The 54,884-nt window shown below is 64.9% G+C and carries 56 protein-coding genes, 2 tRNA genes and 1 pseudogene (1 of these 59 running past the window's edge); 29 read left to right on the forward strand and 30 right to left on the reverse strand.

Translation table 11 applies throughout. From position 1 onward, the window contains the following. Window positions 1-363, forward strand: a 363-nt coding sequence (locus ACLV74_RS19560) for a PA2169 family four-helix-bundle protein (protein WP_411881086.1), incomplete at its 5' end; no start/stop codon positions are given. A gap of 101 nt (window positions 364-464) precedes the next feature. On the opposite strand, the gene ACLV74_RS19565 is transcribed toward ACLV74_RS19560, so the two are convergent. The 5 genes from ACLV74_RS19565 to ACLV74_RS19585 form a co-directional block, all read right to left on the reverse strand. After that, entirely contained in the window at window positions 465-794 is a 330-nt protein-coding gene (locus ACLV74_RS19565; RefSeq protein ID WP_411881087.1) for a hypothetical protein, read from the reverse strand. Then, a complete protein-coding gene (locus ACLV74_RS19570; RefSeq protein ID WP_411881088.1) occupies window positions 791-967 on the reverse strand; it encodes a hypothetical protein in 177 nt (58 codons plus the stop codon). The genes ACLV74_RS19565 and ACLV74_RS19570 overlap by 4 nt, the downstream gene beginning before the upstream one ends. 92 nt (window positions 968-1,059) lie before the next feature. After that, the gene (locus tag ACLV74_RS19575; RefSeq protein ID WP_411881089.1) at window positions 1,060-1,290 is read right to left on the reverse strand and encodes a hypothetical protein; all 231 of its coding nucleotides are present in this window, start codon (window positions 1,288-1,290) and stop codon (window positions 1,060-1,062) included. A gap of 130 nt (window positions 1,291-1,420) precedes the next feature. Then, window positions 1,421-4,078, reverse strand: coding sequence for a DNA ligase D (ligD, locus tag ACLV74_RS19580; RefSeq protein WP_411881090.1), 2,658 nt, complete (start codon window positions 4,076-4,078; stop codon window positions 1,421-1,423). A gap of 6 nt (window positions 4,079-4,084) precedes the next feature. Next, a complete protein-coding gene (locus tag ACLV74_RS19585) occupies window positions 4,085-5,011 on the reverse strand; it encodes a Ku protein (protein WP_411881091.1) in 927 nt (308 codons plus the stop codon). Window positions 5,012-5,250: 239 nt separating this feature from the next. Here ACLV74_RS19585 and ACLV74_RS19590 point away from each other — a divergent pair, with 239 nt between their 5' ends. The 10 genes from ACLV74_RS19590 to ACLV74_RS19635 all read left to right on the forward strand — a co-directional run bounded on the left by ACLV74_RS19590 (window position 5,251) and on the right by ACLV74_RS19635 (window position 14,535). After that, window positions 5,251-5,712, forward strand: a complete 462-nt coding sequence (locus ACLV74_RS19590; protein WP_411881092.1) for a CHRD domain-containing protein — start codon at window positions 5,251-5,253, stop codon at window positions 5,710-5,712. Between the two features lie 124 nt (window positions 5,713-5,836). Further along, a complete protein-coding gene (locus ACLV74_RS19595; RefSeq protein WP_411881093.1) occupies window positions 5,837-7,510 on the forward strand; it encodes an FAD-dependent oxidoreductase in 1,674 nt (557 codons plus the stop codon). A gap of 16 nt (window positions 7,511-7,526) precedes the next feature. Next, the gene (locus tag ACLV74_RS19600) at window positions 7,527-7,721 is read left to right on the forward strand and encodes a hypothetical protein (protein ID WP_411881094.1); all 195 of its coding nucleotides are present in this window, start codon (window positions 7,527-7,529) and stop codon (window positions 7,719-7,721) included. 50 nt (window positions 7,722-7,771) lie between these two features. Next, window positions 7,772-8,746, forward strand: coding sequence for a Bug family tripartite tricarboxylate transporter substrate binding protein (locus ACLV74_RS19605; protein ID WP_411881095.1), 975 nt, complete (start codon window positions 7,772-7,774; stop codon window positions 8,744-8,746). 42 nt (window positions 8,747-8,788) lie between these two features. Next, a complete protein-coding gene (locus tag ACLV74_RS19610) occupies window positions 8,789-9,250 on the forward strand; it encodes a MarR family winged helix-turn-helix transcriptional regulator (RefSeq protein WP_411881096.1) in 462 nt (153 codons plus the stop codon). A gap of 24 nt (window positions 9,251-9,274) precedes the next feature. Continuing rightward, complete coding sequence (gene hmgA / locus ACLV74_RS19615) at window positions 9,275-10,585, forward strand: homogentisate 1,2-dioxygenase (protein WP_411881097.1); 1,311 nt, start codon at window positions 9,275-9,277, stop codon at window positions 10,583-10,585. 46 nt (window positions 10,586-10,631) lie between these two features. Then, window positions 10,632-11,615 (forward strand): Bug family tripartite tricarboxylate transporter substrate binding protein, encoded by a 984-nt coding sequence (locus ACLV74_RS19620; RefSeq protein ID WP_411881098.1) that lies wholly within the window; start codon window positions 10,632-10,634, stop codon window positions 11,613-11,615. A 12-nt stretch (window positions 11,616-11,627) separates the two neighbouring features. Continuing rightward, on the forward strand, window positions 11,628-12,908 hold the full coding sequence (gene fahA, locus ACLV74_RS19625; RefSeq protein WP_411881099.1) for a fumarylacetoacetase: 1,281 nt from the start codon (window positions 11,628-11,630) through the stop codon (window positions 12,906-12,908). A gap of 63 nt (window positions 12,909-12,971) precedes the next feature. Then, window positions 12,972-14,150, forward strand: a complete 1,179-nt coding sequence (locus ACLV74_RS19630) for a cytochrome P450 (RefSeq protein WP_411881100.1) — start codon at window positions 12,972-12,974, stop codon at window positions 14,148-14,150. Between the two features lie 40 nt (window positions 14,151-14,190). Continuing rightward, entirely contained in the window at window positions 14,191-14,535 is a 345-nt protein-coding gene (locus ACLV74_RS19635; RefSeq protein ID WP_411881101.1) for an antibiotic biosynthesis monooxygenase family protein, read from the forward strand. Window position 14,536: 1 nt separating this feature from the next. Here ACLV74_RS19635 and ACLV74_RS19640 read toward each other — a convergent pair whose 3' ends face one another. After that, a complete protein-coding gene (locus ACLV74_RS19640) occupies window positions 14,537-14,935 on the reverse strand; it encodes a DUF2784 domain-containing protein (protein ID WP_411881102.1) in 399 nt (132 codons plus the stop codon). A 165-nt stretch (window positions 14,936-15,100) separates the two neighbouring features. On the opposite strand from ACLV74_RS19640, the gene ACLV74_RS19645 reads away from it, so the two are divergent. Further along, complete coding sequence (locus ACLV74_RS19645) at window positions 15,101-17,632, forward strand: YgiQ family radical SAM protein (protein ID WP_411881103.1); 2,532 nt, start codon at window positions 15,101-15,103, stop codon at window positions 17,630-17,632. Between the two features lie 51 nt (window positions 17,633-17,683). On the opposite strand, the gene ACLV74_RS19650 is transcribed toward ACLV74_RS19645, so the two are convergent. Continuing rightward, complete coding sequence (locus ACLV74_RS19650) at window positions 17,684-18,682, reverse strand: 4,5-dihydroxyphthalate decarboxylase (protein ID WP_411881104.1); 999 nt, start codon at window positions 18,680-18,682, stop codon at window positions 17,684-17,686. Then, window positions 18,683-19,669, reverse strand: a complete 987-nt coding sequence (locus ACLV74_RS19655) for a Bug family tripartite tricarboxylate transporter substrate binding protein (RefSeq protein WP_411881105.1) — start codon at window positions 19,667-19,669, stop codon at window positions 18,683-18,685. Between the two features lie 206 nt (window positions 19,670-19,875). Between ACLV74_RS19655 and ACLV74_RS19660 the strand changes: the two genes are divergently transcribed. Together ACLV74_RS19660 and ACLV74_RS19665 are read left to right on the forward strand one after the other, a co-directional pair. Next, on the forward strand, window positions 19,876-20,721 hold the full coding sequence (locus tag ACLV74_RS19660) for a hypothetical protein (protein ID WP_411881106.1): 846 nt from the start codon (window positions 19,876-19,878) through the stop codon (window positions 20,719-20,721). Window positions 20,722-20,909: 188 nt separating this feature from the next. Beyond that, a complete protein-coding gene (locus tag ACLV74_RS19665) occupies window positions 20,910-21,815 on the forward strand; it encodes a DMT family transporter (RefSeq protein WP_411881107.1) in 906 nt (301 codons plus the stop codon). Window positions 21,816-21,845: 30 nt separating this feature from the next. Here the strand turns inward: ACLV74_RS19665 and ACLV74_RS19670 are convergent, their stop codons facing one another. After that, window positions 21,846-22,205: a DUF1294 domain-containing protein gene (locus ACLV74_RS19670; RefSeq protein WP_411881108.1), complete on the reverse strand. Its 360-nt coding sequence runs from the start codon at window positions 22,203-22,205 to the stop codon at window positions 21,846-21,848. Between the two features lie 19 nt (window positions 22,206-22,224). Continuing rightward, window positions 22,225-23,163 carry a CoA transferase gene (locus ACLV74_RS19675; protein ID WP_411881109.1) on the reverse strand — a complete coding sequence of 313 codons (939 nt, stop codon included), beginning with the start codon at window positions 23,161-23,163 and terminating at the stop codon, window positions 22,225-22,227. Window positions 23,164-23,372: 209 nt separating this feature from the next. Between ACLV74_RS19675 and ACLV74_RS19680 the strand changes: the two genes are divergently transcribed. Genes ACLV74_RS19680 through ACLV74_RS19690 form a run of 3 tightly spaced genes read left to right on the forward strand, consistent with a single transcriptional unit; the run spans window position 23,373 to window position 24,393 of the window. Continuing rightward, window positions 23,373-23,942, forward strand: coding sequence for a DUF2975 domain-containing protein (locus ACLV74_RS19680; RefSeq protein WP_411881110.1), 570 nt, complete (start codon window positions 23,373-23,375; stop codon window positions 23,940-23,942). A gap of 28 nt (window positions 23,943-23,970) precedes the next feature. Continuing rightward, window positions 23,971-24,186, forward strand: coding sequence for a helix-turn-helix domain-containing protein (locus tag ACLV74_RS19685; protein ID WP_411881111.1), 216 nt, complete (start codon window positions 23,971-23,973; stop codon window positions 24,184-24,186). Window positions 24,187-24,198: 12 nt separating this feature from the next. After that, entirely contained in the window at window positions 24,199-24,393 is a 195-nt protein-coding gene (locus ACLV74_RS19690) for a hypothetical protein (RefSeq protein ID WP_411881112.1), read from the forward strand. A 15-nt stretch (window positions 24,394-24,408) separates the two neighbouring features. On the opposite strand, the gene pobA is transcribed toward ACLV74_RS19690, so the two are convergent. Further along, a complete protein-coding gene (gene pobA, locus ACLV74_RS19695; protein ID WP_411881113.1) occupies window positions 24,409-25,578 on the reverse strand; it encodes a 4-hydroxybenzoate 3-monooxygenase in 1,170 nt (389 codons plus the stop codon). A gap of 112 nt (window positions 25,579-25,690) precedes the next feature. Here pobA and ACLV74_RS19700 point away from each other — a divergent pair, with 112 nt between their 5' ends. The 4 genes from ACLV74_RS19700 (at window position 25,691) to ACLV74_RS19715 (ending at window position 30,377) form a co-directional block, all read left to right on the forward strand. Beyond that, a complete protein-coding gene (locus ACLV74_RS19700) occupies window positions 25,691-26,533 on the forward strand; it encodes an IclR family transcriptional regulator C-terminal domain-containing protein (RefSeq protein ID WP_411881114.1) in 843 nt (280 codons plus the stop codon). Between the two features lie 205 nt (window positions 26,534-26,738). Beyond that, on the forward strand, window positions 26,739-28,769 hold the full coding sequence (locus ACLV74_RS19705) for a PAS domain S-box protein (protein WP_411881115.1): 2,031 nt from the start codon (window positions 26,739-26,741) through the stop codon (window positions 28,767-28,769). Window positions 28,770-28,779: 10 nt separating this feature from the next. Next, window positions 28,780-29,187 (forward strand): response regulator, encoded by a 408-nt coding sequence (locus ACLV74_RS19710; RefSeq protein WP_411881116.1) that lies wholly within the window; start codon window positions 28,780-28,782, stop codon window positions 29,185-29,187. Continuing rightward, window positions 29,184-30,377 (forward strand): sensor histidine kinase, encoded by a 1,194-nt coding sequence (locus tag ACLV74_RS19715; RefSeq protein WP_411881117.1) that lies wholly within the window; start codon window positions 29,184-29,186, stop codon window positions 30,375-30,377. The genes ACLV74_RS19710 and ACLV74_RS19715 overlap by 4 nt, the downstream gene beginning before the upstream one ends. Window positions 30,378-30,413: 36 nt before the next feature. Here ACLV74_RS19715 and ACLV74_RS19720 read toward each other — a convergent pair whose 3' ends face one another. From ACLV74_RS19720 to ACLV74_RS19765, 10 genes and pseudogenes are all read right to left on the reverse strand, one after another. Continuing rightward, complete coding sequence (locus ACLV74_RS19720; RefSeq protein ID WP_411881118.1) at window positions 30,414-31,409, reverse strand: Bug family tripartite tricarboxylate transporter substrate binding protein; 996 nt, start codon at window positions 31,407-31,409, stop codon at window positions 30,414-30,416. Window positions 31,410-31,481: 72 nt separating this feature from the next. Next, complete coding sequence (locus ACLV74_RS19725) at window positions 31,482-32,213, reverse strand: ABC transporter ATP-binding protein (protein WP_411881119.1); 732 nt, start codon at window positions 32,211-32,213, stop codon at window positions 31,482-31,484. Further along, the gene (locus ACLV74_RS19730) at window positions 32,213-32,428 is read right to left on the reverse strand and encodes a hypothetical protein (RefSeq protein ID WP_411881158.1); all 216 of its coding nucleotides are present in this window, start codon (window positions 32,426-32,428) and stop codon (window positions 32,213-32,215) included. The genes ACLV74_RS19725 and ACLV74_RS19730 overlap by 1 nt, the downstream gene beginning before the upstream one ends. 15 nt (window positions 32,429-32,443) lie before the next feature. Beyond that, window positions 32,444-32,962, reverse strand: a pseudogene (locus ACLV74_RS19735) (ABC transporter ATP-binding protein); the annotation flags it as partial. Continuing rightward, a complete protein-coding gene (locus ACLV74_RS19740; protein WP_411881120.1) occupies window positions 32,955-33,977 on the reverse strand; it encodes a branched-chain amino acid ABC transporter permease in 1,023 nt (340 codons plus the stop codon). The pseudogene ACLV74_RS19735 and the gene ACLV74_RS19740, both read right to left, overlap by 8 nt. Continuing rightward, complete coding sequence (locus ACLV74_RS19745) at window positions 33,974-34,837, reverse strand: branched-chain amino acid ABC transporter permease (RefSeq protein WP_411881121.1); 864 nt, start codon at window positions 34,835-34,837, stop codon at window positions 33,974-33,976. The genes ACLV74_RS19740 and ACLV74_RS19745 overlap by 4 nt, the downstream gene beginning before the upstream one ends. Window positions 34,838-34,978: 141 nt before the next feature. After that, a complete protein-coding gene (locus tag ACLV74_RS19750; protein ID WP_411881122.1) occupies window positions 34,979-35,605 on the reverse strand; it encodes a LysE family translocator in 627 nt (208 codons plus the stop codon). 210 nt (window positions 35,606-35,815) lie between these two features. Continuing rightward, entirely contained in the window at window positions 35,816-37,003 is a 1,188-nt protein-coding gene (locus ACLV74_RS19755) for an ABC transporter substrate-binding protein (RefSeq protein WP_411881123.1), read from the reverse strand. A 193-nt stretch (window positions 37,004-37,196) separates the two neighbouring features. Then, the gene (locus ACLV74_RS19760; protein ID WP_411881124.1) at window positions 37,197-38,774 is read right to left on the reverse strand and encodes a benzoate-CoA ligase family protein; all 1,578 of its coding nucleotides are present in this window, start codon (window positions 38,772-38,774) and stop codon (window positions 37,197-37,199) included. A gap of 89 nt (window positions 38,775-38,863) precedes the next feature. Next, window positions 38,864-39,355 carry a flavodoxin domain-containing protein gene (locus ACLV74_RS19765; protein WP_411881125.1) on the reverse strand — a complete coding sequence of 164 codons (492 nt, stop codon included), beginning with the start codon at window positions 39,353-39,355 and terminating at the stop codon, window positions 38,864-38,866. A gap of 157 nt (window positions 39,356-39,512) precedes the next feature. Here ACLV74_RS19765 and ACLV74_RS19770 point away from each other — a divergent pair, with 157 nt between their 5' ends. The 3 genes from ACLV74_RS19770 (at window position 39,513) to boxB (ending at window position 43,696) form a co-directional block, all read left to right on the forward strand. After that, the gene (locus ACLV74_RS19770; RefSeq protein ID WP_411881126.1) at window positions 39,513-40,409 is read left to right on the forward strand and encodes a helix-turn-helix transcriptional regulator; all 897 of its coding nucleotides are present in this window, start codon (window positions 39,513-39,515) and stop codon (window positions 40,407-40,409) included. A gap of 13 nt (window positions 40,410-40,422) precedes the next feature. Further along, a complete protein-coding gene (gene boxC / locus ACLV74_RS19775; RefSeq protein WP_411881127.1) occupies window positions 40,423-42,126 on the forward strand; it encodes a 2,3-epoxybenzoyl-CoA dihydrolase in 1,704 nt (567 codons plus the stop codon). Between the two features lie 145 nt (window positions 42,127-42,271). Beyond that, window positions 42,272-43,696: a benzoyl-CoA 2,3-epoxidase subunit BoxB gene (boxB, locus tag ACLV74_RS19780; protein WP_411881128.1), complete on the forward strand. Its 1,425-nt coding sequence runs from the start codon at window positions 42,272-42,274 to the stop codon at window positions 43,694-43,696. Between the two features lie 125 nt (window positions 43,697-43,821). On the opposite strand, the gene ACLV74_RS19785 is transcribed toward boxB, so the two are convergent. Genes ACLV74_RS19785 through ACLV74_RS19795 form a run of 3 tightly spaced genes read right to left on the reverse strand, consistent with a single transcriptional unit; the run spans window position 43,822 to window position 46,233 of the window. Further along, window positions 43,822-44,208, reverse strand: coding sequence for a DUF488 domain-containing protein (locus ACLV74_RS19785; protein WP_411881129.1), 387 nt, complete (start codon window positions 44,206-44,208; stop codon window positions 43,822-43,824). A 49-nt stretch (window positions 44,209-44,257) separates the two neighbouring features. Continuing rightward, on the reverse strand, window positions 44,258-45,733 hold the full coding sequence (locus tag ACLV74_RS19790) for a TRAP transporter large permease subunit (RefSeq protein ID WP_411881130.1): 1,476 nt from the start codon (window positions 45,731-45,733) through the stop codon (window positions 44,258-44,260). Then, window positions 45,730-46,233, reverse strand: a complete 504-nt coding sequence (locus ACLV74_RS19795) for a C4-dicarboxylate ABC transporter substrate-binding protein (RefSeq protein WP_411881131.1) — start codon at window positions 46,231-46,233, stop codon at window positions 45,730-45,732. Before ACLV74_RS19795 ends, ACLV74_RS19790 begins: the two co-directional genes overlap by 4 nt. A 155-nt stretch (window positions 46,234-46,388) precedes the next feature. Between ACLV74_RS19795 and ACLV74_RS19800 the strand changes: the two genes are divergently transcribed. The 3 genes from ACLV74_RS19800 to ACLV74_RS19810 all read left to right on the forward strand — a co-directional run bounded on the left by ACLV74_RS19800 (window position 46,389) and on the right by ACLV74_RS19810 (window position 47,292). Then, window positions 46,389-46,465, forward strand: a tRNA-Pro gene (locus ACLV74_RS19800). Between the two features lie 158 nt (window positions 46,466-46,623). After that, window positions 46,624-46,700 (forward strand) — tRNA-Arg (locus tag ACLV74_RS19805). Window positions 46,701-46,842: 142 nt separating this feature from the next. Then, window positions 46,843-47,292, forward strand: a complete 450-nt coding sequence (locus tag ACLV74_RS19810) for a response regulator (RefSeq protein ID WP_411881132.1) — start codon at window positions 46,843-46,845, stop codon at window positions 47,290-47,292. A gap of 30 nt (window positions 47,293-47,322) precedes the next feature. Here ACLV74_RS19810 and ACLV74_RS19815 read toward each other — a convergent pair whose 3' ends face one another. Continuing rightward, entirely contained in the window at window positions 47,323-48,027 is a 705-nt protein-coding gene (locus ACLV74_RS19815) for a glutathione binding-like protein (RefSeq protein ID WP_411881133.1), read from the reverse strand. Window positions 48,028-48,083: 56 nt separating this feature from the next. On the opposite strand from ACLV74_RS19815, the gene ACLV74_RS19820 reads away from it, so the two are divergent. Next, a complete protein-coding gene (locus tag ACLV74_RS19820) occupies window positions 48,084-48,770 on the forward strand; it encodes a hypothetical protein (protein WP_411881134.1) in 687 nt (228 codons plus the stop codon). A 22-nt stretch (window positions 48,771-48,792) separates the two neighbouring features. On the opposite strand, the gene ACLV74_RS19825 is transcribed toward ACLV74_RS19820, so the two are convergent. From ACLV74_RS19825 to ACLV74_RS19845, 5 genes are all read right to left on the reverse strand, one after another. Further along, on the reverse strand, window positions 48,793-50,052 hold the full coding sequence (locus ACLV74_RS19825) for an acyl-CoA dehydrogenase family protein (protein ID WP_411881135.1): 1,260 nt from the start codon (window positions 50,050-50,052) through the stop codon (window positions 48,793-48,795). Window positions 50,053-50,104: 52 nt separating this feature from the next. Next, window positions 50,105-51,196 carry a phosphotransferase family protein gene (locus ACLV74_RS19830; protein ID WP_411881136.1) on the reverse strand — a complete coding sequence of 364 codons (1,092 nt, stop codon included), beginning with the start codon at window positions 51,194-51,196 and terminating at the stop codon, window positions 50,105-50,107. Between the two features lie 34 nt (window positions 51,197-51,230). Then, on the reverse strand, window positions 51,231-51,956 hold the full coding sequence (locus tag ACLV74_RS19835) for a Crp/Fnr family transcriptional regulator (protein ID WP_411881137.1): 726 nt from the start codon (window positions 51,954-51,956) through the stop codon (window positions 51,231-51,233). A gap of 148 nt (window positions 51,957-52,104) precedes the next feature. Then, window positions 52,105-52,884 carry an oxepin-CoA hydrolase, alternative type gene (locus ACLV74_RS19840; protein WP_411881138.1) on the reverse strand — a complete coding sequence of 260 codons (780 nt, stop codon included), beginning with the start codon at window positions 52,882-52,884 and terminating at the stop codon, window positions 52,105-52,107. Between the two features lie 161 nt (window positions 52,885-53,045). Continuing rightward, on the reverse strand, window positions 53,046-54,563 hold the full coding sequence (locus ACLV74_RS19845) for a 3-hydroxyacyl-CoA dehydrogenase (protein ID WP_411881139.1): 1,518 nt from the start codon (window positions 54,561-54,563) through the stop codon (window positions 53,046-53,048). Window positions 54,564-54,620: 57 nt separating this feature from the next. On the opposite strand from ACLV74_RS19845, the gene ACLV74_RS19850 reads away from it, so the two are divergent. Continuing rightward, a protein-coding gene (locus tag ACLV74_RS19850; RefSeq protein WP_411881140.1) for a hypothetical protein crosses the window boundary here: on the forward strand, window positions 54,621-54,884 show its 5' end (the start). The gene runs 1,908 nt beyond the window's last position; only the first 264 of its 2,172 coding nucleotides appear in the window; its start codon is at window positions 54,621-54,623; the stop codon falls past the right edge of the window.

A 54,884-nucleotide genomic window follows, 5' to 3' on the forward strand; every position in this document is an offset into this window, starting at 1 on the left:
CACACCAAAGCCGAGGACATCAAGGTCCTGCTGCATCGCCATTCGGGCGAGTGCCGCGCCGCGGGCCTGGAACTGCAGACGCTGGTACGCCAGCTGGGCGGTACGCCCGACGAAGGCGGCTCCATGAGCGGCGCGCTTCACCGTGGATGGGTTTCCGTACGTGCCACGCTGAGCGCCTACAGCGACCAGGCCATGCTCGATGAATGCGAACGCGGTGAAGATGCCGCCGTGGCACGTTACCGCAAGGCCCTGAAGCAGAACCTGCCGGCCGCCATCCGGACCGTGGTGGAACGCCAGGCCCAGGGCGCGCAGCGCAACCACGACCAGGTCAAAGCCCTGCGCGACGCGCTGAAGAGCCGGTAAACGGCTTCCACAGAATAACGATTCACAGTTTCTTGCCGGCACTCGAGGCTCGGCAAACCAGGGGCAGCAAACGCTGCCCCTTTTTTTTGCCTGCGGGTTTCTTAATTCTTCAATGGGTCCGCGCAGTCCACCTGCGCATCGAACTGCATGCCGCTGTGTGAATAGTCGGCATCGGTGACTTTGCAGCCCGAAGTTTTCTCAATCGCCTGCAACAGGGCCGCGCGGCCGGACGGTGTACTGGATAGCTGTGTGGTGCCCGCCGACGTGGCCGTCCAGGTGCCGGCGGTCAATTGGCTGATGAGGTAGGTCCGGCCGTCGACGTTCACACGTTGCGCGGGTGGATCCGCCGCGCCGGGGGCGGCGCAACCGGCCAGCCATGCGGTGCACAGCAAGGTGAAAGTTTTGGCGCTGGTGGAGAGAAACACCTTCATGCCGGTGCGCGCGTGCCGGCCTTGAGCGCAGCAAGAGATGCTTGCGGCGCGGCGCCTGCGGCCTTGGGTTCGGGTACTTTGGGTGGGGCTTTGGGCAACTGGTTGTCGGGGCAGCCCGACAGAAGCAGCAGGCCCGCCAGGGTCATGGGCAAGAGGGGCAGGAAAGGTTTCATGATGTCTCCAGGCGCATGCGGTTGCGCTGCCTGAATGATAGGGCGCGGGCCCGCGCAGGGCCAGTGCCTGGGACCGAAGTCGCGGCTATCACCTACACGCGGCGGCGCGGGTGCGCGCTCGCGACGCCCATGCGCTGCAGGGTTTCGCTGAGGCTGCGCGCCGGGCGCGTGTTGCCGGGCTGCGCGGTGCATTGCTGTTGTTGGGGCGCGGCGGAGGATCGCGGTTTTGCGCAGGCCTGCTTCTGCTTTGCCAGCTCAGCCGCCAGCCGGCGGCCCTCTGTCTGGAGATAGAGCGTCAGGTCCATTTCGTCAGGCTGGTTCATGGTGTTTCTCGCATGGCTGCAGTGGCGTGGGGGCATAACCGCGACAGCTCAATGTAGGACGGGTTTCAGGGCGGCCATGTCGGGCCGGGAGCCTAGATTCTGTAGGCGCCGGATGACAGTTGAAGCACCGTCATTTCGCTTGCGGCGCGGGCTTGAAACCCAGCTGTTTCATGGCCGCGGCCAGGCCCATGCGCGAGCCCTCATAAGCATCCCAGGGCTGGTTGCCGACGGCCAGGCGGGCGCCCAGCGTCAAGGCCGTCCAGTGCGCGCCGCCGGTCAGCGAGTCGAGTTCGTCCCAGGCTACAGGCACCGACACGCCCAGTCCCGGCCGCGCGCGCAGCGACCAGGCCGACACCGTGGTCGCGCCGAAGCCGTTGCGCAGGTAGTCCGGGAAAATCTTGCCGACACGGTTCTTCGGGCCGCTCTTGGCGGCGAAGCGCTGCGGAATCACGGCGGCCAGGTGCAGGACCATCGCATGCGAAAAATCCTTCACCGTGTCGAAGTCGTACTGGCGCTTGAGCGGCACCACCACGTGCAAACCTTTGCCGCCGCTGGTCTTGAGGAAGCTGGACAGCTTCAATTCGTCCAGGAAGGCGCGCACCAGTTGCGCGGCCTCCTGCACCTGCGGCCAGGCCACGCCTTCGCCGGGATCCAGGTCGAAGGTCATGCGGTCGGGTTTGTGGATGTCGCGCGTCGTGGCGTTCCAGGTGTGGAACTCGATCACGTTGAGCTGCGTGGCGGCCAGCAGCGCCGCGGCGGTCGGGACTTCCAGCAGCGGCTCATGGCCGGGGTCCAGCGCCGGGTCCAATAACTTGATGCCCGGAATCGATCCGGCTTCGGCATGTTTCTGGAAGAACAGCTCGCCGCCTATGCCCGAGGGCGCGCGCACTAGCGAGGTCGGCCTGGCCTTGAGGTGCGGCAGCATCAGCGCCGCGACCTGCGCGTAATGCTCGACCACGTTTTGTTTGGTGAAGCCGGTGCTGTCATCGATCACGCGGTCTGCATGCGTGACGCGCAGGGACTTCAGCGCGGCCGGGGCGGGTTTGGCGGGCGCCTTGACGGCCTTGACGCCGCCCCTGGCGGCGGGTTTTTCGGCGGGCTTTTCATTCGAAGTCTTTTTGGCGGGGTTCACGGCGGCGCCTTTCTTGCCGCGCGCAAGGGCGGCGGGTTTTTCACGAACGATCCAGGTGGCGGGCTTGTCGGCGCGCAGGCCCTGGAACACGGAGTGGCGGATGTGGCCGCCATGGGTCCATTCGCCGAAGGCGACTTCAGCCAGCAACTGCGGCTTGACCCATTGGCCCTTGACGCCGGCCGGCGGCTTGGCCAGCGGGCTGCGTTCGGTGTGGAGTTTCTGCAGCCGGGCCTTGAGGTCCTTGAGCACCTTGTCGTTGAAGCCGGTGCCGACGTTGCCGGCATATTGCAGCGCGCCTTTGGCGTCGTGCACCGCGAGCATCAGCGCGCCCAGGCCGGCGCGCGAGCCCTTGGGCTCGGTGTAGCCGACGATCACGAATTCCTGGCGCAGCTGGGTCTTGAGCTTGATCCAGTCCGGCGAGCGGCGCGACACATAGGCCGAGTCGACTCGCTTGCCGATCACGCCCTCCAGCCCGATGCGGCGCGCCGAGTCGAGCAGGTCTTGCGGTGCTTCTTCAAACGTGTCGCTGAAACGTATGCTCTCCTGCGGCTGGCGGGTGACCAGCGCGCACAGCAGTTCGCGGCGCTGTGTCAGCGGCAGCTGGCGCAGGTCCAGGCCGTCAAAGTAGGGCAGGTCGAACACGTAGTAGACGATGCGCGCCGTGCTGGCATGGTCAAACGCGTTTTGCAGCGCGCCGAAGTCGGGCACGCCGCGCTCGTTCATCACCACGATTTCGCCGTCCACCCAGCCCGAGGGGATTTCCAGCGCGGCGACGGCCTGGGCCAGCCTGGGCAGCTTGTGCGTCCAGTCATTGCCGTTGCGCGTCATGAGGCGAACGGAATCCCCGTCAATGCGGGCCAGCAGGCGGTAGCCGTCATACTTGATCTCATAGACCCAGCCCTCGGGGTCGGCTGGCGGCCGCACCACCAGCGTGGCGAGTTGCGGCGCGAGTATCTCGGGCAGCTTTGCCTTGACGGCGCCTTCCGGGATGGCGTCGGCGGCTTGCGCGGCAGTCTTTTTCGCCGGCGCCGCGGAGGTCTTTTTCGCTGCGGCCTTGCCCGGTGCTTTGCCGGGTTTTTCCTTGGCATCGCGGGGCAGCGGCTGGCCCGTGAGCACGCTATTGGGCAGCGCCTCAAGCACGTTGAATTCTTTTTCCGACCGCGCGTAGTCGTCGTGCTCCTTGATCAGCAACCAGGGCTCATGGCTTTCATCGCCGCGGCCGTGCATGCGCACCAGGGTCCAGCCGCCCTTGAGTTTTTCGCCGTGCAACTCGAACTTGAGCTTGCCTTCGCGCAGGCCTTTGGCCGGGTCGCCGAGCGGCGTCCACAGGCCGCGGTCCCAGACGATCACGTCGCCCGCGCCGTATTGTTTCGCGGGGATGCTGCCCTCAAACCCCGCGTAGGAAATCGGGTGGTCTTCCACACGCACGCCCATGCGCTTGACGGCCGGGTCCAGGCTGGGGCCCTTGGGCACCGCCCAGCTTTTGAGCGCGCCCTGCAGCTCCAGGCGGAAGTCGTAATGCAGGTTGCGCGCATCGTGCTTCTGGATCACGAAGCTCAGGGATTTGTCCGAACGCGCGCCGCCCTCAGCGGGTTCCGGCGTGCGCGTGAAGTCGCGCTTGGCGCGGTAGTGTTTCAGCGGGTCGCGGGCACCCATGGCCTATTAAGCGGCGCGCCGTCTCGCGGGGGCATGCGCGCCGGTTTTGGCGGCGGCTTTTTTGCGCGCGGGTGTTTTGGCCGCGGCCTTTGGTTTGGCTGCAGGCCTGGCCTTGGGCGCATCGCCGCCGCCTTTGCGCAGGCTGCGCTGCAGCAGCTCGGTCAGGTCGATGATCTTGGCGCCGGAGCGGGCTTCGGGCTCTTCGCCTTCTTCCGGTTGCACCACGTTTTCGAGCTTGCCTTCCTTGGCCTTGCGCTTGACCAGCGCCATGATGTCGTCCTTGAAGGAGTCGGTGAACTGCTCAGGGTCCCATGTGCCGGTCATGTCGTCCACGAGTTGTTTGGCCATGGCCAGTTCCTTGTCGGACAGCCCCGCGGCCTTGGCGCCCACGGGCGGCAGGTTCAGCTCTTCCAGCGAGCGGATGTCGGCGCCCCAGCGCAGCAGGTTGAGCACCAGCACCGGGCCGGATGGCACCAGCACGGCCAGGTGTTGCTTGGTCTGGATGATCACGCGCGCAATGCCCACGCGCTGCGTCTTCAGCAGAGTGTCGCGCAGCAGCGCATAGACTTTTTGCCCCTTGTTGATGGGCGCGACGTAGTAGGGCCGTTCCAGGTAGACGAAAGGAATCTCCGTGTTGGGCACAAAGCTTTCGATCTCGATGGTTTGCGTGGTTTTGGGGTAGGCGGACTTGATCTCTTCTTCCGACAGCACCACGTACTGGCCGTCTTCGTATTCAACGCCCTTGACGATGTTCTCTTTGGTGATTTCCTTGCCGGTGCGCTTGTTGATGCGCTTGTAGCCCACCGGGTCCATGCTGCGCTTGTCCAGCCAGTCAAAGTCGACGCCGCTTTCGGACGTGGCCGAATGCAGCCCCACGGGGATGTGGACCAGGCCGAAGCTGATGGCGCCTTTCCATAAAACGCGAGATGCCATGGTGTTCTCTTGTTGAGCAAAGAAGAAACCAGTGTGGGCGGCGGGTGCGTGAGGCGGTGTCGGCCTGCCAAGAGCGCTTGCGTAGGACGGCGGCTTTTGTGGGCTTCCACGTGCAATGCGGTGGGCGAGGGCGCCGCGTGACGATGTCGTCCAATGCCGACTGCCCGCATGGGGTTTGTCCTACGGGGTGGCTTGCGGCGCGCCGCGCACAATCGGTTGCTGTTTTCAAGGAGCCGACCATGCTGAACCGCCGCACCGCCACCCGTTTGTCCCTTGCCGCCGTGGCCATTGCCGCAGCCGCCCTCACGGGCTGCAGCATGCTGGACCGCCAGTCCAACCTGGTGCCTTTCACCACCCAACTGCGCGGCGCCAACGAAGTGCCCGCCAATGCCACGACGGGCAGCGGCCAGGTCGACGCGGTGTTCGACAAAAGCAGCAACCTGCTGCGCTGGAAGGTCAGCTACAGCGGCCTGACCGGCCCGGCGACGGCAGGGCATTTCCACGGCCCGGCCGCCATAGGCGCGAATGCCGGCGTGGCCCTGCCATGGGCCAATCCGATCCGCAGCCCGCTGGACGGCAGCGCCACGCTGACCGCCGCGCAGGCCGCCGACCTGATGGCGGGCCGCTGGTACGCCAACATCCACACCGCCGCCCATCCCGCCGGGGAAGTGCGCGGGCAGATGACGATGGTGCGCAACTAGGCTTTTGTTCAGGCCGCCGGGCCTGTAAAGGGCCTGTGTAAAGGCTGCCGGCAAATGGTTGCGGGCGCAACCGGATCGGTTTATAGTTGCGAGCGCAACCATAAATAAACCGGGACAAGCGCACGTGGAAACGCCTTTTTCTTCGAACTCTTCGGGTTCTCCTGACTGGCCGCGCCGTGTGCCGGTGCTGATTGCCGGCGGCGGCCCGGTGGGCATGACGCTGGCGGCCCTGCTGGCGCGCCACGGCATCGCCAGCCTGGTGGTGGAGGCCGACGAAGGCTATTGCGCCGGCAGCCGCGCGATCTGCATGTCGCGACGCTCGCAGGAAATTTTCGGCTGGGTGGGCGCCGACAAGCCGCTGGTGGACAAAGGCCTGTCGTGGGTGGGCGGGCGCAGCTACTTTCGCGACCAGGAAGTGCTGCACTTCCAGATGCCCAGCGAGCCCACGCAGCGCTATGCGCCCATGGTCAACATCCAGCAGTTCTACGCCGAGGAGTTCGCGCACAAGGCGGCGCTGGCCCAGGGCGGCCGGGTGGACGTGCGCTGGTCCAGCAAGGTGAGGGCGGTGCGGCCCGAAGCGGGCGGCGCGCAGGTCGACATTGAAGCGCCCGACGGCGCGCACACCGTGCAGGCCGACTGGGTGGTGGCCTGCGACGGCGGCCGCAGTACGGTGCGTGAGCAGCTCGGCCTGCAGCTCGAAGGCACACAGTACGAAGGCAAGTACGTCATCGTCGACGTGGTGCAGAAAACCCGCCGCGCGGTCGAGCGCCTGGCCTGGTTCGACCCGCCGTCCAACCCCGGCTCCACCATCCTGATGCACCGCCAGCCCGACGACGTCTGGCGCATCGACTACCAGATCCGCGACGACGAGGACCCGTTGGAGGCGGTCAAGCCCGAAAACGTGCTGCCGCGCGTGCAGAGCCATCTGTCCATGATCGGTGAGGACCAACCCTGGGAGCCGCTGTGGATTTCGATCTACAACGCCAAATGCCTGACCTTGCCCAGCTACCGCCACGGGCGTGTGCTGTTTGCCGGCGACGCGGGCCACCTGGTGCCCATCTTCGGTGTGCGCGGCCTCAACTCGGGCCTGGACGATGCGGGCAACCTGGCCTGGAAACTCGCGCTGGTTCAGCAAGGCCATGCCGCCGATTCATTGCTCGACAGTTATTCAAGCGAGCGCGTGCAGGCCACGCGCGAGAACATCGTCTACGGCGCCAAAAGCACCGAATTCATGGCGCCGCCCAACCACGGCTTCAGGCTGCTGCGCGAGGCCGCGCTGCGGCTGGCGACCGAAGACGCGGCCGTGGCCTCGCTGCTGAACCCGCGCCAGTCCACGCCGGTGGAATACGTGGGGTCACCGCTGAACCTGGCGGCGCGGGAAAGCGCTTTTGCCGCCGGCGCGCGTGCCGGCATGCCCGCGCCTGAAGCCAGGCTGCGCGGTGTGGCGGGCGACGTTCACCTGACGTCCTGCTTTGGCGCCGGGTTTGTGCTGCTGCATTTCAGCGCGAAGGGCGAACTGCCGAAAGACATTGCCAATTTGGCAACGGCCGGCCAGGACGGTCCCGCGTCCGTCAAGGTCATAGCGATCGCCAGCCAAGGCGAACCCGCAGCGAACATGCTGGCCGATGAACTCGGCCAGGCCCGCGAGCGCTACGGCGCCATCGAAGGCTCGGCCTTCCTGGTGCGGCCCGACGGTTACCTGATGGGGCGCTGGAAGCCGGCTTCGGCGGCGGACATCGCGGCCGCCCTGAAGCCCTTCCAGCAGCAGCTTGCAGTGGCCGCTCCCCACGCGTCCTGATGATCCGGAGACAACCATGAACCCAACTCTTGCGCAAACCGGCGACCTGGACCGGGCCTACACGGCGCTCGCGGAAGCGACCGCCCGCGTGGGCGAGGCGAAAACTCCGCTTTTCCTGGCCACGCTCGCGCTCGCCTTGCTGAGCCGCGAGGCCGATGCCGCGCAAGCCCTGTTGTTGATCGCCCAGGCCGAGCGCCTGGCCGCCACCTGATTTTCCCTGCGCCTTTTCCCCATCACCTATTTCAATCCCGGAGACAAAACATGCCCCGCCTTCCCGCTTCCCTTCGCCGCCTGTTCGCCGCCCTGGCGCTGGCCGCCACGGCCGCTTCAGCGCAGACATACCCGACGCGTCCCATCGAATGGGTCGTGCCGTATCCCGCGGGCGGCGGCTCCGACGTGGTGGCGCGCGCGCTGACCGAAGCCATGGGCCAGGCCCTGGGCCATCCGCTGCTCATCAACAACAAGCCGGGCGCCGCGACCAACATAGGCGCTGAGTACGTGGCCCATGCCAAACCCGACGGCTACACCGTGCTGACCGGCGACACCGCCACGCTGGCCGCCAACCCGGCGCTGTACACCAAGCTCAACTACAGCGCTGAAAAAGACCTGGCGCCCATAGGCCTGCTGGCGCGCTTCCCGATGATCCTGGTGGTCAACCCGGCGGTGCCGGCGAAAAACCTGGCCGAGTTCACGGCCTGGGCCAAGACCCAGAAGGGCGGCGTGAGCTACGCCACGCCGGGCGCCGGCAGCCCGCACCACCTGGCCACCGAACTGTTTCGCGGCAAGACCGGCATCAACCTGGTCCACGTCCCTTACCGCGGCGCCGCGCCGGCCGTGCAGGACGTGGCGGGCGGCCAGGTGCCCTTCATGTTTGTCGACACCGCCAGCGGCATGGCTTTTATCAACGCCGGGCGCCTGCGCGCCATCGGCATCGCCAGCCCGCAGCGCGTGAAGAATTTCGAAACCATTCCCACGCTGGACGAGCAGGGCCTCAAGGGTTTTGAAGCCTATGCCTGGCAAGGCCTGGCCGCGCCGGCCGGCACGCCCGACGCCGTGATCGCAAAGCTCAACAAGGCGCTGGTCGACGCGCTGAACTCCACGCCGGTCAAGGCCCGCTTCCAGGTGCTGGGCCTGGAGCCCACGCCCAGCACGCCGGCGCAGATGGCGAGCTATGCCAAGGCCGAGCGCGAAAAATGGGCGCAGGTGATACGTGCCAGCGGCATCAAACTGGACTGACCGGCCTGAGAATCAAGGTCCCAGCCAACGAGGTAAACGCCGATGATCAAGCTCGACAGAACCCTGACCTACCGCCTGCATCTGCTGCACAAGCTGACCGACCTGGAAAGCCAGCGCGCCTATGTGGCCGGGGCCGGACTGTCGATGAGCGACGGGCGCTGCCTCACGGCGGTCGGCACATTCGCGCCGCTGTCGGTCAACGACCTTGCGCATAAAGCCAACCTCAACAAAGGCCAGGCCAGCCGGGCCGCGCAGTCGCTGGTGGAGCAGGGCCTGGTCGTCAAGGCCGCCAGCCCCACCGACGGGCGCGGCGTGGTGCTGACCATGACGCCCAAGGGCAAGGCCGCCTGGCAACGCGCCATGCAGGTGGTGGGCCGGCGCAACCAGGATATTTTTGGCGTGCTGAGCGCGGCCGAGCGCGAGCAGCTCAGTGATTTTTTCGACCGCCTGATCGCCAAGGCAAAGGCCGATGGCGGCGCGGTGGAAGACACCGGCGAAGAATGACATGGGAACTCTGGAGAAACTTCAATGAACACGACCACCCCCACTTTGCGTTACCAGTCCGGCTTCGGCAACGAGTTTGCCAGCGAAGCCGTCGCCGGCGCCTTGCCCGAAGGCCGCAACAGCCCGCAGCGCGCGCCGCATGACCTGTACACCGAGCTGCTCTCGGGCACGGCCTTCACCGCGCCGCGCGCCGAGAACCGCCGCACCTGGCTGTACCGCCGCCAGCCCTCGGTCATGGCCGGCGGCTACCAGCCCTACGCGCAGCCGCAGTGGACCACGGGCGCCGCAGGCGGCGTGGCCGTGCCGCCCGACCCTTTGCGCTGGAGCCCGTTCGCGATTCCCGAGCAGCCGCTGGACTTTGTCGATGGCATGCGCACCGTGGCGGCCAACGGCGACGCCGATGCGCAGACCGGCATCGCCGCGCACATGTACGTCGCCAACCGTTCGATGCTGCGGCGCGCGCTGGTCAATGCCGACGGCGAAATGCTGCTGGTGCCGCAGCAGGGCCGGCTGGTGCTGACGACCGAGCTCGGCATCCTGGAGGTCAGGCCCGGTGAAATCGCCGTGCTGCCGCGCGGCATGGCCTTCAGCGTGGCCTTGCCCGACGGCGCCTCGCGCGGCTACGTCTGTGAAAACTACGGCGCGCATTTCCGCCTGCCCGAGCTGGGGCCCATAGGCTCCAACGGCCTGGCCAATGCGCGTGACTTTCTGGCGCCTGTGGCGGCTTTCGATAGCGATGATGAAACCGGCAAGGGCTACGAAATCATCAAGAAATACGGCGGCAACCTGTGGTCGGCGCAGCAGCCGCGCAGCCCCTTCAACGTGGTGGCCTGGCACGGCAACCTCGTGCCCTGCAAGTACGACACGGCGCACTTCATGACGATCGGTTCCATCAGCTACGACCATCCGGACCCGTCCATCTTCACCGTGCTGACCTCGCCCTCGGACACGGCGGGCACGGCCAACTGCGATTTCGTGATCTTCCCGCCGCGCTGGATGGTGGCCGAAAACACCTTCCGCCCGCCCTGGTACCACCGCAACCTCATGAGCGAGTTCATGGGCCTGGTCTACGGCCAGTACGACGCCAAGCCCGAGGGCTTCAAGCCGGGCGGCGCCTCGCTGCACAACTGCATGGTGCCGCACGGCCCCGATACCGAGGCGTTCGAGAAAGCCAGCACGGCCGACCTCAAGCCGCACAAGCTGGACAACACGCTGGCCTTCATGTTTGAGAGCCGTTACCGCTTTGTCCCCACCGCGTATGCGATGCAGGGCGGTTCACTCGATGCCGCTTATGCCGGCTGCTGGGCCGGGCTGAAGGACCAGTTCAAGGGCTGAGCCTTCTTTTCTTTTTTTCTTATTCATCCATAACAAGAGACACACCATGACGCCATCCGCCTTTCCACGCCGCACCTTCGCCTCCCTTCTTGCCTTCGCGTGGCTGGCCGCGCCCCTGGCCGCATCGGCCGCCGATTACCCGGTCAAACCCATACGTTTCATCGTGCCCTACACGCCGGGCGGCACCACCGACCTGGTGGCGCGCACCGTCGGGCAGAAGGTGTCGGAAAAACTCGGCCAGCCGGTACTGATCGACAACCGCGGCGGCGCGGGCGGCAACATCGGCATGGACGCGGTGGCCAAGGCCCCGGCCGACGGTTACACCATCGGCTTTGGCGCGATATCGACCAATGCGCTCAATCCGCACATCTACAAGTCCATGGCCTTTGACCCGCGCAAGGACTTCAGCGCCATCAGCCTGCTGGGCACTTCCACCATCGTGCTTGAAGTGCCGGCCGTCTCGCCCATCAAGTCGGTGGCGGACCTGGTTGCCGCCGCCAAAAAACAGCCCGGCATGCCCTATGCCACGGCAGGCGCCGGCACCTCCATGAACCTGGCCGGCGTGATGTTCGCGCAAATGACGGGCACGGAACTCACGCACGTGGCCTACAAGGGCAGCGGCCCCGGCATCAACGATATGCTGGGCAACAACATCGGCCTGATGTTCGACAACCTGCCGGCCTCGCTGCCGCACATCCAGGCCGGCAAGCTGCGCGCGCTGGCCGTGGCGGGCCCGCGCCGTTCGGCCTCGCTGCCCAATGTGCCGACCATGGCCGAAGCGGGCCTGGCCGGTTATGCCATCGAGCCCTGGTTTGGTGTCTACGGCCCTGCGGGCATGCCGGCGGCGGTGGTGCAGGCGCTGAACCATGCTTTTAACGAAGCGCTGGCCTTGCCCGAGGTGAAGGACAAGCTTGCGCAGGCCGGCTTTTCGGTGCGCGGCTCAACGGCGCAGGAACTCACCGCGCTGACCCAGTCCGAGTACCAGCGCCTGGGCGAGGTGGCGCGCAAGGCCGGCATGACGGCCGACTGAGGCGGGCATCCCATGAACACCACATTCAAAGCCTCGCTCAACGCCACCCACGACCCCAAGCTGCGCAGCTGGGTCGCCTCCGCCAATGGCGCCACCGACTTTCCGATCCAGAACCTGCCCTTCGGCACCTACAGCCTGACGCCGCAGGGCGAGCGCCGTATCGGTGTTGCGATTGGCGACCAGGTGCTGGACCTGCGTGCAACCGGGCTGGTCGATGTCAGCGCCATGAACGCGTTGATGGCGCAAAGCCCTCAGGAGACGAGCGCGCTGCGGGCGGCGATTTCGCAAGGACTGGCAGAGGGCAGCGCAAAGCAGGGCGAATGGGCCGGCTTTTTGCATCGCCAGGATGCGGTCGTGATGCACCTGCCTTGCCGCATCGGCGACTACACCGACTTCTACACCGGCATCCACCATGCGACCACGGTCGGCAAGCTGTTTCGCCCCGACGCGCCGCTGCTGCCCAACTACAAATGGGTGCCCATCGGTTACCACGGCCGCGCGTCGTCGATAGGCGTGAGCGGCCAGCAGTTTCGGCGGCCGCTAGGCCAGACGAAAGGCCCCAACGAAGAGGTGCCGGTGCTGCGGCCCAGCCAGCGGCTGGACTACGAGCTCGAACTCGGCGTGCTGGTGGGGCAGGGCAATGCGCTGGGCGAAGCCGTCGGCATGGCGCAGGCCGAGGCCCACGCTTTTGGCATGGTGCTGCTCAACGACTGGTCGGCGCGCGACGTGCAGGCCTGGGAATACCAGCCGCTGGGCCCCTTCCTGGCAAAGAATTTTGCGAGCACGATCTCGCCGTGGATCGTCACCATGGAGGCGCTGGCGCCGTTCCGCGCGGGGTTCACGCGGCCTGAGGGCGACCCGCAGCCGCTGCCTTACCTGGATTCGCCTGGCAACCGCGAGCAGGGCAATATCGATGTGGAACTCGAAGTCTGGCTGGAGACGCAAGCCATGCGCGATGCCGGCCTGGGCCCCGAGCGCCTGTCGAAATCCAGCTTTCGCGACGCCTACTGGACGGTCGCGCAAATGCTCACGCACCACACCGTCAACGGCTGCAACCTGCAGCCCGGCGATTTGCTGGGTTCGGGCACGCAATCGGGCGCGCGGCCCGAGCAGGCCGGCTCGCTGTTGGAGCTGAGCTCGGGCGGAAAAAACCCCTTGACGCTGGCCAACGGCGAGACGCGCACCTTCCTGCAGGATGGCGATGCCGTCATCCTGCGCGGCTGGTGCGAGCGCGAGGGTTTTACACGCATAGGCTTTGGCGAATGCCGGGGGCAGGTGCTGCCGGCGCGCTAAACACATTCACGCTTCGTTCGTGAGCGAAGCATGGGGCAGGGGTTTCCGGCAAGAATGATTGCCATGAACCCCGACCCGAATTCTGAAAACATCCTCGCGGCCTCTGCCCACCGCAACCCCTATCCGTATTACGCGGCGCTGGCCGCCGGCCCCGCGTTGGTGTTTGACGCGCCGCGCAAGCTCTGGATTGCCAGCAGCGCGGCCAGCGTCAAGGAGGTGTTGGGCAACCCGGCCTGCCGCGTGCGTCCCGTGACTGAGCCCGTGCCCGCGGCCATCGTCGGCTCGGCGGCCGGCGAGGTCTTCGGCCATCTGGTGCGCATGAACGAAGGACTGCGGCATGACGCGCCCAAGGTTGCGCTTCAGCGCTTTCTCGCGGTTGTGGATCTGGATCGCGTTCAGGACAGAACCGAGGCACTGGCATTGCAAACGGCGGGGGAGGGCGTTTTGCGGGGCGAGGCGCTGTCGCGTTGGGCTTTTGAAGTGCCGGTGATGGCCGTGGCCGACCTGCTGGGCTTTGATGAGGCCGAACTGCCCCAGGTGGCGCGCTGGATGGGCGACTTTGTCGCCTGCCTGTCGCCGCTCAGCACGCCGGACCAGCTTGCGGCGGCCAGCGATGCCGCCTCGGCTTTGCTCGAACGCTTTTCTGACCTTGTTCAAAGATCAGCAGCCCAGCCCGGCAGCGCGCTGGAGCGCCTGCAGCACGAAGCTGCGCAGTCCGGCTGGCACGATGCGCAGGCGCTGCTTTGCAACGCGGTCGGCCTGTTGTCGCAAACCTATGAAGCCACGGCCGGACTCATCGGCAACAGCATCACGGCCCTGGCCACGCAGCCCGGCCTGCTGGACACCATCGCCCGCGAGCCCGGCAAGCTGTTGCAGATGGTCCACGAGGTCAGCCGCCACGACCCCTCCATCCACAACACGCGCCGTTTTGTGGCCGAGCCCACGCAGGTGGCAGGCGTGGCGCTACAGGCCGGCGACGTGGTGCTGCTGGTGCTGGCCGCCGCGGGCCGCGACCCTTTATGCAACACCAGGCCCGATGAATTCCTGCTGGAGCGGCCGGACCGCGAGGTGCCCGGCTTCGGCCACGGCGCCCACCAATGCCCGGGCCAGGCGTTGGCCTGCGCCATCGCGGCTTCGGCCGTCCGGGCACTGCTGGTGTCGGGCCGGCTCAAGGACGCTGCCTCATTCAGTTGGGGGTACCGGCCCTCCATGAATGCCCGCATTCCGGTTTTCACCGCTTGATGCCACCATCACACACGCTCACCCCACAAAAAGGCTTCCCATGATCGCGATCATTTTTGAAGTGCAACCCGCCCAGGGCCAGAATCAAACCTACCTCGACATCGCCGCAGCGCTGAAGCCGCAGCTCGAAAAAATCGACGGTTTTCTTTCCATCGAACGCTTTGAAAGCCTGAGCACGCCTGGCAAGCTGCTGTCGCTGTCTTTCTTTCGCGATGAGGCCGCCGTGCTTGAATGGCGCAAGCTGGAAACGCACCGCCTTGCACAAAGCCGGGGCCGTGGCGGTGTGTTTGAAGATTACCGGCTGCGCGTGGCGCATGTGCTGCGCGACTACGGCATGACCGAACGCGACGAGGCGCCGTCGGACAGCCGGCAGATCCACGGCTGATTCAACGTGCGCGGCGCGGCGGCCATCGCCACCAGCTCAGCAGGACCAGCACACCGAAGGCGGTGTAGGCCGTGGCGAAGACCCAGGCCGGCGCGTCGAAAAAGATCAGCCTGGACAGCCAGTGTTCGATGAAGGAGCCGGCATACGCGTTCTGCCCGGCCTGCAGCCGCAGCGACTGTTCCCAAATGGTAAGGGGGCAGGTCTGACCCAGCCAGCTTTGCAGCAACACAAAGGCGATCAGCGCCAGGTGCGCCAGCCGCACCCACAGCTTGCGCACCCAGGCCCAGCCGCGCAGGCCGCCGGCCATGAACAGCAGCTGGCCCAGCACGGCAAAGGCCACGATGGCCACGTGCAGCAGCAACATCAGGTCGGCAAGCCAGCCGGCGGTGAATGGCGTCATAAGGTGTCGGGGCGTGGTTTGGAGGGAAAAATGGTGCAATCCGTGCTCATCGGGCCACTTTAACCACGCCGGGCGCCGGTAGTGATGTCTTTGTAGGGCTTAAATGCCGGATAAAGAGGCACAACTCGGGGTAAACCTTACAATCGAGGGTTACCCAAAGACCCCATGAACGCCCCCGTCGACGTCTCCTTCTTCACGCGCGCCGCCAAGCCGCTCACCAGTTATCGCAAGTACTGGGCGGCCCGCTTCGGCACGGCCAAATTTCTGCCCACCAGCCGGGCCGAGATGGACGCGCTCGGCTGGGACAGCTGCGACATCATCGTGGTCACGGGCGACGCCTATGTGGACCACCCGAGCTTCGGCATGGCCGTCATAGGCCGCATGCTGGAGGCGCAGGGCTTTCGCGTGGGTATCATCGCCCAGCCCGAATGGCAAAGCGCCGACCCCTTCAAGGTGCTGGGCAAGCCCAACCTGTTCTTCGGCGTCACCGCCGGCAACATGGACTCGATGATCAACCGCTACACGGCGGACCACAAGATCCGCAGCGACGACGCCTACACCCCCGGTGACGTGGGCGGCAAGCGCCCCGACCGCGCGGCCCTGGTGTATTCGCAGCGCTGCCGTGAAGCCTACAAGGACGTGCCCATCATCCTGGGCGGCATCGAAGGCTCGCTGCGCCGCATCGCGCACTACGACTACTGGTCCGACAAGGTGCGCCGCAGCGTGGTGGTCGATGCCAAATGCGACCTGCTGCTGTACGGCAATGCCGAGCGTGCCATCGTCGAGATCGCCCACCGCCTGGCCGCGAAGGAACCGGTCGCCAGCATCACCGACGTGCGCGGCACCGCCTTCATACGCCGCAGCGGTGACGAAAGCGCCCAGGGCTGGTTCGAGATCGACTCCACCAGCGTGGACGCGCCGGGCCGCGTCGAGGCGCATGTCAACCCCTACCTGATGATTTCCGACCAGGCGCGCGAGCAGGGCGCGACCTGCGCGCGTGAGGATGAGGCCACCGAAGTGGCGGTCAAGGCCGAGGCCGATGCGAAGGCTACGGGATTACTCCCTCTCCCCCCGGGAGAGGGCAGGGGTGAGGGTGCGGCAAAGCCGCTCCAGGCCTCTGCTGGCGCGCAAACTTCCGTCAAGGTGAATGCGGAGAGCCCTCACCCTAACCCTCTCCCAGGGGGAGAGGGAACAAGAATTTCAGGGAGTGTGGGAAGCAAAGCCAACCCGGCCATCAAGCCGCTGACTTTCGTCCCCAACCCCAGCCTGCCGCACATGCAGGGAAAGATCAAGGTCCCGCCGCGCGACCGCTCGGTGATCCGGCTGCCTTCTTACGAGCAGGTCAAGAGCGACCCTGTGCTGTACGCCCACGCCAACCGCGTGCTGCACCTCGAAACCAACCCCGGCAATGCCAGAGCCCTGGTGCAGGCCCACGGCGAAGGCGCCACGGCGCGCGACGTGTGGATCACGCCGCCGCCCATCCCGCTGACCACGGCCGAGATGGACTACGTCTTCGACCTGCCTTACGCCCGTTCGCCGCACCCACGGTATGCCGACGAGAACGGCAGCCACGACGGCGCGACCAAGATTCCCGCGTGGGAGATGATCCGCTTTTCCGTCAACATCATGCGCGGCTGCTTCGGCGGCTGCACCTTCTGCTCCATCACCGAGCATGAAGGCCGCATCATCCAGAGCCGCTCCGAGGACTCGGTGATCCGCGAGATCGAGGCGATACGCGACACCGTCAAGGGGTTCACCGGCGCGATCTCCGATCTGGGCGGGCCCACCGCCAATATGTACCGCATAGGCTGCAAGTCGCCCGAGATCGAGGCCGCCTGCCGCAAGCCTTCGTGCGTGTACCCGGGCATCTGCTCCAACCTCAACACCGACCACAACCCGCTGATCAAGATGTACCGCCGCGCGCGGGCCTTGAAGGGCGTGAAGAAAATCCTCATCAGTTCCGGCCTGCGCTACGACCTGGCCGTGCAAAGCCCCGAATACGTGAAAGAGCTGGTGACGCACCACGTGGGCGGCTACCTCAAGATCGCGCCCGAGCACACCGAGCAGGGCCCGCTCACCAAGATGATGAAGCCCGGCATCGGCAGCTATGACAAGTTCAAGCAGATGTTCGAGAAGTACAGCCTCGAAGCCGGCAAGAAGCAGTTCCTGATCCCCTACTTCATCGCGGCCCACCCGGGTACCAGCGACGAAGACATGATGAACCTGGCGATCTGGCTCAAGAAGAATGGTTTCCGCGCCGACCAGGTGCAGACCTTCTACCCCAGCCCCATGGCCACCGCCACGACGATGTACCACACCAACAAGAACCCGCTGCGCAAGATCACGCGCGACAGCGAGACGGTGGACATCGTGCGCGGCGAGCGCCGCCGCCGGCTGCACAAGGCCTTCCTGCGCTACCACGATCCCAACAACTGGCCGGTGCTGCGCGAGGCGCTCAAGGCCATGGGCCGCGCCGACCTGATCGGCAACGGCAAACACCACCTGATCCCGACCTTCCAGCCCTTGACCGACGGCAGCTACACCAGCGCGCGGCGCAAGAACTCGACGGGCAACGCAACGGCCACCACGGTCAAGTCCTCGCCGGTGGTCAAGGGCCGTTTGCTGACGCGCCACACCGGCCTGCCGCCGCTGGCGCAGGGCGCGGGCGGAAAGCCATCGGGCCGCAAGGGCCGCTGAGCCCACGGCATCCGCCAACAAAAAAAGGCCCTCGCGGGCCTTTTTTGTTTTCTACACCTTGTACGAGCCCAGCACCTGCTTGGGGAAAAGCTCTTCCACATCCAGCTGGCGGTGGCACACGCCTTGTTCAAAGCCGAACTTCAGGAAGGCCTGCAGCGTCGCGCGGTTGATGTCGCCGCCGCGTCCCGGGCCAATGCCGTAGGGAAAGAAATCGTCGCCGAACATACCGCGCATGCGCTCGGTGTATTCGGCCAGCCAGGCCAGCGGCGCATGCGAGGCCGTCACGTCCGACAGGCGTTCGATGGAACGGTTCTTGGCCTCCGTGAAGGCCTTGAGGAAGCTCATGCCCGTCCAAGGGTGTGCCTCCAGCACCGGGCCCTTGAGCACCAGGCCGTGCATGATGGGGTAGATGCTGGTGTCCTTGAAGTATTGCTCTTCGGCCGCCTGGTAGTCGGGCATCAGCCGGACTATGCCCTGGCCCAGTCCCGCCGGCGGGCGCGCCGACATGACGGCGTCGACCTCGCCCTTGAGCAGCATCTCGTTGAGGCTGCTGTCCGGCACGTTGCGGTACTGCATGCCTTCGGGCAGCTTGAGCTTGACCTTTTCCTTGCGGCCGGGCTCGTTGACGCCGGCCTGCACCCACTGGATGTCCTTGAGCTTGAGGCCCACGTAGTCGCTGAGGTAGCCGCGGCCGTAGATGCCGGCGGTCTGCGCCCATTCGGGGATGCCGATTTTTTTGCCCTGCAGGTCTTCGGGCCGCTTGATCGCGCTGCCTTCCCGCACGTAGAACATCGAGTGCCGGAACGCGCGCGAGATGAAGACGGGCAGCGCCATCACGCTGGTGTCGTCCTGCGAGCGCAGCGCGATGTATTTGCCCATGGACATTTCCGACACGTCCCACTCGCGGTGCAGCGTGAAGCGGTAAAAGATTTCCTCGATGGGCAGGTCCAGCGTGCGCAGCTGCACGCCTTGCACGCGCACCGTGCCGTCGGTCACGTCGCGGGTGTGGTCGTAAGGGCCGAGGGCCAGGGTCAGGGGAAGGGGGTTCATTTATTCGGCTTCGATTTTTGCGGTTTTGATCACGCGGGACCATTTGTCGGATTCACTCTTGACGTAAGCGGCGAGTTCTTCCGGCGTGCTGTACACGGCCTCCTGGCCTTGCTTGTCGAGCTGGGCGCGGTGCTCCGGGTTTTTGCCCAGGGCCACCATTTCCTTGTTCAGCCGCGCGATGATCGCGGGCGGCGTGCCGGCCGGCGCGAAGAGGCCGTACCAGGAACTGGCTTCCACGCCCTTGTAGCCCAGCTCGACCATGGTCGGCACGTCGGGCGCCGCCTCTATGCGTTTGGGCGAGGTCACGGCCAGCGCGCGCAGCTTGCCCGATTTGACGAAGGGCAGGCTGGACACCACGCCGCCGAACACCATCTGCGTTTCACCGCCCAGCACGGCGGCCGCGGCCGGGTTGCTGCCCTTGTAGGGGATGTGCTGGATGTCCACGCCCGCCGACAGCTTGAAGAGCTCGGCCACCAGGTGCAGCGGCGAGCCGTTGCCGCCGGATGCGTAGTTCAGCGTGCCGGGTTTGGCCTTGGCCATGGCAACGAGTTCGGGCACGGTCCTGGCCGGGAAGGCCGGGTTGACGACGAGGATCTGGTAACCCTGGGCCACCATGCTGATGGGCGCGAAATCCTTGATCGGGTCGTAGTTGACCTTGCCCAGGTGAGGCGTCATCGCCATGTTGGCGACAAAGCCCAGCGTCAGCGTGTAGCCGTCGGGCTTGGCATGGGCAACCAGCTCGGTGCCCAGGTTGCCGCCGGCGCCGGCCTTGTTGTCGACATAGACCTGCTGGCCCAGCGCGACGGAAAGCCGCTGCGCCACCAGCCGGCCCAGCGTGTCGTTGCCGCCGCCGGGCGGGTAGGGTACGACCAGCCGGATCGGCTTGTTGGGGAAGTCCTGCGCCGCGGCGTGCGGCGCGTAAGCTGTCAAGGCGAGCAGTGAAAGGCAGGAGAGGGCGCTGAATACGCGCGGCAGGAAGTTCGTCATGGGACCGTCCTCCAGGTGAAAAGTGGGTGAGACAAACGGTTAAAAATGATATGTATGCATATGGTATTCACGCGCCCGCAGTGCCAATCTAGGGACTAACCCCGAGGCTGTGTGTAAAGGCTGAACGGCCAGGCCTGCGCGCCTTTTCTGGCAAGATGGCCCGATTGATTCCGCAACTTGCCGCTGTCGCCATCCCTGGAGATCCCATGCACATCGCACGCAAAGCCCTGGTTGCTTTCACCATGGCGGCCGTCACGGCCTGCGCCTGGCTTGCGCCGCTGGACGCGCCGGCCATGCAGCAGGTCGACGCCGGACTCAAGCGCGCGCTGGTCAGCTTCGCGACGGCACGCCTGCTCAATGCGGTGATCTCCGTCGCGCAGGGCACCGAGGCCTCGGTGCAGCCTTTCGGTGTCGGCGTCACCTTCACGCCCGGGCAGATCCTGGATCCGGTGAACGACCTGGTCGAGCAGTTCTCACACCTGATGCTCGCGGCCAGCGTCGCCTTCGGCATCCAGAAGGCGCTGATCAGCATAGGCAGCTACTGGCCGGTGTCGCTGGCCTTGAGCGCTGTGGCGCTGGGCTGGTGGTGGTGCCAGTTGCGCAGGCCGCAGGTGCCGCCATGGCTTTCAAGGCTGCTGGTGATTTTGTTGATGCTGCGTTTTGCCGTGCCGGTGGTGACGCTGGGCAGCGACCTGCTGTGGCAAAAGTTCCTGGCCGCCGATTACGCGGCCAGCCAGCAACTCATAGACAACACCACGGGCCAGGCCGGCCAGCTCAATCCCGCAGCCGCCGCCCCCGACAACCGCGGCCTGATCGACAGCATGAAAGACTGGCTGGCCAAAAACGGCGACGTCGGCAAACATGTCGACAACCTCAAACGCGCGGCCGAGCAGGCCACCGAGCACATCATCAAACTCATCGTGATCTTTGTGCTGCAGACGCTGGTGATTCCCTTGCTGCTGCTCTGGGCCCTGTATGCCTTCGTGAGGCAGGTGTTTGAGCGGCCTGCGAGAGGCCAGTTGGTTTACGCCGGCCCACCTCCTTCGTTATGATGCGATTCATGCAACTCCAGCTTTCCCCTCCCTCCGTCAGCCTGTGATGCACCCGGCTTGATGCCGGGCTGCGCCCTTTGGCCGTGCCTGTTCCTTCGGGACAAGCGCGCGGCCTTGAGTTGACGCGCCTGCCTGCTTTTTCGCGGTGAACCCGCTTGCAGCGGGCGCATGGACGGAGAAACTTTTTCATGAAAACCCAAACATCGGCCGCCCTGGCCTGGGGCGGTGTCTTGCTTGCGGGCGTCTTGTGGGGCGTGGGCGCCCTGGTCGCCCAGTCTGTGATGGCCGGGGGCATGGCGCCCTACAGCCTGTCTCTGGCGCGCTTCGCGCTGGGCTTGCCGCTTCTGTGGTGGTGGCACTGGCGGCAGCTGTCATCTGCGCCGCGGACGGCGCAATGGCGGCATCTGCCAGGCCGCGGCAAGGCCCTCGTCGTGGGCACGGGCCTGGCCATGGCGCTCAACGTCACGAGCTGGTTCATCGCCATGGGCTACATAGGCGCGGCACTGCCGACGGTGATCTCGATCTGCTGCGCGCCCGTCATCGTTGCCCTGCTGTCGGTGCTGCGCGGCTATGAGCGCGCCAGCGGCCGGCTGCTGCTGGCACTGTGCCTGGCGCTGCTGGGCGTGGGCCTGATCGCCATGCCCGGCGAGGCCATGAGTTTGCCGGCCCACTATGCGGCGGGTCTTGCCTGGTCCCTGGCGTCCGCCGGGCTGTATTCGCTGGTGGTGCTGGGCAATGCGCGCATGCCCGCGCAGGTGCCGGCCGTCACGGCCTCGGCCTGGAGCATGAGCGCGGCCGCGTTGCTGATGCTGGCCCTGGCCGTCTCGCAAGGCATCACCTGGCCGCAGCACACCACCGCCTGGCTGCAGGTGGGCTACACCGGCATCTTCACCACCTCGATCGCTTATCTTGCGTTCGCCTGGGGCGCACGCCGCCTGTCGCCAACCGCGACGGTGATAGGCACGCTGGTAGAGCCATTGGTCGCCGCCGTTGCGGCGGCCTGGCTGTTTGCCGAGCCGCTCACGGCGCAGCAGGGTGTGGGTGCCGTGCTGCTGGGGGCGGCGATGGTGGTGCTGGCGCGGCGGGCTTCGTAAGGAAGCTGCGGGCGGCCTGGCCGCCTGCGGCTACAGCCAGGCAGCCAGCGACTTCCTCAGGGGCGGCCAAAACAGCCAGGCCCCAAGCAGCAGGCCGTGCGATAAAACCGTCAACCAGTAGACAAACCGAAAGGACTGTTTGCTCGACTTGTGCCGCAACACCTGCTGCGCCAGCCACGCGCCGGGCCAGCCGCCTGCCAACGCCATCAGTTGCAGCGTGCTCTCGGGTGTGCGCCACTGGCCGGTTTGTGCCGCGCGTTTGTCGACCCAGTACATCCAGAATGTCAGCAGGTTGAGAACAAACGACACCGGCAACGCCCACCATGGCAGCAGCGAGCGCCACACGGCCCAAAGCATCAAGCCGGCATAGGCTGTGATGACGATCAACATGAATGCATATGGCGGTGCATCAGCGTGCCAGCGTTTGCAGCGGAATGTCTTTCTCCACGGCCAACACATCCAGCTGCTTGCGCGTCTTGCCTTTAACCCAGGCTTCAATCGCCGCATGCGTGGCTGGCGCGAACATCGCCTTCATGCCGGCGGCCTGCACACCCGCGGCGGCGCACAGGCTGGCCGCGAAGTGCGGCTCCAGCGCGGCCAGCGCGACGCGGCCGTCCTTGCAGGCGTAGAGGCGGTAGCCCGCATGGCCGCCGCCCACGGCCGCGCCTGGTTGCGTGAGGCTCCAGCTACGCGGCAGGGCCAGGTAGCCTGCGGCGGCTGAGAGGGCGACTTCCAGGTACACGCCTTTTCCCTTGGCGCGCTGGTGCAGCACCGCCTGCAGCACGGCTTCGCTGGCCATCAGCGAGCCGCCCATGTCGGCATACAGCGTGGCGGGCAGGTCCAGGCCGGTCACCAGGTCGTTTTCGGCCAGGTAGGTGAGGTCGTGGCCGGGCTCTTCGGCGCGCTCGCCCGGGCTGCCGACGATGGCGACCTGGCTTAGCTGCGGGTGTTGTTTGTGCAATGCCTTCCAGGTCAGCCCGAGCTTGACCAGGGCCGACGGCCTGAACGAGGTGAGCAGTACGTCGGTCTTTGCGAGTTCGCGGTGCAGCAGGTTTTGGCCGCGCTCGGTCTTGAGGTCGGCCATGGCGGTGCGCACGCCGTCATGCAGCGCGGCGTAGGCCGTGGGGTTGTAGAGCTTCATCGGGTCGCCCGAGGCGCCGGCCGGCGCGCCTGTTGGCGGGGGCGGCTCGAGCTTCACGCAGTTCGCACCCATTTGCCGGCAGCGCATCAGCGCGGCCGGGCCGGGCAGGTTGAGCGCCAGGCTCAGCACGCGCACGCCTTTGAGCGGCTGGATGGGTGCGGGCGAGGCGGGTGTTTTGCGGGCGGCGGGTGATTTGGAAGTGGGCATGGAGCGGTAAGAGATGCGTGAGGAGAAAGCCGGCCCGGCCGGCCGGGCGTGCAGGCAATTTACCCCAAAGCTTTGGCGGCGCCAGCGCGGGTTGTCGCTAAAGCACCAAAATTCATCCAAATAATTACTGTTTTAAAGATATTAATTATTGTTTTACAGTAATTATTCTGCGACACTGAAACCCTCTTCACAAGACAAGAGGTGCTCCCTTGAAACACATAGCAACTCCCCTGGGCCCAGCCGGGCCTGATGTGCAGGGCATCAGCAGCGTGCTGGCCTGGGCTTGCGCCTTGCTCGCGGTGGCACTGCCGCTGGCGGTGGCCTACCACCTGCTGAGCACGCCGGTGGACAGCCTGCTGCTGCGCGCGGGCCTGTCACTGCAGGCCGCCCAGGCCGCAGCCATGGACATCACGCTGGGGCAAAAATGCCTGACCGTCTTGTTGGGCGTGCTGCCGGTGTGCTGCGCGTCTTACGGCCTGGTGTGCGCGATGCGCTGCTTCTCGGGCTTTTCGCAGGCCGAATATTTCAGCCTGCGCACCGTCAAATACCTGCGCGGTTTTGCCGCCGGGATTTTTGCGTCGGTGGTCACCGGCGTGGTGGCCTCCATGCTGATCACCGTGGTGCTGACCCTGGGCGCGCCGGCCGGGCAGCGCGCGTTGTCGCTGGGCCTGGGCAGCAATGAATTGCTGACCCTGCTGTTCGCCGGCATGGTGTGGCAGATCGCCGCAGTGATGGCGCGGGCCGTGGCGCTGGCCGAAGAGAACGCGCAGTTCGTCTGACTTTTCCCTTCTTTTCGCTTTTCCGCGCGTGCCCATCGTCGTCAAACTCGATGTGATGCTGTCCGAACGCAAGGCCAGGTCCAAGGACCTGGCCGCTTACGTCGGCATCACCGAAGCCAACCTCTCCCTGCTCAAGCAGGGCAAGGTCAAGGGCGTGCGCTTTGACACGCTGATGCGCATCTGCGAATTTCTCGATTGCCAGCCCGGGGACCTGCTGGTTTCCCGGCCTGATGAAACCGCCTGAAAGGACCCCGGCATGAAACTTTTGTGGACGATGGCCGCGCTGCTGGCACTGGCCGGCTGCGCCGACTTCAATTGGCAGCGCACGGCAAAAGAGTCCGTCGAGTCGGCCTGCCGGGGCAGCAGCAACTGCCATATCGAATGTGATTCGCGCTCGGCCGCCGCCGCGAGCGAGCCGCGCTGCATGGATGCGGCACGCAGGCGTCCCTGATTATTGGTGCCGCCGCTACAGCGGCAGCCCCACATAGTTCTCCGCCAGCGAAGTCGCGGCCGCCGGTGAATGAATCAGGTAGTCGAGCTCGGCCTCCTGCAGCTTGTGGCCGAATTCGCCGCCTTCCGGGAACTGGTGCATCAGCGAGGTGAACCACCACGAAAAGCGCACGGCTTTCCAGACTCGGTGCAAACAGGTCTCCGAATAGTGGTTGATGCCCGTCTCGTCGCCCGCATAAAAACCGGCCAGCGCGCGCGCCAGGTAACGCACGTCGCTGGCCGCCAGGTTCAGGCCCTTGGCGCCCGTGGGCGGCACGATGTGGGCGGCGTCACCGGCCAGGAAAAGCCGGCCGAAGCGCATGGGCTCGGCCACAAAGCTGCGCAGCGGGGCGATGCTTTTTTCAATCGAGGGGCCGGTCACCAGGCTTTCGGCCAGCTCGGGCGCCAGGCGGCGGCGCAGCTCGTCCCAGAAGGCGTCGTCGCTCCAGCGCTCGGCCTTGTCGTCGAGCGCGCATTGAATGTAGTAACGGCTGCGCGTGTGGCTGCGCATGCTGCACAGGGCAAAGCCGCGCGCGTGGTTGCTGTACACCAGCTCGTCGGCCACGGGCGGCGTCTCCGACAGCACGCCCAGCCAGCCGAAGGGGTAGATGCGCTCAAAGGTCTTCATTGCGCCGGGCGGCACGCTGGCGCGGCTGACGCCGTGAAAGCCGTCGCAGCCGGCGATGAAGTCGCATTCGACTTCGTGCGCCTTGCCGTGCTGCACATAGCGCACCCGGGGCCGTGCGCCATCGAAGTCGTGCAGGCTGACGTTTTGGGCTTCATAAACGGTGGCCAGGCCCGCGGCGGCGCGCGCGACCATGAGGTCGCGCGTCACTTCGGTCTGGCCGTAGACCATGACGCTTTTTCCGCCGGTGAGCTGCTGCAGGTCGATGCGGTGGTGCGCGCCGCCGAAGCTCAGCGAGATGCCGCCGTGCACCAGGCCTTCGACATGCATGCGGCTGCCGACGCCGGCCTCGTCCAGCAGGTCGGTCGTGCCTTGCTCGAGCACGCCCGCGCGTATGCGGCCCAGCACATAGTCCTGGCTGCGCTGTTCAATCACGATGGCGTTGATGCCGGCCTTGTGGAGCAGCTGGCCGAGCAAATGCCCGGCGGGACCACCGCCCACGATGGCAACCTGTACACGCATGTCTTGTCCTCGATGAATCCGTTCACCTGAGGGTAGGCTGGCGGCCAAGGTGACGCCAGCAGGACCAAACGCCTTTGCACGATGTTTGGCATGTTTGTGCGATGATCGCGCAATGGTCACCTCCCGCACTGCAGTGAAACCCGGCGCCTTTGCGATCGCCAAGGCCGACATGATCGAAGGCATGGCCAAGGGCATGGCGGTGCTGGAGAGTTTTGACACGCAGCGCCAGCGCCTCAATGCCACGCTGGCGTCCGAGCGGGCGGGTATCACGCGCGCGGCGGCGCGCCGCCACCTGCTCACACTGACGCACCTGGGCTACCTTGAAACCGACGGCAGCTATTTCTGGCTTGCGCCCAAGGTGCTGCGCTTCTCGGGCAGCTACCTCGCGACAGCGCGGCTGCCGCGCGCCATCCAGCCCGCGCTGAACCGGCTGGCCGCGCAGACGCAGGAGTCGTTCTCCGTCGCGGTGCTGGACGGCGACGAGATCGTCATCATCGGCCGCAGCGGCTTTGAGTGGAAGTCTTCGGTCGACGCAAAAACCGCACAGGCGCGTGTGCTGGCTTACGGCCTGCACCTGGGCGCGCGCCTGCCGGCGCATGCCACCTCCACCGGCCGCATCCTGCTGGCCGCCAAAACAAAGAGTGAAGTCAGCGCCTGGCTCAAGGCGAAAACCGAAAGCGGCAACCTGGCGCGCCTCACGCTGCACACGGTGACCGACGCGCGCAAGCTCAAGGCCCTGATTGAGAAGGTGAGGGCGGACGACTATTGCGTGGCCAGCGAGGAGCACGAGCTGGGCGTGCATGCCCTGGCCGTGCCGCTGCGCGACATGCGGGGGCATACGGTGGCCGCGCTCAATGTGGTGTCCTCGCCGCAGCGCTTGCGGGTGGACGTGATGCAAAAGGAATTGCTGCCGCTGCTGCTCGATACGGCCAGGGAACTGCGCTCGCTGCTTTAGTTGCCTTTGGCCGCGCCTGGGTTGCAGGGTCTGTCCGGTAGCGTCTGCGGCATTGCTCTGCTACTCTTTCCCTGACTGGTATCTCGCGTCACCGGGATGCCAAGGCTGTGAGTTGAATGTCAATCGTTAGCGTTCACGCAAGTGTGCCCGGCGCGGTCGGCTTCTCTTCACGCTTTCAGTAAATGGGAAGACGGGAAATATAAAAATGAAAACCGAAACGGGTGGTGAAAACCGCCCGCCTGACCCTGGTGCTTCCACGGCGGGTAAGCCTGCGGAAGCGGGTCCGCAATCGTCAAGATTTTCATTCCTGCGCCGCTGGATTCAACCGCGCGGCTTTTCCCGCGAAGCGATGCTGTCCCTGCCGGCTTGTGTGTTCGTGTTTTTTTCCATAGGGGCCACACTCGCGGTTCACCTCGCGCTTGAAGGGGTTTTGCAGGGCGACACCGCATTGGTAATATTTACCGTACCCATCATGCTGAGCGCCTACCTTGGCGGGCTCGGCGCGGGATTGCTGGCCACGGCGCTTACTTTTCTTCTGGCCAGCTACTATCTGCTGCCACCGATTTACAGCTTCTCGGTCGATTCGAACGCCGCACGTTTGCAGCAGTTCTTTGTGGCGCTGGCCGGGGTCATCATCAGCGTGGTGACCGAAGCCTTCCATCGGGCGCACAGGCGCGCCGACATGGCCGTCGCTTACAACCGTTCGCTGATCGAGTCGAACACCGACGCCATCATCGTGACCGACATGCGGGGCCGGATGACGGATGTGAACCAGCAACTGGCGGAGCTGACCGGGCGCTCAAGGGCTTCGTTGGTGGGACAGGCGTGCAGGGATTTTTTCACCGACCCCGCCGGCGTTGACGAAGTCGTGCGGCGAGCGCTTGACAATAACAAGGTGAGCGATCATGAGCTGGCTTTAAGTGCTTTGCAGGGAGAGCCCACGGCCGTCTCTTGCAATGTGTCCGCTTTTCACAGTCATGATGGCCGCTTGCAAGGCGTATTCATTGCAGTTCGTCAGATTACCGAGCGCAAGAAGGCCGAAAAATTGTTGTTCGAAAGCGAGGCGCGCACGCTCGCGATACTCGCCGCGGCCGTTGACGCCATCATCATCATTGACGCTTCGGGCACCATCGAATCATTGAACAAGGCGGCCGAGCGGCTCTTCGGCTACACAAGCCCCGAAATGGTGGGCCAGAACGTCAAGATGCTGATGCCCGCTCCCTACAAGGCCGAGCATGATGGCTACCTGCGCAACTACACCGGCACCGGCGTCAAGAAGATTATCGGAATCGGGCGCGAGGTGGTGGGCCTGCGTAAAAACGGCGAGACCTTTCCGATGGAGCTGGCGGTGAGCGAAGTGCAGACCGGAGGGCGGCGCCTGTTTACCGGCATCGTTCGCGACATCACGCAGCGAAAGCATATAGAGCACAGCCTTCACGAGAAGAACACGGAGCTTGAACGCGCCAGCCGGATGAAGTCGGAGTTCCTGGCCACCATGTCCCATGAGCTGCGCACGCCGCTGAACGCCATCATCGGGTTTTCGGAAGCGCTCAAGGACGGCCTGATCGGGCCCATGACCGATTCACAGACGGAATACGCGGGGGACATATTCAGCAGCGGCCAGCACCTGCTCTCGCTCATCAACGACATCCTGGATCTTTCCAAGGTGGAGGCGGGCATGATGACGCTGGAACTCGAAGAGACCGACCTCAAGACCCTGTTGTCCAGCTGCCTTTCCATCGTCAAGGAAAAAGCCGGCGCCCATCGCATCAGCCTTGAGCTGGATACTTCGGAGAACCTGGGCGTGTCGTTCATGGACGTCCGCAAGACAAAACAAATCGCCTACAACCTGCTGGCAAATGCCGTCAAGTTCAGCGCTGTCGGCTCCCGCGTCACGCTGAGCGCGCGCCGGGTGCCGCGGGCCGCGGTCGGCACTGTCGACGGCGACTGGACCGTGCACGGTTTCCCGCTGGCCGACGACAGCTGCGATGCTTTTTCGGAAATCAGTGTTCGCGACGCGGGCATCGGAATTTCGGCCGCGGACATGGCCAAGCTGTTTCAGGCCTTCAGCCAGATCGACAGCAGCCTGGCGCGAAAATTCGAAGGGACGGGACTCGGGCTGGCAATGGTCAAGCAGCTGGCCGAGCTGCACGGCGGCACCGTCGCGGTGGCCAGCGCCGAAGGGGAGGGGGCTCTTTTTGTGGTGTGGCTTCCGCTGCGCATGGCCGTGGACTAGAGAGAAAACGATGGCAACCATTCTGGTCGTTGAAGACAATCCCGCCAACATGAAACTGGCCTGCGTGCTGTTGCGCAGGGTGGGCCATAACGCGCTGTGCGCCTCGGATGGAGAAAGCGGCGTCACGCTGGCGAAAGCCGAGCGGCCGGCCCTTATCCTGATGGACATCCAGTTGCCCGGCATGGATGGCCTGGCGGCGACCGCCTTGCTCAAGCTGGATCCAAGTACCGCCGACATTCCCGTTGTTGCCTTGACGGCAATGGCGATGAAGGAAGACCAGGACAAAAGCCGCCTGGCGGGCTGCGCGGCGTATATCGCCAAGCCGCTGCGTTACCTTGAGCTCTATGAAGTGATTGATACTCTTTTGGCGCAAAGCCCTGGACGCCTGCCGGGCCAGGCATTGGAGACACGCCCATGATCGACGTCGCCTCTCCCCAGTCCACCATCCTGATCGTGGATGATGATGCCCACAACCGAAAGGTGCTGGAGATTTTCCTGCGGCCGGAGGGTTACCGCACGCTGACTGCGGCAAGCGGAGAAGATGCGCTGGCGGCCGTCGAGGACGCCGCTCCGGACCTGATCCTGCTGGACATCATGATGCCGGGCATTAACGGTTACCAGGTAGCTGAAAGGCTCAAGGCCAGACCGGCCACCTCGCATATTCCCATCATCATGGTGACCGCGTTGACGGACCGCAGTGCCCGGCTTTGCGGCCTGGATGCCGGCGCGGAAGAGTTCCTCAGCAAGCCCGTCGACAAGGCAGAGCTGTGGTTGCGGGTGAGAAACCTCCTGCGGCTCAAAAGCCTGGGCGATGAACAAAAACGCGCGCAGGAAGAGATCAGAAACCTCAACACGGGTCTTGAAGAGCGTGTGAAGCACCGCACGGCCGAGCTGCAGGCCTCCAACCAGGAACTGGAGGCCTTTTCCTATTCCGTGTCGCACGACCTGCGCACACCTTTGACCACCATCAGCGGGTTCAGCACCATGCTGGGCAAGGAACTGGAGACCCGCGGTGTGACCGAGCGGGCGCGCAGTTACCTGGACAGGATTCGCGCCGGTGTGCAGCAGATGGGCACCTTGATCGATGCGATGCTGTCGCTGGCGCAGGTATCACGAACCGGGCTGCGGCGGGAGCCGGTCGACCTGAGCGCCATGGCCTCCTCGATATTCGCCCGTTTGCGCGAGCAGGCGACAGACCGTGCCGTGGAAACGGAGATCCAGCGGGATATGGTCGTGCAAGGCGATCCCGCCCTCTTGCGCCAGCTGCTGGAGAATTTGCTGGGCAATGCCTGGAAGTTCACGGGCAAGCGCGCGAAAGCCAGAATATCGTTTACCCGGGGCAAGGGCGCCGACGATGAATTCATCTACACCGTGCAGGACAACGGCGCGGGTTTCGACATGGCGCAGGTGGACAAGCTGTTCGGCGTGTTTCAGCGCCTTCATTCGACGGCTCAGTTCGAGGGCACGGGCATAGGCCTTGCCACGGTTCACCGGATCGTGGCCCGCCACAACGGCAAGGTCTGGGCCGAATCACTACAGGGAAATGGCGCCAGCTTTTGTTTTACGCTGGGGGATGCGCCGCCGCCGGGGCTTTCCCTGAGCGCTTGACTGCGCACCGGTTCATTCCGGCGGCGCCTGCCGGCTTTACTGCGGCACCAGCCCGGCCGCTTTCACGAGCTCGGCGTGAATCCGGATTTCTTCCGAAATCACCTGCGCCAGGGGTTTGGCTTCATCGACGGCCGGCTCCATGCCGATTTCGATGAGCCTGTTTTTGGCGTCGCCGCGCAGCATGGCCTTCACGGATTTGCCCAGGCTGTCGAGGATGGGCTGCGGCGTTTTGGCGGGCGCCAGCAGGGCGATCCACGCCGACAGCACCACGTTGTTCACGCCGCCTTCCTTCAGTGTCGGAATCTCCGGCGCCGAAATGGCGCGCTTCTCGCTGAGCACCCCCACCGGATGCAGCTTGCCCGACTTGATGTGCGGCAGCGCTTCCGGCAGCGGGGCGAAGGCCATGTCCACCACGCCGCCTATAAGGTCGGTGATCGCCGGCGCGCCGCCCTTGTAGGGGATGTGCAGCAGCTTGGCGCCGGTCTGGCTTTCAAACATGAGGCCGGCCAGGTGTTGCGGGCTGCCGTCGCCCGAGGAGGCATAGGTCAGCTTGCCGGGGTTGGCTTTGGCCGCCGCCAGCACGGCGGCCGGGGTGGGGTACTTCGCCTTGTCGCGCACCACCAGCACCATGGCCTGGTTGACCAGCTTGGTCACCGGCACAAAGTCGGTTTCCGGGTTGTAGGGCAGCGTCTTGAAGATGCTCTTGTTGGTGGTCAGGAAGGACGCCGGCGAGACCATGATGGTGTAGCCGTCCGGCGGCGCCTTCGCGACCGCCGGCAGGCCGATCTGGCCGGAGCCGCCCGCCCGGTTGTCCACCACAAAGGGCTGGCCCAGGTCGGCCGTCAGCTGCTGGCTGATCTGCCGCGCCACCATGTCCACGCTGCCGCCCGCGGGCAAGGCGACGATGACCTTGACCGGCCGGCTGGGGTAGGCTTCCTGCGACCAGGACAGCGTGGCGAACAGGCTGGATGCGGTGCAGAGTGCCGCGAGGAGGAATGGGCTGGCAGCGCTGATTGAGCGGGTGGAAGGCATGGCTTGCTTTCAGAGGGGAAGGGGTGCGCAACTTCAGCAAGTTGCGTACCAACCCCTCCTCAAGCCAAGGTGTTAAACGCCCAGGTATTGCGCCAGCAGCTCAGGCTTGGCATGCAGTTCGGCCGAGCTTCCTTCAAACACGACCTGGCCCTTGACCAGGATCACGTTGCGGTCGGTGATCTGGGTGACGTGCTTCCAGTTCTTGTCGACGATGACGCTGCTGATGCCGGTCTCGCGGATCAGGCCGCAGATGCGCCAGATGTCGCGCGCGATCAGCGGCGCCAGACCTTCGGTCGCTTCGTCAAGGATCAACACGTCGGGGTTGGTCATGAGCGCGCGGCCGATTGTGAGCATCTGCTGCTCGCCGCCCGAAAGCTGCTGGCCGCCGTGGCCCAGGCGTTCCTTGAGGCGCGGGAAGGTGTCGAGCACGCGCTCGTAGGTCCAGTCGCGCTGACCCCGGGTGCCGGCACGCGCCGCCATCTTGAGGTTTTCCACCACGCTGAGGTTGCCGAAGATGCCGCGGCCTTCGGGCACATAGGCGATGCCCTGGCGGGCGATTTCGTACGGCGCAGCACCCGTCATGGGCCTGCCGTTGATCGCGACCGAGCCGGAGCGCGGCTTGACCAGGCCCATGATGCTTTTGAGCAGCGTGCTTTTGCCCATGCCGTTGCGCCCCATCAGGCCTATGGTCTCGCCGCGGGCGACGTGAAAGTCGATGCCGCGCAAGATGTGGCTGGCGCCGTAGTAGGTGTTGATGTCCTGGGCGCCTATCAGGATGTCGATCTGTTTCTCGGGGGCGTTCATCAATGCTCCTCGCCTAAATACGCCGCCTGCACGCCGGCATCGGCGCGTATCTGCGCGGGCGTGCCGCTGGCGATCACCTGGCCGTTGACCATCACGGTGAGCTTGTCGGCCAGTGTGAACACCGCGTCCATGTCGTGTTCGACCAGCAGGATGCCGTGGTTTTTCTTGATGGTCAGCAGCAGCGCGACCATGCGCTCAGCCTCGGCCACGCCCATGCCGGCCAGCGGCTCGTCGAGCAGCAGCACCTGCGGCTCGGTGGCCAGCGTCATCGCGATTTCGAGCTGGCGCTGCTCCCCGTGGCTGATGGTGCCCGCGATGCTGTGCTTGCGGTTTTGCAGGCCGGCCAGTTCCAGCGCTTCTTCGGCGCGGGCGTTGACGGCCGCGAAGCTTGTGGCGCGCTTGAGCCAGTGCGCGGCATGCGGCGCGCGCGACTGCGAAGCCAGCCGCACGTTTTCCCAGACGCTGAAAGGCAAAAAGATATTCGTCTTCTGGTAGCTGCGGCCCAGGCCTTTGCCCGATATTTTTTCGGGCGTCCAGCCGGTCACGTCGTGCGCGCCCAGCGTGACGCTGCCCGAAGTCGGCAGCAGGTCGCCCGACAGCAGATTCGTCAAGGTGGACTTGCCGGCGCCGTTGGGTCCGATCACCGCGTGGATATGGTTGCGCCAGAGGTCGACCGAAACATCGTTGACGGCGGCCAAGCCACCAAAACGCTTCGTCAGGTTTTTGGCAGAAAGCAGGACTTCACTCATGGCCGGCCTCCGCCTTGTTCTTGCGCTGGGTGAATTTCTCGACCAGGCCCAGGATGCCGCGCGGCGCGAAGGTGACCAGCAGCACGATGAACAGGCCCATCCACAGCTGCCAGTGTTTGCCCAGGTTGACGCTGCCGACCTGCGGCAGGTCCTTGAAGATGTGCAGCAGGTATTCAAAGGCAAACGCGCCGACGATGGCGCCGGCGAAGTTGCCCATGCCGCCCAGGATCACCATCATGATGGCGTGCGCGCTCATGTGAAAACCCATGAGCTCGGGGTTGATGTAACCGGTCTGCGTGCCCCACAGGTAGCCGGCAAGGCCCGCCAGCGCGCCGGCCAGCGTGAAGGCCGACAGCTTGTAGCCGAAGCTGCCGAAACCCATGGCGCGCATGCGGTGCTCGTTGACGCGTATGCCGGCCAGGGTGCGGCCGAAAGGGCTCCAGAGCAGGCGGCGCAAAAAGGCATAGACCAGCAGCATCGCACCCAGCGTGAAGTAATAGAGCGTGACCTTGTTGTCCAGGTCGAACGGCACCCAGCCGAAGATGGCCGCGCTGGGCTTGAAGTTGACGTAGAGGCCGTCGGAGCCACCGAGGACCTTGTTGTCGAAGAAGACGTAGAACACCATCTGTGCAAACGCCATGGTGACCATGATGAAGTAGATTCCGTGCGTGCGCACCACAAAGAAACCGATGATCAGCGCGGCCAGGCCCGAGGCCAGCACGGCCACCGGCAGCGTCCACCACAGGCTCACGGGCGCGCCCGCAGGTGTCAGGAAGGCCAGCGCATAACCGGCCAGCCCGAAGTAGGCCGCATGGCCCAGCGACACCAGGCCGGTCACGCCCAGCAGCAGGTCCAGGCTCATGGCAAAGATCGCCATGATCATCATGCGCGTGACCATCTGGGTATAAAAATCGGTGCCGACGAAGGGAAAGGCGGCCAGCGCGACAAGGCCCAGCACCAGCGCCACCTGCACGCCGCGCGGCAGGATTTCAAGATTTGCTTTTGCCGTGCTCATTGCTTGAATAGGCCTTCAGGTTTCCACAGCAGCACGGCCGCCATCAACATATACACCAGCATGCCGGCCATCGAAGGCAGCAGCACCTTGCCGAAGGTATCGACCAGGCCGACCAGCAGCGCGGAAATCAGCGCGCCGCGCACCGACCCTATGCCGCCTATCACCACCACCACAAAACACATGATGAGCACCTGCGAGCCCATGTTGGGGTAGACGCTGGCCACGGGCGCGGCGATCATGCCGGCCACGGCGGCCAGGCCCACACCGAGCGCGAAGACCACGGCGTGGATCAGCTTGATGTTGATGCCCAGCGATTCGGCCATGTCGCGGTTGAAGGCGCCGGCGCGTATCTTCATGCCCAGGCGCGTGCGGGAGATCATCCAGTACAGGCCCAGCGCCAGCGCGATGCAGACGCCCGACATGAAGAGGCGGTAGACGGGGTAGGAGAGGTTGTCGGTGAGCGGGATCGAGGCGCTCAACAGGTCGGGGATGGTGACGCCGTGCACGTCGTCACCCCAGAGGATGGAGCGCAGCTCTTCAAAGATGTAGATCAGGCCGAAGGTCAGCAGCACCTGGTCCAGGTGGTCGCGTTTGTAGAAGTGGCGAAACAGCAGCCACTCCAGCGCCAGGCCGAAGATGACGGACAGCACCGCGCCCAGCAGGATGGCCAGCGTGAGGCTGCCCGTCAGCGTGCTCAGCGACCATGCCAGGTAGGCGCCCAGCATGTAGAAACTGCCGTGGGCCAGGTTGACCACGCCCATGATGCCGAAGATCAGCGTGAGGCCGGCGGCCAGCATGAACAGCAGCAGGCCGTACTGGACGCTGTTGAGCAGCTGGATGAGGAAGTTGGCTAAATCCATTTTTCTTTTATGACTTCTGAGACAGCGAGAGTTGAAGGCCGTGCCTGCAAGCAGGGGCCGCGGAACCGGCTTTGCCGGGCCGCAGGCGCAGCGGCCCCCTCGGGGGGCAGAGAGCTACACGAAGTGAGCGAACGTGGGGGCTCATGTATGGCGGCGAGTAAAAAGCAAGAGGCTGCCCATCAAAGTAAAGAGGCCGCCGGACACCCGGTTGAACCAGCGTACGGCGCGGCTGGATCGCAGCAGCGGTGCGATGCGCGAAACACCGAGCGCGCAGCCCGTGAGCACCGTGAACTCAAAGGCCATGAAGGTCAGGGCAAGGATGGCGAACTGCGGCACAAAAGGGGCGGCCGGGTTCAGGAACTGCGGGAAGAAGGCCGCGAAAAACAGCACGGCCTTGGGGTTGCTGGCGCCGACCAGGAAGCCGCGCAGAAAAAACGAGCGGCGCTGGGCCGGCGCTTCGCCGGCGGCAGGATCAAAGACGGCGGCTTCGCTGCGAAAGGTCTTGATGCCCAGCCAGATCAAATACGCCGCACCAATGATCTTGGCGATGGTGAAGGCGGTTTCGGACGCCGCCAGCAAGGCGCCCAGGCCCATGGCCGACAGCAGCATCACGCACAGCACCGCGGCCACGCTTCCGGCGACGGAGGTCATGGCCTTGCGCGGGCCGTGGTTGAGCGCATTCGTCATGCACATCAACATGGTCGGGCCCGGTGTGAGGATCAGCAGCGCGACCGCAGCGACGTAGAGGAGGTAGGTGGTAAGCGTCATAGGCGTGAAGATAGCATTGGCAAAGGCCGGTCAGCATGGTCCGTGCCAGCTATTCAAAAAATAGGACGAGGCGGCCAACCTGAAGCTCCCTGCCAGCAGGGGCTGCGGGACTGGCTTTGCCAGACCGCAGGCGCAGCGGCCCCCTTGCGTCATGAGAGGGGCAGGGAGACGCCGCAGGTTACACGCAGTGAGCGACCGTGGGGGCCACGTTCAGCCCATCTTGCAGCCGGCGCCGGAGTCGGCCAAGGCTTTCGCTGCAACGCCGATCACCTTGTTTTCCTTGTTCTCGACCACGCGCAGGTACATGTCCTGCACCGGGTTGTGCGAGGGGCTCATGGTCCACTTGCCGCGCGGGCTGTCGATGACGGCGCTTTCCATGGCCTTGTACAGGGCCGGCTTGCTGCTCAGGTCGCCCTTGACGGCATTGGCGCCCTGGATCAGCAGCAGGCCGGTGTCGTAGCCCTGCACCGCGTAGACGTCGGGCTGCAGCCTGAAGGTCTTGGCGTAGCTCAGTCGGAACTGGCCGTTGCGCTGCGTCGGCAGCGAGTCGCTGTAGTGCATGGTCGTGATGATGCCGTTGGCCGCGGGGCCGGCCGCGTCGAGCACGCCTTCGGTCAGGAAGCCGGAGCCGTAGAGCGGAATCTTGTCTTTCAGGCCCGCGGCGGCGTAGTCCTTGATGAACTTCGCGGCGCCGCCGCCGGCGAAGAAGCAGGCCACGGCGTCAGGCTTGAGCGCGGCGATTTCGGTCAGCAGGGCCTGGAACTCGACCTGCGGGAAGGGCAGGCCCAGTTCCTTGACGATGGTGCCGCCGGCCGCGGTATAGCTTTCCTTGAAGCCTTCAAACGCCTCGTCGCCCGCGGCGTATTTCCAGGTGATCCAGACGGCCTTCTTGTGGCCGCGGTCCACCATGGCCTTGCCCAGGGCGCGGGTCGGCTGCGAGTTGCTGAAGGAGGTGCGGAACACATTGGGCGCGCACAGGCTGCGCGTGGCGGCATGCACGCCGGCGTTGGGGATCAGGCTCAGCACGCCGGAGTCGCGAGCGACTTTCTGGATACCCATCTGAACGCCGGAGTGCACCGTGCCGACCAGCACGTCGACCTTGTCGCGCTGCACCAGCTTGTTGGCGTTTTCAATGCCCTTGGACGGCTCGGACTCGTCGTCCACCTTGAAGTATTCGATTTCGCGGCCGCCCAGCTTGCCGCCTTGTTCGTTGATGGCCATGCGAAAGCCGTTTTCAATGGCCACGCCGAGCTGCGCGAATGTTCCGGTATAGGGCAGCATGAAGCCCACACGCACCTTGGCGGACTGCGCACGCACGATTTCGGGCAGCAATAGGCCGGTGGAGGCGGCACCGATCACGGCAGCGCTACGGGTCAATACAAGTCGGCGTGAAGTCATGGAATAGCTCCTGGTTGAGGCTGAAAACAGTTAGACGAATAGTAAGCGTGCGTGGCGCCGGGAACCCTAGTGTAAAACCCGAGATTGAGGATTAAATTGTTGACGTCTAAAGCAATTGCTGTGCCCGCTTTGGGCTTGCTGGCGGGTTTTTGGCGGTGAATTTTTGCCGCGCGGCGCGCATTTGGGGTGCTGGTCAACGCGGCTGGCGCAGCTTGAAGCGCTGGATCTTGCCGGTCGCCGTTTTGGGCAGTTCGTTGACGAACTCGATCCAGCGCGGATATTTGTAAGGCGCAACCTGCTGCTTCACATGGGCCTTGAGCTCGTCCATGGTGGCGCTCTGGCCGGCCTTGAACACCACGTAGGCCTTGGGCTTGATGAGCTCGTCGGCATCGGCCAGGCCTATCACCGCCACTTCAAGCACGGCGGCATGCGTCATCAGGCAGGCCTCTACTTCGAAAGGCGAGACGTAGATGCCGCCGACCTTGAGCATGTCGTCGCTGCGCCCGCCGTAGGTATAAAAGCCGTCGGCGTCGCGCGTGTACTTGTCGCCGCTCTTGGTCCATTCGCCGGCGAAGGTGGCCTTGGTCTTGGCGCGGTTGTTCCAGTACATGATGGCGGCGCTGGGGCCGCTGATCTGCAACTCGCCGATCTCGCCGTCGGCGCACTCGCGGCCGTCGTCGCCGATGATGCGCAGCGCATAACCCGGCACCGCCTGGCCGGTGGTGCCATAGCGTACCTGGCCTGGGCGATTGGACAAAAAGATGTGCAGCATCTCGGTGGAGCCAATGCCGTCCAGGATTTCGCAGCCGTAGTGCGCCGTCCACTTCTTGCCGATCTCGGCGGGCAGGGCTTCGCCGGCGCTGGTGCAGACGCGCAGGCGCAGTTCTGACTTCGCCGGCCTGGCCGGGTCGGCCAGCAGGGCGGCGTACAGCGTGGGCACGCCGTAAAAAATCGTGGGCTGGTATTTCTTCAGCAGGGCGAAAACCTCGGCCGGCGCCGGGCGCGCGGGCAGCAGCACAGTGGTGGCGCCCACGCTCATGGGAAAGGTCAGCGCATTGCCCAGGCCGTAGGCAAAAAACAGCTTGGCGGCCGAATAGACCACGTCGGACTCGCGTATGCCCAGCACGCCGCGGCCGTAGAGTTCGGCCGTCTGGACCAGGTGGCTGTGCAGGTGCACCGTGCCCTTGGGCGCGCCGGTGGAGCCGCTGGAATACAGCCAGAAGCAGGCGTCGTCGGCGCAGGTCGCCGCGACGGTGGGCGTGGCCGGGGAGGCGCGCAGCAGGGCCGCCAGGGTGGTGTGCGTTGCGGAGTCGTCCACACCGGCGACGATCACCGACTTGAGCGTGTCGACCTTGCCCAGCAGCGGCTCAAAGGCCGGCAGCAGGGCGTTTGAAACGACCAGGCCCTGGGCGCGCGAATCGCGCAGCATGAATTCGAAGTCCTGCGTGGTCAGCAAGGTGTTGGCCGCCACGGGCACCACGCCCGCGAGGATGCAGCCGAGGAAGGCGACCGGCCACTGCGGCGTGTCCAGCACGGCCAGCAGCACGCGGCTTTCGGGGGTGAAGCCCTGGGCGCGCAGGGCGTTGGCAAAGCGATGGGATTGCTCGGCGAGTTCGCCGTAGGTCAGCTGCTCGCCACTCAGCGCGTCCATGAACGCCACCTTGCCGACGCGGGATGCGTTGCGCCGCAGCAGGTCGTGCGCGGCGTTGTAATCGCGCGGGATGGTCACCAGGGGCGGGCTGGCCGAATGGTCGGCGCTGCTTGCTTGCATGCTTGTCTCCAGATTGCTGTTATTTTGGTAGCTGCTTGCGCACGCTCATCAAGCGCTACAGGGAACGGTATCTTCTAACTTCTAACTCTTCAGGCGGTGGCGGAGTTCGCTCCCAGCGTTTGCAAGGCATTGGTGAGCCACTGGCGGCACCACTCGGTGCCTTCCGTTTCCGGCATGGTGCCGCTGCTCGCGTCATGGCACCAGACTTCGCCGATGCGCTGTGCGCCCAGGTCCTGCAGGCGTTCGTCAAATTTTTTGCCGCCGAAGCAGAAGGTCTGCATGTAAGTGCGGTCGCCCAGCGCGATGACGCCATAGCGCACATGGCCGAGGAATTGGGGGTTGGCGCCCAGCGATTCGTAGAGGGCGCGGGCATTGTCGGGCACGTCGCCCGAGCCGTAAGTGGAACTGCAGATGAGATAAAGTGCATCTTCTGCTTTGGCGGCGTCGAAAACGCTGATGTCCAGGTTGTCCATCAGCTCGATTTCAATATCGCTCACCAGGTCGGCGCAGTCCATCTGGATTGCTTGCGCCACATAGTCGGCGGTGCTGGTCATGGTGCCTACGAGGATTCTGAGTTTCATATGTGTTCCGATCATCCTGAGCGTGTCGAAGCGCGGATAAAGATGCAATAAACTGCTTGACATCGATTTAACCTGAAGTATACTGCAATTTATCGAAAGCGCAACCGCCAAACCCCGCTTCACCGGACTTTTTTGACACAGGTGCTTCTTGGAAATCATGTCTGAACAGGAATCGAAAGCCACGCTCAGCGAACTGGGCGCCCGCGTCCGCGCCTGGCGTGCCCGCCGCGGCATGACGCGCAAACAGCTGGCTTCCGATTCAGGCCTGAGCGAGCGTTTCCTGGCCGACGTCGAAAGCGGCAAGGGCAATGTCTCGATCAACTCCCTGGAAGCCGCGGCTCGCGCGCTGAACATCTCCATTCTTGAACTGCTGCAGGACGCCCCGCGCCCGGCGCTGGCGCGCGTGCAGGGTTTGCTCGCGCGGCTGGACGACACCCAGCTGGACCAGGCCTACGGCATGCTGGGCAGCACCTTCGGCCTCGATGACTCCAAGGGCCGTGAGCGGCGCATTGCGCTGATAGGTCTGCGCGGCGCCGGCAAGTCGACCTTGGGCAGCCAGCTGGCAGCCGAGCGCGGCGTGCCTTTTATCGAGCTGGACCGCGAGATCGAACGCGAAGCGGGCACCAGCATGAATGAAATTTTGCTGCTGCACGGGCAGGCCGGCTACCGGCGCTACGAGCGGCGCGCGCTGTTCCGCATTGCCGAGGACCACCCGGCCGGCGTGGTCATGACCACGGGCGGCAGCATCGTCAGTGAGCGCGAGACCTTCGACCTGCTGCAAAGCCGCTTTTACTGCGTGTGGCTCAAGGCCAGCCCGGAAGAGCACATGGCCCGCGTGGTGGCCCAGGGCGACATGCGGCCTTTTGACGCGACGCGCGGCGCCACCAGCGAAGCCATGGAAGACCTGCGCCGCATCCTCTCCAGCCGCGAGGCGCTGTATGCCCGCGCCGACGCCGTGGTCGATACCGCCGCGCGCACACTGAAACAAAGCCTGAAAGACCTGGAACGCGCCGTTCCCAAAACAACCGTCCGCGAACAAGCCGAACGGACCTAACCGGAGACACCCCATGAACGCCATGACAGAGCCGCTTTTATTCAAACAGGTCATCGAGGGCCAGGAGCGCGAGCTCGTGAGTTTCTCCACCCACCCCAGCAAATACCAGCACTGGACGCTGCGCGTGGAGGGCGACATTGCGCGCCTGAAACTGGACATCAATGAAGACGGCGGCATCAAGCCCGGCTACAAGCTCAAGCTCAACAGCTACGACCTGGGCGTGGACATCGAGCTGCACGACGCGATCAACCGCGTGCGCTTCGAGCACCCGGCCGTCAAGGTGGTGGTGTTCGAGTCGGGCAAGGAAAAGATCTGGTGCTCGGGCGCCAACATCTACATGCTGGGCCTCTCCACCCATGGCTGGAAGGTCAACTTCTGCAAATTCACCAATGAAACCCGCAACGGCCTGGAAGACTCTTCGCGCCATGACGGCCTGAAGGCGATTGCCTCGGTGACGGGCGCCTGCGCCGGCGGTGGTTATGAACTGGCCCTGGCCTGCGACCGCATCATCATGGTGGACGACCGCTCGTCCACCGTCAGCCTGCCCGAAGTGCCTTTGCTGGGCGTGCTGCCCGGCACAGGCGGCCTGACCCGCGTGACCGACAAGCGCAAGGTGCGCCGCGACCTCGCCGACATCTTCTGCACCACATCCGAAGGCGTGCGCGCCGACCGCGCCAAGGACTGGAAACTGATCGACGCCCATGCCAAGCCGCAGCAGTTCGGCGACCTGCTGGCCACCGAAATTGAGGCGCTGCGTGCCAAGTCCACACGGGCCGCAGGCAGCAAAGGGATTGAACTGACGCCGCTCAAGGCGCTGATCGACGACGCCGGCTACCACTACAGCCTGGTCGACGCGCAGGTGGACCGCGAAAAGCGCATCGCCACGATCACCATCAAGGCCCCGGCGGCAGCCATTGAGTCCACGCCCGAAGCGATTGAAGCGGCCGGCGCCAACTGGTACCCGCTCAAGCTGCAGCGTGAACTCGACGACGCCATCCTGAACCTGCGCACCAACGAACTGGAAACCGGCACCTGGGTCATCAAGACCACGGGCGATGCCGGCCAGGTGATCCGCATGGACCAGGTGCTGGCCAAGCTCAAGGACCACTGGCTGGTGAAAGAAACCACGGGCGCGCTGCGCCGTACGCTGGCCCGGCTGGACGTCACCAGCCGTTCGCTGATTGCGCTGGTCGATGCGGGCTCCTGCTTTGCCGGCACCTTCTACGAACTGGCCCTGGCCTGCGACCGCATCTACATGCTCGATTTGCCCGATGCGCCCGACAGCGCCCCGGCGCTGCAACTGAGCCAAGCCAACTTCGGCTGGTTCCCCGCCGTCAACGGCTTGACGCGGCTGCAGACGCGTTTCTGCGAAGACGAAACCACGATTTCCCAGTTGCAAAAACTCGGCGACAGCCCGCTGCGCGCCGACCAGGCGCTCGCGCTGGGCCTGGTCACCTTGACGCCCGACGACATCGACTGGGAAGACGAAATCCGCATCATGCTCGAAGAGCGCGCCTCGCTCTCGCCCGACGCCATGACCGGCATGGAAGCCTCGCTGCGCTTCCCGGGCAAGGAGACCATGGAAACACGCATCTTCGGCCGCCTGTCGGCCTGGCAGAACTGGATTTTCATTCGCCCGAATGCGGTGGGTGAGGACGGTGCGCTCAAGCTCTTCGGCACAGGCAAAAAAGCAAAATTCGACTGGAAACGCATCTGATTTTTCTTCCTCCCTCTCCCCCGGGAGAGGGCAGGGGTGAGGGTTCCCCGTATCCGCTTCCAGCGCCGCCGGCCCTCACCCTGACCTTCTCCCAGGGGGAGAGGGAACAAGACACCAAGTTACCTGAATTTTCAAGGACCTGATCATGAGCACCATAGACCTCCAAGCCCTCATCCCCAACAACGTCCACCTGGGCGAAAACCGCCAGCTTCAGCGCGCGCTGGAGCACTGGCAGCCGGCCTTCCTGAACTGGTGGGACGAGATGGGCCCCAGCGACTTCAAGGCCAAGGAAGTCTATTTGCGCACCGCCGTGGGCGTGGATGCTTCGGGCTGGGCCAGCTACGGCTACACGCCCATGCCGGACTACCGCTGGGGCATCTTCCTGGCCGACAAGGAGGAGGGCCGCAAGATCGGCTTTGGCGACCACATGGGTGAAGAGGTCTGGCAGGAGGTGCCCGGCGAATACCGCTCCACCTTCCGCCGCCTGATCGTCACGCAGGGCGACACCGAGCCCGCTTCCGTCGAGCAGCAGCGCCTGCTGGGCCACACCGCGCCTTCGCTGTACGACCTGCGCAACCTGTTCCAGGTCAACGTCGAGGAAGGCCGGCATCTCTGGGCCATGGTCTACCTGCTGCATGCTCACTTCGGCCGCGACGGCCGCGAGGAGGCCGAAGAACTGCTGATGCGCCACAGCGGCGATGCCGACAAGCCGCGCATCCTGGGCACCTTCAACGAGCCGATGGACAACTGGCTGTCCTTCTTCATGTTTACCTATTTCACCGACCGCGACGGCAAGTTCCAGCTCAAGTCGTTTGCGGAATCGGCCTTCGACCCGCTGGCCCGCACCACGCGCTTCATGCTGACCGAAGAGGCCCACCACATGTTCGTGGGTGAAACCGGCGTGGGCCGCGTCATCAAGCGCACGCTGGAAGTCATGAAGGAACTGGACACCGACGACGTCGCCACCTTGCGCAAGGCCGGCGTGATCGACCTGCCCACCGTCCAGAAATTCATGAACTTCTGGTTCACTTCCTCGCTGGACCTGTTCGGCTCGGAAGCCTCGTCGAATGCCGCCAACTACTTCAGCAACGGCATCAAGGGCCGGCCGGATGAAGCCAAGTTCGCCGACCATGTGGAACGCGAAACCGAGATGAGCATCGTGGTGCCGAACGGGCAGGGCGGCGTGAAGAACGAGACGATTTCGACCCGCAACGGCATGAATGAAATCACCCGCCTTGAATACGTCAAGGACTGCAACGTCGGCGTGACACGCTGGAACATGGGCATCAAGCGTGCCGGTGTGGATTTTGAACTGACTTTGCCGTCGACGCGTTTTCGCCGCGCGGTCGGCGCCTGGGCCGGCAACTTCACCGACCCGCTGGGCAACCCGATTACCGCCGCCGAGTTCGAGGCCAAAAAAGACCAGTGGCTGCCTACGCCGGCCGACACGGCTTTTGTCAAAAGCCTGATGAACAAGGTCACCGAGCCCGGCAAGATGGCTGCGTGGATTGCACCGCCTGATCGCGGGATCAACGCCAACCCGCTGGAGTATGAGTACGTGAAACTGTAACTATGTCGCCCCCACGGTCGCTCACTGCGTGTAGCTTCCTGCCCCGAGGGGGCCGCTGCGCCTGCGGCCCGGCAAAGCCGGTTCCGCGGCCCCGGCTTGGTTTGACCTGACCGCTGCACCAGCACCTAGGCAATATTGGCGCCGCGTTCCTTGAGCAGGTCCCGCAGCAGCGAGCGGTGGCAGCGCGCCTCGTTCTCACAATAGCAGCCCATTGCGAAGTTGGCGCTGTGCGACAGCGCGGCGAGCAGGTCGAGGTTGCGGCTGGCGTCCGGCTCGGCCATCTCAGCCCGGTACTTTTTGCTGAAAGCGGCCCAATCCCTGTCCGATTCCACCGCCTGGCCCAGCTTCATGGTCTCGACGCTGGGCGCAAGGTTGGGGTACCACACGTCATACCAGTCCTGCGAGGCGAACTCGCTTTTCGGCACGCCGCGCGGCGGCCTGCGCACCGTGCCTATGCGCAAGCCTTCACCGGCACTGCGGGCCGTGCCCAGTCTGATGATTTTTATGGCCATGGCGGTCTCCTTTTTTACGAGTGGTTCGCGAGCCCTGTTTGGGAGCGACTCAGGGCGCGGCGGGCACGGTTGCGGCGCCGGGCTCCAGAGGTTCGACACGCGACATCTCCTGCATCTGGCGCGCGATTTCATCTTCGGCCATCGGGGCCTGCGTGGAAGCTACAGGAGCGGGCGCATCCAGCCAGTGCACCGTGGCTGGAAAGGCGAACACCACCACCGTGAGCGCCACCTGCACCAGCAGCATGGGCCACAGCGCGCCCAGCAGGCGCCGGCCCGGGATGGCCGGCAGGCCCGAGCGGGACCGGGCCATCAGCACGGCGTAGCCCATGGGCGGAATCAGGAAACTCAGCTGCAGCACCAGCAGCAGCAACACCGCGGCCTGCTGGGCGTCGCCCAGGCGCGCGATCAGCGCCGGCGCGACGATGGGCACGATGACAAAAATCATCTCAAACGCATCCAGCACCCAGGCGCACAGCGCCACCAGCAGCAATACCAGCGCCGCCGTGACGCCCGGCGGCAGGGTGGAGCCCAGCAGCAGGCCGTTGAGCCAGCGGTCGGTGCCGAAGATGCGGAACACCAGGCTGAAGGTGGTGGCGCCCACCAGCAGCGCAAACAGGGCGCCGCTGAGCTTGAGCGTATCGGCCAGCACTGCCTGCCAGCCGGCGATGGAGAGCGATCGGCCCACGAGGGCCGAGGCCACCAGCAGCATTGCGCCGGTGGCCGCCGCCTCCACCGCGTAGAGTTTTCCGGTAAAAACGCCGGCCAGCAGCAGCACAATGGTGGCGCCCGCGATCAGGGCGACGGCCGCCTGCGTGCGGCTGAGAGGCGTCTGAGGCGGTTTTTCCTGAAATTTTCGCGCCTGGCGCCAGGCCACCAGGGCCCATAGCGCCAGCACGCACAGCGCGGGCAGCAGCGCGGCATGCATCACGTCCTGGGTATTGATGATGCGCTGGCCGGCCTGCAGATAGCCCGGCAACCGGCTGGCTTCCAGGTGCGCCAGCATCATGGCGTCGCCCAGCAGCAGCAGGACCAGCGAAGGCGGCACCACCACGCCTATGGTGGCGGCCACGCTGATGATGGAGAGGGCCCGCGCGGTGTCCAGGTGCGCCATGCGCGGCGCCACCAGGCGCGAGAGCAGGGCCGAACTGGAAGCGACCGAGCCGTTCATGGGCGCGATCAGGGCGCCCACGCCCAGGGCCGAGAGGGCGTGCGCGCCGGCCAGCGGGCGAAACAGCCGCAGCAGGGCGGAAAACAGGGCGTCGGCCACGGTCAGGCGCTGCAGCAGCACGCCCATGAAAACATATAGTGGCATGGCCTGCAGCAAATCGTTTTCGAGCAGGCCCAGCGTGCGCACCGGCAAGGCTTGCAGAATCTGGAGGTCGAACGCGCCCGCGGCCAGGCCCAGTGCCGCGAACAGGCTGGAGACGCCGATCAGCAGGGCCCAGACCGGCAGGCCGGTGGCCAGAATCACCACGCCCAGCGCCAGCAGCATCCATAAGCCCGCGAGCGGGCCGGTCAGGCTCATGGCGAGCCCGGCGCACGGCCGTGCGGCAGCAACTCGAGCAGGCCCTCCACCAGCACCAGCACGAGCATCAGCGCCATGGCGATCTTGATCACAAAGTAACCGGGGCTGAGCGTTTCGCCGAATCGCTCGAAAGAAGACACGGAGGCCGCCACCAGCGGCCAGCCGGCCCAGAGCATGAACAGCGCCCAGGGCGCAACGCAGGCCAGCAACGCCCAGGCATGCCAGCGCGGGCGGGGCGCGCCCGAGGGGTGCGGCTGCAAGGATGCCAGGTGGGCATGGCTTCGGGAGGCCGCGGTCACGGCCACCGCGACATACAGGGCGAACAGCAGCTGCGCCGCATCGTTGGCCTGGCGCGAGTAGGCTTGTACGAGTTCGCGCAACGGCCACTGGGCCAGCAGCAATGCCGCCAGCGGCAGCACCAGCAGGCCGAACACCGCGGTCATGCGTGTCAGGCCTTTGTCCGCCGAGGACGCGGCCTTGGCGGCGGCCGAAAGTCTCATGTGCGCACAGTGCTGCTGTGCCGGGCCTTCCCCTCAGGCCGGTGCGGTTCAGGCTGGACAGCAAGGCGAAGTTTCATGGTGCGGGCCCGTGAATGGAAAAAATGAGGGGGAGTGCGGCAAAGTGTAGCTGGTTCGGGCTATAATATTTGACTAGTCGGAGTGTGGCGCAGTCTGGTAGCGCACCTGGTTTGGGACCAGGGGGTCCAAGGTTCGAATCCTTGTACTCCGACCACAATTTCCCCCAAAAAGCCCACGCAAGTGGGCTTTTTCATGTCCGCCTTGCACGGCCGCGCCGCGCGGCGGATACGCCGCATAGGCGGGGTATGATGCGCGACGAGCCGGAAACGGCGGGCCCAACGCGCGCCTTGCCCCGGTTCCTGTACACACAAACTGCCCGTAGCTCAGTCGGATAGAGCATCAGCCTTCTAAGCTGAGGGTCGGGGGTTCGATCCCCTCCGGGCAGGCCAGTCAGCCGCGTCAAGCCACGCGCGCCCACACACCAGCGAACTTTGCTTACACGGCACTCCAGGGGCCGAGGTCTATATTGGCTGCTTCGGCCACGCGTCAATCACGCGTCTAAGGCCGTCAAGAACAAGGAGGCAAGCAAAAATGCCCAGACCCACCATGCTGCTGGTAGAGGACAACCCGGATCACGTGGAGCTCACCATGGTCACGCTGCAGGAAAACGGCGCGGACCACGAAATCATCGTCGCCCGCGACGGCATGGAAGCCCTTGATTACCTTTTCTGCGAAGGCGCTTACAGCGGCCGCCCGCACGACCAGCCGCCAGAACTGGTCATGCTGGACCTGGATCTGCCCGGCATCAGCGGGCTGGAGGTCATGCAGCGTATGCGGGGCGACCCGCGCACCTTTTTTGTTCCCGTCGTCATGCTGACTTCCTCGCCTGAAAGCTCCAAAGCGGTGATGGCGTTCAAAGGCGGGCTCAACAGCTACGTGCGCAAACCGCTGCACTACAGGGATTTTGAGGAAAAGCTGGAACAGCTCCGCGAATACTGGCGCACGTCCAACTTTGCGCCGCTGGTTAACCTGGGGTCTTGACCGCCCAGCCTGCCGGCCCGCAGGCCCGGCTCAGCGTTTTTCGTACTGCGTCTTGCCGAACAGCACTTCGCGCGCCTTGTCGTCGGTAATGGGCCTGCGCAAATCGGCCAGCACCTTGACGCCGCGCTGCACCGCAGGGCGTTCACCGATCAGGTCGAACCATTTTTTCAGGTGCGGGTAGTCGGCCCAGTCTATGCCGTGGTTTTCCCAGTTGCGCAGCCAGGGGAAGATGGCGATGTCGGCGATGCTGTATTCGTCGCAGGCGATGAATTTGCTGCCGGCCAGCTGCTTGTTCATCACGCCGTAAAGCCGCCTGGTTTCATTGGTGTAGCGATTGATGGCGTAGTCGATTTTTTCGGGCGCGTACTGGCGGAAATGGTGGGTCTGCCCGATCATGGGGCCGACGCCGCCCATCTGGAACATCAGCCACTGCAGCACCTGGAACTTGAGGCGGTCGGTTTTCGGCAGGAACTTGCCCGTCTTTGCTGCCAGGTAGAGCAGGATGGCGCCGGACTCGAACACGGAGATCGGCTTGCCGTCCGGTCCTGCCGGGTCGACCAGGGCAGGGATCTTGTTGTTCGGGCTGATGGCCAGGAATTCGGGCTTGAACTGGTCGCCGGTGCCGATGTTGACGGGAATGGCCTGCCAGTCGCGGCCCAGTTCCAGGCCGCATTCTTCGAGCATGATGTGGACTTTGTGGCCGTTGGGTGTGGGCCAGGAGTAAACATTGATCATTGGGACTTCCTTGATTAGTATGATGTTTGCTGCACTTTAAGAGAAAAGCAAAAACCATGTTCGAGCGCCTGAAGAAAGTCTTTGTCGCCGGTAAGGCGGATGCCGGTGACTCCGCCGCATCCGACGAAGCGGTGTCCGAATGGGCCGGAACCCGCGGCTTTTCCTTCACCGGCATGGGAAAGGGCAAGGGCTTCGCGCTCAAGGGCAGCGTGGGCAACAAACCCTGGAAGATGGAGCGGTCCCCGGCTTCGCGCGACTACATGCACGGCGAAGAGCTGCGCGCCCGGGGCGAAATCAAGGTCAATGACGACGTCACTGTCCTTGTCATGAACCGGGCCCTGAAGGACGCGCTGGAAAAAAAGGCCTACCAGGCCTACACCGACACCCTGCAAACCACCGCCGACCACAACATGCCGGAAGAAGTGCGCTGGCTGGCGATGTACCCGGAGGTCGGCTGGGAAAGCCTGCCCAAGCCGTTCTGGCAGCGCTACGCGGTGATGGCCGACCACCGCTCCCATGCGCTTGCCTGGCTGGATCCGCACCTGGTCGAGCTGATGCTGTCCTGGCCCGAGCCCTCACCCGACGCGCAGGTTCCTTTTATGTTGATGGTGCAGCGCGGCAAGGCCTATCTGCGCATGCAATACACCCCGGCCGACATGCCCACGCTGGAGCATGCCGCCCTGATCTTCACCACGGCCTGCGAATCGGCAATTGCCGGCCTCTCCAACGACATCACGCTGTAAGAGGCGTTCGCCTCGGGCAGCCTCAGCTGCCGCGCGTAATCGGCATCTCGACTTCGCCGGGCATCAAGAGGTGTTTGGCCAGCTCCAGCTTGGCCAGCGATGCGCGGTGCACCTCGTCCGGGCCGTCGGCCAGGCGCAGGGTACGCTGGCTGGCGTAGGCGTAAGCCAGCGGGAAATCGTCAGACACGCCGCCGCCGCCGTGGGCCTGGATGGCCCAGTCGATGATCTGGCAGGCCATGTTGGGCGCCACCACCTTGATCATCGCGATCTCGGCCTTGGCGACCTTGTTGCCCACGGTGTCCATCATGTAGGCGGCCTTGAGCGTCAGGAGGCGGGCCTGCTCGATCATGCAGCGGGCCTCGGCAATGCGCTCGTGCCAGACCGACTGGCTGGCGATCGGCTTGCCGAAGGCGACGCGGGTGTTCAGGCGCTTGCACATGAGCTCCAGCGCGCGCTCGGCAATGCCTATGCTGCGCATGCAGTGGTGGATGCGCCCGGGGCCGAGGCGGCCCTGGGCGATTTCAAAGCCACGGCCTTCGCCCAGCAGCAGGTTGGCGGCCGGCACGCGCACATTGGTCAGGCGCACCTCCATGTGGCCGTGCGGGGCGTCGTCGTAGCCGAACACCGAGAGCGGGCGCAGCACCTGGATGCCGGGCGCATTGGCGGGCACCAGGATCATCGATTGCTGCTCGTGGCGGCCGGCGTCGGGGTTGGTCTTGCCCATGACGATGTAGACGGCGCAGCGCGGGTCGCCCGCGCCGGAGGACCACCACTTCAGGCCGTTGAGCACGTAGTCGTCGCCGTCGCGTTCAATGCGGCACTGGATGTTGGTGGCGTCGGACGAGGCGACTTCCGGCTCGGTCATCAGGAAGGCCGAGCGGATCTCGCCCTTGAGCAGCGGGTCCAGCCACTGGTCCTTGTTGGACTCGGAGCCGTAGCGGGCAATGGTTTCCATGTTGCCGGTGTCGGGCGCCGAGCAGTTGAAGACCTCGGCCGCAAAAGGCACGCGGCCCATGATTTCGCACAGCGGCGCGTATTCGAGGTTGGACAGGCCTTCAGGCGCGCGCGGCGAGTGCGGCAGGAACAAATTCCACAGGCCGGCGGCGCGGGCTTTGGGCTTGAGCTCCTCGACCAGCGTGGTCGGCACCCAGGCATTGCCCTTGGCGCGGTTTTCGGCGATTTCGCGGAAGAAGCGGGCCTCGTTGGGGTAGACATGCTCGTCCATGAACTTGAGCAGGCGCGCCCGCAGTTCCTGTACTTTGGGGGTGTAGTTGAAGTCCATGAAATCTCCAGAAAAAGAGGTGAGGCGGCGTTGTTGTAGAGGCGGGCCGTTTTCAGCCCTGGCTTTTGAGGGCAAAGCCCCAGGCCATTTTTGCCAGCAGCGGCGCGCCGGCGGCCGAGCTGACGGCCTGCGCGCTGGAAGCGGTTCCGGCCTCGACCCGTTTGGCAATGCCTTGCAGAATGGCCGCGATGCGGAACAGGTTGTAGGCCATGTAGAAGTTCCAGTCGGCCTTGAGCGCCTCGGGCGTGGTGAGGCCGGTGCGCTCGCAATAACGGCGTATGTATTCCGATTCGGTGGGAATGCCCAGGCTTTCCACGTCCAGCCCGCCTATGCCGCGGAAGGCGCCGGGCGGGATGTGCCAGGCCATGCAGTGGTAGCTGAAGTCGGCCAGCGGATGGCCCAGCGTGGAGAGTTCCCAGTCCAGCACCGCCAGCACGCGCGGCTCGGTGGCGTGGAACAGCAGGTTGTCGAGGCGGAAGTCGCCGTGCACGATGGAGACCATGCTTTCGTCGCGCGCGCTGGCCGGGATGTTGGCCGGCAGCCATTGCATCAGGCTGTCCATCTCGGCGATGGGCTGGGTGATCGACGCGGAGTATTGTTTGCTCCAGCGGCCAATCTGGCGCTCAAAGTAGTTGCCGGGCTTGCCGTAGTCGGCCAGGCCCCGTTCGGCGAACTTCACCTTGTGCAGCGCGGCGACCACGCGGTTCATCTCGTCGTAGATCTCGCCGCGCTGGGTTTGGCTCATGCCGGGCAGGGACTGGTCCCAGAGCACGCGGCCCTCGACGAACTCCATGACGTAGAAGGCGCGCCCGATCACGGACTCATCCTCGCAAAGGCAATACATTTTGGGCACCGGCACGTCGGTGCCCTGCAGTCCCTGCATCACCTTGAATTCGCGTTCCACCGCATGCGCCGACGGCAGCAGTTTGGCAACAGGCCCTGGCTTGGCGCGCATCACATAAGCGGCGCCGGGTGTGATCAGCTTGTAGGTCGGGTTGGACTGGCCGCCCTTGAAGAGTTCTGCCGTCAGCGGGCCCTTGAAGCCGGGCAGGTGGCTGTCCAGGTAGGCGGTGAGGGCGCCGAGGTCAAAGGCGTGCGCACCGGAAACGGCCCGCGTGCCGATGAAGTGGTCGAAGTTGCTCATGCTGAAGGGCTTGTCTCTGTTTATTTTTGCTTGCTTATTTGTCGATTTCGGCTTCAGAGATGCGCATCAGGGTTTCGCGGTTGCGCACCACCAGGCCGCCCGGCTCTATGCGTATGGCTTCCTCGCGTTCCATGGACTTGAGTTCCTGGTTCACGCGCTGGCGCGAGGCGCCCAGCAACTGGGCCAACTCCTCCTGGGCCAGTTGCAGGCCTATGCGTACCTCGCCGCCGTCCGCCAGGCTGGGCACGCCGTAGCTGCGCACCAGGTGCAGCAACTGCTTGGCCAGGCGGGCGCGCAGGGGCAGGGTGTTGAGGTCTTCCACCAGGCCGAAGAGCTGCCGTATGCGGCGCGCATGCAGGCGCAACAGGGCTTCGTAGAGTTCGACGTGCTGTGTCAGGATCTTGCGCAGGTCGGCGCGCGAGACGCACAGCAAAGTGGTCTCGCCATGGGCATAAGAGTCGTGGGTGCGCCGCTCGCCGTCGAAGATCGCCACATCGCCCACCCAGAGGCCCGGCTCCACATAGGTCAGCGTGACCTGTTTGCCCGAAATCGAGGTCGAGCTGACGCGGATGGCACCGCGCGCGCAGGAAATCCATTCTTCCGGCACATCGCCGCGGGCGCTGATGAGTTCGCCGTCTTTGTAGCGTTTGACGTAGGCGCATCGAAGTATGTCGTGCCTCAGGGATGGGGACAGGGATGAAAACCAGCGGCCGTTGTTGATGGCCTCTCGTTCCTCTATCGTAAGAATGGGATCGTCCATGGTCTGTCTTTTGAGTGACTAACAAGACGTCCATTGTCGCTTGAGGGACCCGCCGGGCGCCAGCGGGCTGTCGCATGGGTGTCCCCTGGCCGTAGGCCGGGGAGAATAGTCGGGGCGGGCTGCGGCTGCCCGCCTCGCGGGGACGCGGCTACCGGTAGTGCGGCGTTCGCTTGTTCAGGAAAGCGTCTATGCCTTCGCCGGCATTGGCGTCGTGCAGGTTGCGCACGAAGTGTTCCTGCTCGCGGGCCAGTTGCTGGTTCAGCGTGTTGCCGGCCGCCTCATTGATGAGTTCCTTGATGCTGGCCAGCGCGTTCGGCGCGCGCGCATTGAGGTTGTCGGCCATTTGCAGGGCCTGTGCCAGCGCTTCGCCGGGGGCCGTGACGCGGTTGACCAGCCCGAGATCATGCAAGCGACGCGGGCCTATGCGTTCGCCGGCCATGAGCAGTTCGCTGGCCAGCGCGCGCGGCAAGGCCCGCGCCAGGGCCCAGCTGCCGCCGCCGTCAGGCGACAGCGCGACCGTGCTGTACGACATCACAAATACGGCGTTGTCCGCCGCCACAATGAAATCGCAGGCGAGCACCAGTGAAAAGCCCGCACCGGCAGCCGCGCCTTCAACGGCGGCAATCACCGGCTTGGGGTAGGTGCGTATCGAATCGATCCAGTTGTGCAGTCCTTCAATGCTCTGGGCCTGCACTTCAGGCGCTTCGCGGCGGTTGGCCTCCAGCCGCTGCAGGTTGCCGCCCGCACAGAAAATCGCGCCTTCACCGGTGATCACCACACTGCGGATGTCGGGATTGTTCTCGGCCGCGTTCAGCGCCTCAACGCCGGCGGCGTAGATATCGGGACCCAGGGCGTTCTTGAACTCCGGATTGCTGATCGTCAGGATAAGGGTCTGGCCCTCACTGGTACTCTTGATTGCGCCTGCCATGTCAATTTTTCCAATGTATCGAAAAGAGTAGTCGGCAGGGACCAAGTCCCCGTACAAATCCCCTGGCCAGTGGGGGCCGCGGAACTGGCTTCGCCAGGCCGCAGGCGCCGCCCCCTCGAGGGGGGAAAAGGCTACACGCAGTGAGCCTGGACGGGGGTGCTTCACTCCTCATGCATGAGGCTCAGGCCGATGGCGCCGCGGCGCCGCAGCCACGGGGAAGGGCGGTAGCGCTGGTCGCCGTAGACAGTCTGCATGTTGAACAGCACTTCCAGCACATTCGTGGGGCCGTAGCGGTCGCCCATGGCCAGCGGGCCAAGCGGATAGCCCAGCCCGAGGGTCACGGCGGTTTCCAGGTCTTTCGGGCTGCAAATCCCCTGCTGGCAAATGTCGCTGGCGATGTTGACGATGGCAGCCACGACGCGCTGTGTGACGAAGCCGCCGCTGTCGCGGATCACGCTGACGGCCTTGCCGTCGCGGGCAAACAGCGCATGGGCGGCGTCGCGCATGTCGCTGCGTGTGGCCGGGTTGGTGGCCAGCACGCGCCGCTTGGTCGCCGCGTCGTCGATCAGCATGTCGATGCCGACGGTGCGGGCCGGGTCCAGGCGCTCCACCACGGCGACTGTGGTGATGTCAAAACCCAGCGGCGCAACCAGCATCAGGGCCTGCGGCGATGCGGAGGCACCGGTTTCGATTTTGGCGCCCAGGTTTTTGAGCAGCTGCAGCAACTCCGAGCGGCGCGAGGCCCGGGGCGAGACCCAGACGGGCGGGAATTCGGCGACCTCCGGAACGGCCGGCTCCGCAGGCAGCTGCACGGCGCCGTCCACGTAGCGGTAAAAGCCTTCGCCGGTCTTGCGGCCCAGCACGCCGCCGGCCAGGCGCTGCGCCGTGATCACATTGGGGCGGTAGCGGGCTTCTTCGTAGTACTGGTGGTAGACCGACTCCATCACGGGGTGGGAGACGTCGAGCCCGGTCAGGTCCATCAGCTCGAAAGGGCCCAGCTTGAAACCGGCCTGGTCGCGCAGGATGCGGTCTATGGTGGCGAAGTCGGCGATGCCTTCACTGACGATGCGCAGCGCCTCGGTGTTGTAGCCCCGCCCTGCGTGGTTGACGATGAAGCCGGGGGTGTCCTGCGCCCGCACAGGCGTGTGGCCCATCTGCCTGGCATATTGGCTGAGGCTTTCGCACACTGCGGAGCTGGTCTTCAGGCCCGCGATCACTTCGACCACTTTCATCAGTGGAACAGGGTTGAAGAAGTGGTAGCCGGCCAGGCGGTCGGGGTGCTTGAGCGCGGCCGCGATGGCCGTGACCGACAGCGAAGATGTGTTGCTGGCCAGCACTGTGCTGGCGGGCACCAGCGCTTCGAGCTCGGCGAACAGCGCGCGCTTGACGTCCAGCCGCTCGACGATGGCCTCGATGACGAGGTCGCAACCGGCCAGGTCGGCGAGGGTGCCGGCGAGCTGGAGCCTGTCCTTGTGCCCGGCAGCCACAGTGGCATCGATGCGGCCTTTTTCCACCAGCTTGTCCCATTGGGCGCAGATGGCTTCGCGCGCCTTTTCGGCTGCTCCCGCCTGCGCGTCCATCAGCCTGACTATGCTGCCGGCCTGCGCCGCGATCTGCGCAATGCCGCGTCCCATCGCGCCAGTGCCAACTATTCCCACATTTGCAAAATTTACTTTCATGGCCGAATTATGGCTGAGCGTATTGCGTGAAGTCGCGTGGCAAAATTTGCGCACCCCATGAAATTTGCCGAGAAGTCGCTCAAACACCTGCTCGGCGTCTTGCTGATGGGGCTTGCCGCCAGCAGCATGGCTGCATCCCTGGGCCGCATTCGCGGCGCGGCCATCGTGGGACACCCGCTGGACCTTACCTTGTCCGTTCAACTGGACAGCTCCGAAAATCTTTCCTCGGTCTGCGTGGCCGCAGATGTATTTTTCGGCGACGGCCAGGTTTCCTCCGACAAAGTGCGCACCTTGGCCTCGCAAGGCTCCAACCCCACTGAA

This window comes from Polaromonas sp. YR568, from assembly GCF_943369415.1.
Lineage (GTDB): Bacteria > Pseudomonadota > Gammaproteobacteria > Burkholderiales > Burkholderiaceae_C > Polaromonas.

Coding starts and splice junctions, on each gene's coding strand:
- ACLV74_RS19725 (WP_411881119.1), bottom strand. CDS start 32,213: ATGAACGCCCCCGAGAAACAGATCGACATCCTGATAGGCGCCCAGGAC.
- ACLV74_RS19675 (WP_411881109.1), bottom strand. CDS start 23,163: ATGCCCACTTCCAAATCACCCGCCGCCCGCAAAACACCCGCCTCGCCC.
- ACLV74_RS19665 (WP_411881107.1), top strand. CDS start 20,910: ATGAAAACCCAAACATCGGCCGCCCTGGCCTGGGGCGGTGTCTTGCTT.
- ACLV74_RS19660 (WP_411881106.1), top strand. CDS start 19,876: ATGCACATCGCACGCAAAGCCCTGGTTGCTTTCACCATGGCGGCCGTC.
- ACLV74_RS19755 (WP_411881123.1), bottom strand. CDS start 37,003: ATGACTTCACGCCGACTTGTATTGACCCGTAGCGCTGCCGTGATCGGT.
- ACLV74_RS19765 (WP_411881125.1), bottom strand. CDS start 39,355: ATGAAACTCAGAATCCTCGTAGGCACCATGACCAGCACCGCCGACTAT.
- ACLV74_RS19605 (WP_411881095.1), top strand. CDS start 7,772: ATGCCCCGCCTTCCCGCTTCCCTTCGCCGCCTGTTCGCCGCCCTGGCG.
- ACLV74_RS19830 (WP_411881136.1), bottom strand. CDS start 51,196: ATGAGCAACTTCGACCACTTCATCGGCACGCGGGCCGTTTCCGGTGCG.
- ACLV74_RS19635 (WP_411881101.1), top strand. CDS start 14,191: ATGATCGCGATCATTTTTGAAGTGCAACCCGCCCAGGGCCAGAATCAA.
- ACLV74_RS19795 (WP_411881131.1), bottom strand. CDS start 46,233: ATGAGACTTTCGGCCGCCGCCAAGGCCGCGTCCTCGGCGGACAAAGGC.
- ACLV74_RS19620 (WP_411881098.1), top strand. CDS start 10,632: ATGACGCCATCCGCCTTTCCACGCCGCACCTTCGCCTCCCTTCTTGCC.
- ACLV74_RS19835 (WP_411881137.1), bottom strand. CDS start 51,956: ATGGACGATCCCATTCTTACGATAGAGGAACGAGAGGCCATCAACAAC.
- ACLV74_RS19700 (WP_411881114.1), top strand. CDS start 25,691: ATGGTCACCTCCCGCACTGCAGTGAAACCCGGCGCCTTTGCGATCGCC.
- ACLV74_RS19760 (WP_411881124.1), bottom strand. CDS start 38,774: ATGCAAGCAAGCAGCGCCGACCATTCGGCCAGCCCGCCCCTGGTGACC.
- ACLV74_RS19645 (WP_411881103.1), top strand. CDS start 15,101: ATGAACGCCCCCGTCGACGTCTCCTTCTTCACGCGCGCCGCCAAGCCG.
- ACLV74_RS19745 (WP_411881121.1), bottom strand. CDS start 34,837: ATGGATTTAGCCAACTTCCTCATCCAGCTGCTCAACAGCGTCCAGTAC.
- pobA (WP_411881113.1), bottom strand. CDS start 25,578: ATGCGTGTACAGGTTGCCATCGTGGGCGGTGGTCCCGCCGGGCATTTG.
- ACLV74_RS19585 (WP_411881091.1), bottom strand. CDS start 5,011: ATGGCATCTCGCGTTTTATGGAAAGGCGCCATCAGCTTCGGCCTGGTC.
- ACLV74_RS19690 (WP_411881112.1), top strand. CDS start 24,199: ATGAAACTTTTGTGGACGATGGCCGCGCTGCTGGCACTGGCCGGCTGC.
- ACLV74_RS19845 (WP_411881139.1), bottom strand. CDS start 54,563: ATGAAAGTAAATTTTGCAAATGTGGGAATAGTTGGCACTGGCGCGATG.
- ACLV74_RS19750 (WP_411881122.1), bottom strand. CDS start 35,605: ATGACGCTTACCACCTACCTCCTCTACGTCGCTGCGGTCGCGCTGCTG.
- ACLV74_RS19720 (WP_411881118.1), bottom strand. CDS start 31,409: ATGCCTTCCACCCGCTCAATCAGCGCTGCCAGCCCATTCCTCCTCGCG.
- ACLV74_RS19565 (WP_411881087.1), bottom strand. CDS start 794: ATGAAGGTGTTTCTCTCCACCAGCGCCAAAACTTTCACCTTGCTGTGC.
- ACLV74_RS19570 (WP_411881088.1), bottom strand. CDS start 967: ATGAAACCTTTCCTGCCCCTCTTGCCCATGACCCTGGCGGGCCTGCTG.
- ACLV74_RS19810 (WP_411881132.1), top strand. CDS start 46,843: ATGCCCAGACCCACCATGCTGCTGGTAGAGGACAACCCGGATCACGTG.
- ligD (WP_411881090.1), bottom strand. CDS start 4,078: ATGGGTGCCCGCGACCCGCTGAAACACTACCGCGCCAAGCGCGACTTC.
- ACLV74_RS19820 (WP_411881134.1), top strand. CDS start 48,084: ATGTTCGAGCGCCTGAAGAAAGTCTTTGTCGCCGGTAAGGCGGATGCC.
- ACLV74_RS19640 (WP_411881102.1), bottom strand. CDS start 14,935: ATGACGCCATTCACCGCCGGCTGGCTTGCCGACCTGATGTTGCTGCTG.
- ACLV74_RS19790 (WP_411881130.1), bottom strand. CDS start 45,733: ATGAGCCTGACCGGCCCGCTCGCGGGCTTATGGATGCTGCTGGCGCTG.
- ACLV74_RS19705 (WP_411881115.1), top strand. CDS start 26,739: ATGAAAACCGAAACGGGTGGTGAAAACCGCCCGCCTGACCCTGGTGCT.
- ACLV74_RS19630 (WP_411881100.1), top strand. CDS start 12,972: ATGAACCCCGACCCGAATTCTGAAAACATCCTCGCGGCCTCTGCCCAC.
- ACLV74_RS19785 (WP_411881129.1), bottom strand. CDS start 44,208: ATGGCCATAAAAATCATCAGACTGGGCACGGCCCGCAGTGCCGGTGAA.
- ACLV74_RS19610 (WP_411881096.1), top strand. CDS start 8,789: ATGATCAAGCTCGACAGAACCCTGACCTACCGCCTGCATCTGCTGCAC.
- ACLV74_RS19590 (WP_411881092.1), top strand. CDS start 5,251: ATGCTGAACCGCCGCACCGCCACCCGTTTGTCCCTTGCCGCCGTGGCC.
- ACLV74_RS19575 (WP_411881089.1), bottom strand. CDS start 1,290: ATGAACCAGCCTGACGAAATGGACCTGACGCTCTATCTCCAGACAGAG.
- ACLV74_RS19825 (WP_411881135.1), bottom strand. CDS start 50,052: ATGGACTTCAACTACACCCCCAAAGTACAGGAACTGCGGGCGCGCCTG.
- ACLV74_RS19715 (WP_411881117.1), top strand. CDS start 29,184: ATGATCGACGTCGCCTCTCCCCAGTCCACCATCCTGATCGTGGATGAT.
- ACLV74_RS19815 (WP_411881133.1), bottom strand. CDS start 48,027: ATGATCAATGTTTACTCCTGGCCCACACCCAACGGCCACAAAGTCCAC.
- boxB (WP_411881128.1), top strand. CDS start 42,272: ATGAGCACCATAGACCTCCAAGCCCTCATCCCCAACAACGTCCACCTG.
- ACLV74_RS19650 (WP_411881104.1), bottom strand. CDS start 18,682: ATGAACCCCCTTCCCCTGACCCTGGCCCTCGGCCCTTACGACCACACC.
- ACLV74_RS19740 (WP_411881120.1), bottom strand. CDS start 33,977: ATGAGCACGGCAAAAGCAAATCTTGAAATCCTGCCGCGCGGCGTGCAG.
- ACLV74_RS19710 (WP_411881116.1), top strand. CDS start 28,780: ATGGCAACCATTCTGGTCGTTGAAGACAATCCCGCCAACATGAAACTG.
- ACLV74_RS19670 (WP_411881108.1), bottom strand. CDS start 22,205: ATGTTGATCGTCATCACAGCCTATGCCGGCTTGATGCTTTGGGCCGTG.
- fahA (WP_411881099.1), top strand. CDS start 11,628: ATGAACACCACATTCAAAGCCTCGCTCAACGCCACCCACGACCCCAAG.
- ACLV74_RS19600 (WP_411881094.1), top strand. CDS start 7,527: ATGAACCCAACTCTTGCGCAAACCGGCGACCTGGACCGGGCCTACACG.
- boxC (WP_411881127.1), top strand. CDS start 40,423: ATGAACGCCATGACAGAGCCGCTTTTATTCAAACAGGTCATCGAGGGC.
- hmgA (WP_411881097.1), top strand. CDS start 9,275: ATGAACACGACCACCCCCACTTTGCGTTACCAGTCCGGCTTCGGCAAC.
- ACLV74_RS19730 (WP_411881158.1), bottom strand. CDS start 32,428: ATGGGCGTGGCCGAGGCTGAGCGCATGGTCGCGCTGCTGCTGACCATC.
- ACLV74_RS19770 (WP_411881126.1), top strand. CDS start 39,513: ATGTCTGAACAGGAATCGAAAGCCACGCTCAGCGAACTGGGCGCCCGC.
- ACLV74_RS19655 (WP_411881105.1), bottom strand. CDS start 19,669: ATGACGAACTTCCTGCCGCGCGTATTCAGCGCCCTCTCCTGCCTTTCA.
- ACLV74_RS19840 (WP_411881138.1), bottom strand. CDS start 52,884: ATGGCAGGCGCAATCAAGAGTACCAGTGAGGGCCAGACCCTTATCCTG.